Origin of the sequence: Methyloligella halotolerans, assembly GCF_001708935.1 — a bacterium.
GTDB lineage: Bacteria > Pseudomonadota > Alphaproteobacteria > Rhizobiales > Methyloligellaceae > Methyloligella > Methyloligella halotolerans.
The window spans coordinates 165,911-222,747 of record NZ_MASI01000001.1 but is presented as its reverse complement, the minus strand read 5'-3'; the positions used below and the strand labels follow the sequence as shown (position 1 = coordinate 222,747).

The window sequence follows — 56,837 nt, the reverse complement described above, 5'->3', positions numbered from 1 at the left end:
CTCGTCGAACACGGCTTTCGACGGCGCAAAGCTTTCGGCAAGCGCCTTGCCCATGCCAACCTGCTGGCTACCCTGGCCGGGAAAAAGGAATGCGTTGCTCATAACGATCCTGCGCGTAAAACCTGATATCGAGGGGATTGTCGTCTAAGAAGCGCGCCAGAGACACCGTTTGCCCCTGCCCTGTCAAGGTGGGCTGCGGTGCCAAGCGGACGCACATACCGTATTTATATTCGGCCGGCATCGTGCAACCCGTGTCTTGCCCACCGGGTTATGTCACATGTCTGCCAATCAATAATTTTCTGGAGGAGACTCTATGACAAAGCTTTCGGCCCTTTTCTTGGCAGTGCTCATCGGCAGCAGCGCCACCGCCTTAGCCGCCGAGCCCAAGGTATGGCCGTTCGCCGAGAAGGCGCCGCGCGATCCGGCCCTCGGCCTGCTCCAGAAGGTCGACAGCCTTGAGGTTTCGGTCACCGACATCGATCCCAAGCTCGTGACCATCGATGTGAAGGCCACCGCGCCGCGTCCCGGCTACACGGATGTGACCTTGGTCAATCGCCCCGGCAAGCTGAACGACCGCATCTTCGCCTTCGAGCTGCGCGGCCGTCCGCCTCAGCAGCCCGCCAAGGACGTCGAGCCGACCGAGATGACCGCTGGCGGCACCTATAAGGACGCTCCGGTCGGCGAGATCGAGGTCATCGAGATCTATGCCGAACAAAACTGCGTCGCCTATTCTCTGGCGGAAAAGAAGACCGTGGAGTGCACCACGCGCGTACCGCAGGACGAGACGCTATAGACGCCGCCGACGCGCGGCCCCGCGGGCGCGGCTTGGCAGGCTGTCCCCCGACGGTCTCTTTAGCCGCCCCGGCCGCTTGCAAATGATGAAAACACCGCTATAAAGCGGCCACCCGAAACCGCTTCGGTCGGGGGCTGAAAGGAAGGTCGCGCTAAACAGCGCGATAGGCTGATCGCTAAATCAGCGGATTTGCCGGCTTCCCGTGTCTCCGCTCCTTGAGAACTTTTCTTGAGCCTTCCTTCTTGAGCGCTCGAGAGAGGCTTCGCGCCGAAGCAAACGAAGAAGGAATGGTACTCCATGCCTCTTTATGAGCATGTCGTGCTTGCGCGCCAGGATATTTCCAGCCAGCAGGCCGACTCTCTCCTCGAAGATCTGAAGAAGATCGTCGAGGACAATGGCGGCTCCGTCGGCAAGACCGAGAACTGGGGCCTCAAATCCATCGCCTACCGGATCAAGAAGAACCGGAAGGCGCATTACGCCCTGATGAACATCGATGCGCCCACCGAGGCCATGACCGAGCTGGAGCGCCAGGAGCGCCTCCACCAGGACATCCTGCGGACCCTGACGATCCGCGTCGATGAGCTGGAGGAAGGTCCCTCCGCACAGATGCGTCGCTCCGATGAGCGCGAAGGCCGCGGACGCGGCGATCGTGGAGATCGCGGTGACCGTGGGGATCGTGGCGACCGCCGGGGACCGCCCCGCGATCGTGAGCGCAGCGAACACCGCAGAGACGACAGAGAGACTTCTAAGGAGGACGCATGAACGCGGCCCAAGCCCCTCGGCGCCCCTTCTATCGCCGCCGGAAGACCTGCCCGTTTTCCAGCGATAAGGCACCGAAGATCGACTACAAGGACGTCAAGCTGCTGCAGCGCTACGTTTCCGAGCGCGGCAAGATCGTGCCGAGCCGGATCACGGCTGTCTCGGCCAAGAAGCAGCGCGAGCTGGCCCGCGCCATCAAGCGTGCCCGCTTCCTCGGCCTGCTGCCTTATCTGGTGCAGTAAGCCAGCTTAGACGAACGACGAAATCCATCGCGGTTGGGCCGGTCCTCAAAGGGACCGCCCCTAACCCCTTCCGACGAAGGCGGGACAGCTTAGACAATGCCACGGCAATACCTCATCGGCTTCGGCGCCGGCGTCATCTCCGCAACCCTCGTGGGTGCGGCCGCCGTCTCGAAAGCGCTAGCCGGAATTCTCCTTTATTTGGCACCCCTGCCCCTCTGCCTGGCCGGCTTCGGCTGGGGGAGCCGCGCGGCCCTCGTCGCCGCCCTCGCGGGCGGTTTGGTGATGGCGCTCAGCTTCGGGCCTGTCGCCGGGATCGTCTTCCTGATCTTCCTCGGCGCGCCATTCGCCTTCTTCTGCCGTCTCATGCTCCTGTCGCGGGCACCGGAGAATCAGGAGGGTGTCGGCGCCATCGCCGTCGAATGGTACCCGGCAAGCCGCCTGGTCGGATGGGCGGCGGTAATCGCAGGCGTGCTGGCCACCTTCGCGATCGTCGCTCTCGGCTTCGACGATACGGCGTTGCGCGAGACCATCCAGAGCGAGCTCCAGGGCGCCACGGGTGCTGCCCTCGATCCCGAAGGCACCCTTCTCACGCCTGAAAATATCGAGACCCTGAGCAGGACCCTGGCCAAGATGATGCCGGCCATCTTCTCCGTCGGCTGGCTCACCACCGCCCTGCTCAATCTGTGGATCGGCGGAATGATCGTCGAGGCATCGGGGCGCGCCTTGCGGCCCTGGCCGCAGCTCGATGCGCTGGAGCTGCCGAACGCCGTCTTCTTCGCCCTCGTCGGCAGCCTGGCCGCATCCTTCCTGCCGGGACAGATGGGGCTGATCGGAACCGCCTTCGCCGGCGCATTCCTTCTCGCCTTCGTGCTGCAGGGGCTGGCCGTCATCCACGCCGCCACCCGCGGCATGTCTACCCGCGGCCTGATCCTCGCCGCTGTCTATGTCGGCATCTTCATCTTCGGATGGCCGGCCATCGTCGTCGCAATTCTCGGGATCGCCGAACCCATGCTCAACCTGCGTGGCCGGGCGGCGAACCGGAACACCCCAGACTGAACAAGCAAGTTTGCAATAGGAGCGTAACATGGAAGTCATTCTGCTTGAGCGCGTCGGCCGTCTCGGCCAGATGGGCGACACCGTCAACGTCAAAGACGGCTTCGCTCGCAACTTTCTCCTGCCCCAGGGCAAAGCCCTTCGGGCCACTACCGCCAACAAGAAGCGCTTCGAGAACGAGCGCGCCCAGCTTGAGGCCCGCAATCTCGAAGCCAAGCAGGAAGCCGAAAAGCTCGCCGAGCGGATCGAAGGCCAGACCTTCATCATCATCCGCCAGGCCGGCGAGACCGGTCACCTCTACGGCTCCGTCGCGACCCGCGACATCGCCGAGGTGGTCACCGAGGGCGGCTTTTCCCTCGACAAGCGTCAGGTGCTACTCGACCGTCCCATCAAGATGCTGGGCCTGAAGGACGTCCCCATCCAGCTTCACCCGGAGGTCGAGCCGACCATCACGATCAACGTTGCCCGCTCCGAGGACGAAGCCGAGCGTCAGGCCCGCGGCGAGGACGTGAATCGTCCGCTGGATGAGCAGGAAGAGGAGCGCCGCGAGGCTCTGGAAGCTGCCGAGGAGTTCTTCGAAGAAGGCACCGAGCTTCCTGAAGACGTCGATACGACCGAAGAGGAACTCGCAGCCGAAACCGCGGATGTGACGGAAGATCAAGCAGATAACGAGTCCGATGAGGACGATTCTGCCGAAGCATCCGACGAAGAAGAGAAGTCCTAACCCTAGCGACAATTTCGGACTGTAAAATTACCCGGCACCTGTGAGATAGTTTCTATTATTTCCCGGGTCGCCGGGTGCGAATCGCGCTTGGCACATCCCGATGCCGAAACGAAGGAACGATGCTTCGTCCGCTCGATTACGCTCTGAGAAATATTGTCGTTCGGGGTCACCTGAAACTCATCGACCCCGACGGCAAGTCCCATGAATACGGCGATCCGTCCGCCAAGACCGTGATCGCCCGTATTGCCGACCGCGCCACGGAAAGGCGCATCGCCCTCAATCCCGGTCTCAATATCGGTGAAGCCTTCGCCGACGGCCGCCTCACCTTGGAACAGGGCACGATCTACGATTTCCTCGAGGCCATCCTTCAGGATCTCGATCCCTACGAGTGGCCTCGCTGGACCCGCTTCATCGACAGCTTCCGCTACATCACCCGCTGGATTCAGCAATATAATCCGGCCCCGCGGGCCAAGCGGAATATCGCCCATCACTACGATATCGACGGCTCGATCTACGATCTCTTCCTCGATCCCGACCGGCAATATTCCTGCGCCTATTTCGAGCGGCCCGATCAAAGTCTGGAAGACGCGCAACTCGCCAAGAAGCGCCACATCGCGGCGAAGCTCGATCTCCAGCAGGGGCAGAAGGTTCTCGACATCGGATCCGGCTGGGGCGGCCTCGCCCTCTACCTGGCCCAAAGCGCCCATGTGGACGTCACCGGAATCACCTTGAGCGAGGAGCAGCTGAAGGTCTCCCGCGAACGCGCCGAGAAGAGCGGCCTCGCCAGGTCGGTGGATTTCCAGCTGATCGACTACCGCGCGCTCAAAGGCACGTTCGACCGCATCGTTTCGGTCGGCATGTTCGAGCATGTTGGCGTGAACCATTACCGGACGTTCTTCCGGAAGGTCTACGAGCTGCTCGCCGACGATGGCGTGGCCATGATCCACTCCATCGGCCGGTTCGACGGCCCCGGCACGACCAACCAGTTCATCGCCAAATACATCTTTCCCGGCGGATATATCCCGGCTCTCTCGGAGGTGTTCCCGCCCATCGAGCATGAACGCCTGATCTCCACCGACGTGGAGATCCTCCGTCTCCATTACGCCATGACCCTGCGTCACTGGCGCCAGCGCTTCCGTGCCTCCTGGCATACCCTGTCGGAACGCTTCGGCGAGAAATTCTGCCGGGTCTGGGAGTTCTATCTGGCCGGCTCCGAGACCGCCTTCCGGTATCAGGGGCTGATGGTGTTCCAGATCCAGCTGAGCAAGAACCAGGACGCCCTGCCCCTCACCCGCGACTACATCTTCGAGACCGAGCGGGATCTGCGGCGCGACAACGCCGGGGACATGAAGCAGCCGGCGGGAACCGCGAAATAGCGCGCGGTGTCAAATCGGTGGAAGCGAGTTTTCCACCGCCCTGTGTAAAGCGTTGATGACACTCCTTCAGCCCTCTCCGCGACCGATCTTGGCCTAGCCAAGGCGGGGTTTTCGACTAGTGTCCGCAGCATGAGCAACGCACTGATTCTGCCCCGGCAGCCGGCCGACGATTCGCCTGAATTCCGCGAGCTGCCGCATAATATCGAGGCCGAACAAGCGCTTCTCGGAGCCATCCTGGTCAACAACGAAGCGTGCGACCGCGTATCGAGCTTCCTGAAGGAGACGCATTTCTTCGAGCCGCTGCACGGCCGCATCTACAGCGCCGCCGCCAAGCTGATCTTTGGCGGCAAGCGCGCCACGCCGATCACCCTCAAGACCTTCTTCCAGAACGAAGAACCGGCCGGCGACATGACCGTCCCGCAATATCTGGGCCGGCTCGCCGCCAACGCGACCACCATCATCAACGCCGAAGATTACGGCCGCACCATCTACGATCTCGCCATCCGCCGGGAGCTGATCCAGGTGGGCGAGATCCTGGTCAACACGGCCTACGATTCGCCTATCGATGCGCCGCCTTCGACCCAGATCGAGTTCGCCGAGCAGCAGCTCTACGAACTGGCCGAGACCGGCAAATACGGTCAGGGCTTCTCGCCCTTCTCCGCCGCGCTGACCGACGCCATCGACATGGCGGCCAACGCCTATTCCCGCGACGGCGGGCTTTCGGGGATCGCGACCGGCTTGGCCGACGTGGACCGGAAGATGGGCGGTCTCCAGGCCTCCGATCTGATCATCCTCGCCGGCCGTCCCTCCATGGGGAAGACGGCGCTGGCGACCAACATCGCCTATCACGTGGCCAAGAGCCATCGAACGGACCCCAATACCGGCAAGGATCTGGACGGCGCCGTTGTCGGCTTCTTCTCTCTCGAAATGTCGTCGGAGCAGCTCGCCACCCGTATCATCTCCGAGCAGGCGTCGCTCTCTTCGGAGCGCATCCGCCGCGGCCGCATCGATCCCGACGAGTTCGACCGGATCGTCGAGGTCGCCCAGGAGCTCCAGAACCTGCCGCTTTATATCGACCAGACCGGCGGCATCACCGTGGCCCAGCTCGCCGCCCGCGCCCGCCGTCTGAAGCGCCAGCGGGGTCTCGGCTTCCTGGTGGTCGACTACCTTCAGCTTCTTGCCGGCTCGTCCCGCCGCGCTTCCGAAGGCCGCGTCCAGGAGATCACCGAGATCACGACGGGCCTGAAGGCTCTGGCCAAGGAGCTCGAGGTTCCTGTCCTTGCCCTGTCCCAGCTTTCGCGTCAGGTCGAGCAGCGTGACGACAAACGGCCGCAATTGGCTGATCTTCGAGAATCCGGCTCCATCGAGCAGGATGCCGACGTGGTGTTGTTCGTGTTCCGTGAGGAATACTATCTGGAACGGCGCCAACCGCGTGAGGGAACCGAAGAGCACCGCCAGTGGCAAGACGAGATGGAAATGGTGATGGGCAAGGCCGATCTGATCATCGGCAAGCAGCGCCATGGCCCGACGGGCACGGTGACCCTCCAGTTCAATCCGGAGTTCACGAAGTTCAGCAACCTGGCGGGCGACGAGCGGCTGCCGGAGCGCTTCGAGTGAGCGAAGAGGCCGAGGCCGCTTCGCCGAAGACTTCAAGTTCAGATGCTCCCGCCGGCGCCCCCGGCCTCGTCACCATCGATCTGGACGCCCTGGCCTCCAACTACCGCCACCTCCGGGAGCGGGCCGCGCCGGCCGAATGCGCCGCCGTCGTGAAGGCGGACGCTTATGGCCTCGGCGCAGCCAAAGTGGCGCCGGTGCTCTGGCGCGAAGGCTGCCGCACCTTCTATGTCGCGACCCTCGCGGAAGGTCGTAGCTTGCGGGCCCTCCTTCCAGAGGCGACGATCTATGCCTTCGACGGGCTGATGCCGCGCACTGCTGACCTTTTCGCGGACCTCGAGGTCCGCCCTGTGCTGAACAGCATCGATGAGATTCGCGAATGGGCGGCCCATTGCAGGATGGCGGGCAAGCGACTGCCCGCAGGTCTCCATCTCGATAGTGGCATGAACCGCCTCGGCCTGCCGGAAGCGGAGCTCGACGCTGTGGCAAGCGATCGCGCACTGCTCGAGTCTTTCGAGCTCAGCCTTGTGATGAGCCACCTCGCCTGCTCCGATACGCCGGAGCACCCGAAGAACCAGGCCCAGCGGGACCGGTTCGATGCGCTTCGCCGCCGCCTCCCCGATGTGCCCGCGAGCCTCGCCAATTCGGGCGGCGTGATGCTGGGCGAAAGCTATCATTTCAACCAGGTGCGCCCCGGCATCGCGCTCTACGGCGGTCAGCCGGCGGCCGGGAACGACCACCGCTTCGAGAACGTCGTGACCCTCGAGAGCCGGATCCTCCAGCTCCGCACGTCGCCCGCCGGCGACACGATCGGCTACGGTGCCACCCGCCACATCGACGCCCCGAGACGCATCGCCACGATCGCCGCCGGCTACGCGGACGGCATCTCCTGGCTCCTGTCCGCGGGCGACGGCAAGCCGCCCTTGAGCGTCTATCTCGGGCCCCACCCGGCCCCGGTCATGGGCCGCATCTCCATGGACCTCATTACCGTGGACGTTACGGACATCCCCGACGAATACGCGAGCCGCGGCGCCATGGTGCAGATCATCGGCCCCCGTCAGCCCATCGAAGCGATCGCCGAGCAGGCCCAGACCGTGAACTACGAGATCCTCACCAATCTCTGCCGCCGCGCCGCAAGGCGCTATGTCGGAGGCGACGCCTGACTATGGCCAAGCGCTCACGCAATTTCGTCTGCCAGGAGTGCGGCGCCGTCACCGCCCAATGGGCGGGCAAATGCGCCACCTGCGGCGCATGGAATTGCATCGTCGAGGAGCAGGAGGAACAGACCCCGCCCGCTACCGCGAACCTCGTCTCCATAAAAGGCGGCAAGGGCCGTAAGGCCAATTTCGAGACCCTGAAGACCGAGACCCGCGACGCGCCGCGTATCGAGACCAACTTAAGCGAATTCGACCGGGTCACCGGCGGCGGGCTCGTGCCGGGCTCCGCTATTCTCGTCGGCGGCGAGCCGGGTATCGGCAAGTCCACCCTCCTTCTCCAGGCCGCCGCAGCCTTGGCCCAGAACGGCGCGCCGGTCATCTACCTGTCCGGGGAGGAGGCGACCGCCCAGGTCCGCATGCGCGCCGCGCGGCTCGGCCTGAGCGAGGCCCCGGTCGCGCTGGGCACCGAGACCAATGTCGCGAATATCGTCTCGAGCCTCTCCGACGGAGAGACGCCGGCCCTCGTTATCGTCGATTCGGTGCAGACCCTCTGGGCGGAGAACCTCGAGGCCGCACCCGGCACCATCTCCCAGCTCCGCGGCTGCTCATCGGCCCTCATCAGCCACGCCAAACGTAAGGGCTACTGCTTGGTGCTGGTCGGCCACGTCACCAAGGAAGGCCAGATCGCCGGCCCGAAGGTGATCGAGCACATGGTGGACACGGTGCTCTATTTCGAAGGCCAGAGCGGCCATCAATTCCGCATCCTGCGCAGCGTGAAGAACCGCTTCGGGCCGACCGACGAGATCGGCGTGTTCGAGATGGGCTACGAAGGTCTCGCCGAGGTCGCCAACCCGTCCGCGCTCTTCCTCTCCGACCACGAGGAGAACAGCCCCGGCACCGCCGTCTTCGCCGGCATGGAAGGCACAAGGCCGATCCTGGTGGAGATCCAGGCCCTCGTGGCCCCCTCCTCCCTCGGCACGCCGCGGCGCGCCGTGGTGGGCTGGGACACCAACCGTCTCGCCATGATCATCGCCGTGCTGGAAGCCCGCTGCGGGGTGCGCCTCTCCGGCCATGACGTCTATCTCAACGTCGCCGGCGGCCTGCGCCTGACCGAGCCGGCCGCAGATCTCGCCGCGGCGGCCGCCCTGCTCTCCTCCCTCACCGATACGCCCGTGCCCGAGCACACCACCTTGTTCGGTGAGGTCAGCCTGACGGGGGCCATCCGCAGGGTTGGCCATGCCGAACAGCGCCTGAAGGAGGCCGCTAAGCTCGGCTTTTCCCGCGCCATCCTGCCAGCAGGCAACGACGTGCAGAGCAAGGATCGAAACAAAGCCAGCGCGGACGACGGCCAGAAAAACGGGGGAATCGAGCAGGTCGAGCTGACCGAGCTGCGGGAGCTGGTCGCCCGCTTCGGTCCGCTCGACAACGCGACGGACGACTGATCTTCCGTCTACGGACGGCCCCGCTGGCCAAAAACTGCCGTACTGCGCGCTTAGGAGCGTTGCTCAGCCATCCCAAGTATGCTTGATGCGCGGGAATCGTGTTAACGTAAAAAGCGGTCGGAGGGAGCCCCGTTCATGCCAATCTCTTGGCTCGACATCATTCTCATCGTGATCATGTTGATCTCGGGCTTCCTCGCCATGGTGCGCGGGTTTACCCGAGAGGTTCTCTCGATCTTCTCCTGGGCCGTCGCCGCCGTCGCCGCGCTGTACCTGACCCCGAAATACTGGACGGTCATCGAGCCCTACTTCCCGTCCGACACCGCCGCGCAGATCGTCTTCGGCATCGCCGTCTTCATCGTCGTGCTGATCGTCGTGAGCCTGATCACCCTGCGCCTCTCCGACCATGTGTTGGACAGCCGCGTCGGCGCCTTCGACCGCACCCTGGGCTTCATCTTCGGCCTCGCGCGCGGCTTCCTGCTGGTCGCCATCGTCTTCGTGATCTTCACCGCGCTGGCCAAGGAGCAGCCGGACTGGGTGGAGAACGCAAAGTCCTATCCCCTGCTCCAGCAGACCCAGATCGCCATCGAATCGCTGATCCCGCAAAATCCGGAAGCCCATCTGCCCGGCCAGGGCGACGATGAGGCGGGTTCGTCCACAGGCGCGCCAGATGCCGCAGCCCCCGACGCCGATGTCCCGGCCGAGGGCGGAACGCCCCCCGAGCCCGCACCGGAACCGGCGCCCGAGACCACACCGGAGCCAGATGCCACGCCGGACGTTCAATAAAGGAAGTCAAAACCTTAGTTGCGTAGCGTCGCGAAACCTGAAGCCGCACGGAGAGCTCGATGACAACCGGCGCGACGCCGCGCCACATTTAAACTCTGAGGCGAAAACGTCAGGAAACGAACCGGCAGATTCGCGCAGGGGTCATTGACGCATCAGCCACGGCTCTTATTTACACAGGGTGAGACAAGGACAGCCGTGACCCAGATCCGAGACGACAAACTCACCGGCGCTTCCACGAATGGCGCCTCTCATGCAGTCGATTTCGAAGCGGACGATCCCCAGGCCTCTGCGGATTGGTTCGCCGCGGACCGGCTGCGCGAGGAATGCGGCGTCTTCGGCATCTTCAATCACCCGGACGCCGCCGCGCTGACGGCCCTCGGCCTCCACGCCCTACAGCATCGCGGCCAGGAGGGCGCCGGCATCGTCACCTGCGATGGCGAGCGTTTCCACCCCGAGCGGCGCCTTGGTCTGGTCGGCGACCATTTCACATCCAGCTCGGTGATCGATCGACTGCAAGGCGATTCCGCCATCGGCCACGTACGCTACTCCACCTGCGGCGACCACGTTCTCCGCAATGTCCAACCCCTCTTCGTCGATCTCGATTCAGGCGGCTTCGCCCTCGCCCATAACGGCAATCTCACCAACGCGCTCACCATGCGCGAGCAGCTCATCCGCCAAGGCGCGATCTGCCAGTCCACCTCCGACACCGAAGTCATCCTCCACCTCGTCGCCCGCAGCCAGAAGGGCGAGTTCATCGAGCGCTTCGTGGAAGCCCTGCTCCAGGTGGAAGGCGCCTACGGCCTCGTCGGCCTCACCAACAAGAAAATGGTCGGCGCCCGCGATCCTTACGGTATCCGGCCGCTCGTCCTGGGCAAGCTCGGCGATGCTGGGTGCTCGCGTCGGAAACCTGCGCCCTCGACATTATCGGCGCGGAGTTTGTCCGGGATGTCGAGAACGGCGAGATCGTCGTCATCACCCGCGATGAAAACGGCAAGAGCCGGCTGGAAAGCCATCGCTTCGTGCCGAAATATCCGCCGCGTCTCTGCCTTTTCGAATATGTCTATTTCTCCCGGCCCGACTCCATCGTGGGCGGCCAGTCGGTCTACGACGTCCGCAAGGAAATGGGCCGCCAGCTCGCCCTGGAATCCACCGTGCCCGCCGACGTCATCGTGCCGATCCCCGATTCCGGCGTGCCCGCAGCCATCGGCTACAGCCAGGAATCCGACATTCCCTTCGAGTTCGGCATCATCCGCAACCACTATGTCGGCCGCACCTTCATCGAGCCGGAGCAGCAGATCCGGCAGCTCGGCGTGAAGCTGAAGCACAGCGCCAATCAGGCCCGCATCAAGGGCAAGCGGATCATCCTTCTGGACGACAGCCTGGTGCGTGGCACCACCTCGGTGAAGATCGTGCAGATGATGCGCGATGCCGGCGCCGCGGAGGTTCATATGCGGGTCTCCTGTCCGCCGATCCGCCACCCCGATTTCTACGGCATCGACACTCCCGAGCAGGAGAAGCTCCTCGCCGCCACCCATACGGTCGAGCAGATGCGCGACTTCATCGGCGCCGACAGCCTGGCCTTCCTGTCCGTCGACGGCATGTATCGCGCGCTGGGCTATGAAGGCCGCGACAACGAGCATCCTCAGTTCACCGATCACCACTTTACCGGGGAATATCCGACCCGGCTGCAGGACCGCGAGGGCCCGCCCCTCCAGAAGCAGCTCTCCTTCCTCGCCGAGGTCGGTTAGAGCGCCGGCACCTGCAATCGTTTGGCCGACATCCAAAACCATCAGCGTCTGAAGGATCGGATCGCACTCGTCACCGGCGCCTCCCGGGGCATCGGCCGTGCCGTGGCCGAGGCCTATGGGGCGGAAGGCGCCCATGTGCTGCTGCTCGCCCGCAAACAGGAAAGCCTGGAGCCCGTGGACGATACGATCCGCGCCCAAGGCGGCACGGCGAGCATCATTCCCCTCGATCTCGGCAGCAACAAGCGCGTCGATGGGCTGGGCCCGGCGCTGTATGAGCGTTTCGGTCGTCTCGACATACTGGTCGCCAATGCCGGGGTGCTGGGCGGTCTGTCCCCCTTGGCCCACACCACCGATCCCGACTGGGAGCGGACGATCGCCATCAATCTCAATGCCAATTGGCGGCTCATACGCACCCTCGATCCGCTACTGAAGCGGTCCGACGCGGGCCGGTGCATCTTCGTCACCTCGGGTCTCGCCCAAAGCGCCCGCGCCTACTGGGCGCCCTACTCCGTCTCCAAGGTGGCGGTGGAGGCGCTTGCCGTCACCTACGCCAACGAGACGGCGGAAACCCCCATCAAGGTGAATATCCTCGATCCCGGCACCGTTGCGACGGATATGCGGGCGGAGGCCTATCCGGGCGAGGATCCGGCCACCCTGAAGACCCCGGAATCCGTAGCGGAAAGCTTCGTCAAGCTCGCCGAACCGGCTTGGACCGGCACCGGCGAGCGCCTCCGGGCGCCTCTCTAAGCGCCTGATTTAGAAGCTGCTTTTGCCGACAATTTGGGCAGCGCATTTTGTCGCGGCCTGCTATTTCATCCCCTCCAAACTGATTAGATTCAGACTCTGTTAAGCAGCCTGTCTCAAGACGGAAGGCGAGACGATTTTCGCTCTCTTGAGGGAACGAGGCCACCATGATCGAGACGAAGAAGGCGCATCATCCAATCGCGCCCAGAAGATTCGACCGGCGTATTCTCTTCGGTATTCGCACGGCGCTGATCGCCGGGCTTCCCGCGGCAGCGCTACTGCCGGCACCGGTTTATGCGCAAGGCGCCTGCACCACCACCGACACCAGCGGCTGCGTCGCCGTGCCCGGTATGAGCCAGGACATGGTCCGGAACCGGTTCGGCCGCACAGCCGGGACCAATCCCACTCAGGATCGCGTCACCAATCGCCTAAACACGAGCAATTGGCAGGCGGACGGTAACGTCAAGACGCCCTTCAACATGCAGGAAGCCGGCAGCGGCACGAAGGTCGAGACGAGCCTGCACGAGTGGCGCGCCGCCATCTCCGATGCGGAGCGGAAGCGTCTGCAGGAGGCGAAGGAACGCGGTGAGGACGTCAAGCTGCCCGAGGCCGTACGCCGGAAGGCGCCGCCCGTCGATGTGTGGGTGCGCAGCCAGACCCAATCCCTCGACGCCTCCGGGAATACCCGCAAGGCCGGCGAAGCCGTCACCACCTATGTCGGTGCCGACTACAAAGTGAACTCGAACGCTCTCGTGGGCGGCATGGTGCAGACCGACGACGCCGCTCAGCATGCTGTGGGAACCAGCGAGCAGGTCGACGGCAAGGCCTACATGGCCGGCCCCTACGCCGCCTACCGCGTGACCGACAAGGTGATCGTCGATGCGAAGTCCCTGTGGGGCCAGTCCAACGACGTGGCCCGCACCGGCGAGGACGCCGCCGCCTATGCCACCAACCGGTCTCTGAACCAAGCCCGAGTCAGCGGTAACTGGGGCATCAAGAAGATGCAGCTTACGCCGTCCGGCGCCGTGACCCACATCACCGAGGATGCGGACATTCCGATGGCCGGCGTCGATGCCGCGCGGATCGAAGAGACCCGCGTGTCCGTGCGCCCGGAGATCAAGCGGCCGTTCCAGGCGGGCGAAGATAAGAAGATCGAGCCTTTCGCGTATTTCGAGAGCAGCCTGAACGTGGACGACGCGGACTTCACCAACGCCGCCCCCACCAACAGGGTCGGCGGCGGTGTGGCGCTCACCAAGACGGACGACTACAGCATCCGCGCGACCATGGATTACACCGAGACCATGAACTCGGATATCGATCCGTCCGCCTCGGGCCGCGTCTCGGTCAATGTGCCGATCGGCAACAAGCCGTAGGGCGCCCTACTCTTCGGTATGAAGAACGAGCCCGTCATAGGCGGGCTCGACGCCCTCCGGGAGTTCGCGGATCAAGCTCTCGTAATCCAGATCGATATGCATGTGGGTGAAGACGGTCCGCGCCGGCTTCATCCGCTCGACCCAGCTGAGAGCCTCATCGACGCTCAGATGGCTCGGATGCGGCTTCGGCCGCAGAGCATCGAGGATCCAGACATCCAGATCGTGCAGATGCTCAAGGCTCTCCTTGGGCAGGTCGTTCACGTCCGGCGAATAGGCGATGCCGCCGAAGCGATAACCGATGCTGTGGACCGCGCCATGCTGCTGCAGGTAGGGCATGACGGCGATGTCACCCCCTGCCCCTGAGATGGTGAAGCCTTCGCCCGGCGCGATATCGGTGGAATCGAGGATCGGCGGATAATCGCTTCCCGGCGGCGTCTCGAAGCAATAGGCGAAGCGCCGCTTTAGCACGGCCCCCGTCTCGGCGTCGTGATAGACCCGCACCCTCTTCTTGCCGTTGAAGGCGATCATACGCAGATCGTCGATCCCGTGGGTATGGTCCGCGTGATCGTGGGTATAGAGCACCCCGTCGACCCAGGAGACGCCGGCCGTCAGCATCTGCTGGCGGAGATCCGGCGAGCTATCGACCAGAATCGTCGTCTTGCCGCCGGGTCCTTCCTTCTCCACGAGAAGCGAGCAGCGCAGCCGGCGGTTCTTGGGGTTGGCGGGATCGCAATCGCCCCAGATCTCGCCGATCCGCGGGATGCCCCCGGACGTGCCGCAGCCGAGGATGGTGACTTTCAAGCTCATGAACCGGGTTTGCCTGGATGGAATCGCCGCGACCTAGGCCGCATGGGCCTTGGCGCCGGCTGCCTCGCGCGGAACCTTGGAGAACAGCCGAAAGAAATTGTCCGAGGTGATCCGACCGATCTCGTCCTCGCTGACGCCTTTCACCTCGGCGAGCTTCGCTGCCGTATGGACCACGCGGGACGGCTCGTTGGTCTGGCCGCGATGGGGCTCCGGGGACAGATACGGCGCATCCGTCTCCACCAGCAGCCGGTCGATCGGGGCCTCGGCGAAGATCTCCCGCAAGGCATCGGACTTCTTGAAGGTCAGCACGCCGGAGGCCGACAGATAGCCGCCGAGCGCCAGACCGCGCCTGGCGAGGTCCGGGCCGGCCGTGAAGCAGTGAAGCACGAAGGGGAACGCCCCCTTCGCGGTCTCCTCCTCGAGGATGGCCGCCACATCGTCATCCGCCTCGCGCGCATGGATCACCAGGGGCAAGCCGCTCTCGCGCGCCGCCGCGATATGGGTGCGGAAGCCTTGAGCCTGCGCGGCCACCGGCGCGTTGTCATAGTGGTAGTCAAGCCCCGCCTCGCCGATCGCCACCACCTTGGGATGCTCGGCAAGCTTGACGAGGTCCTCAGCCGTCACATCCAGCTCTTCGTCGGCATTGTGAGGATGGGTGCCCACCGAGCAGAAGACATTCGGATGCGCCTCCGCGATCGCAAGGATCTCGTCGAAGCGCTTCACCCGGGTGGAAATGGTCACCATCAAATCGACGCCGGCATCCGCAGCGCGCTGCAGAACGCCTCCGCGGTCCTCCGACAGAGACTCGAAATCGAGATGGCAATGGCTGTCGATCACATGCATGGGCAAACTCACTCGGCCTGGGCGGGCATTTCGTAGCGTGGAAAGATGCCTTCAGGTGTGGGAAGCGAGACGCCCGGCGTCAACCGGCCGGGCTCGCCCAGCGCCGCAAAGTCGCGGCTATCCTCCGGCACGGCGAGTTGATCCAGCAGTTTCGCCGCCGCCACCGGGATCACCGGCTGGGCCAGTATCGCCACCTGCCTTAGGACCTCGGCCGTCGTATAGAGGATCGTCTCCATGCGTTCGAAGTCGGTCTTACGCTTCGCCCACGGCTCCTCGCCCGCGAAATAGCGGTTGGCATCCGCCACGACGCTCCAGATCGCTTCCAGAGCCCGGTGCGGCGCATAGGCCTCCATGGCCTCGTCCACCAGCGAGCTGAGGCTGTCGGCGGACAGCAGGATCGCCTCGTCTTCTTTCGTGAAGCCGGTCGCCGGCGGCAGCTTGCCCTCGCAATGCTTGGCGATCATCGACAGCGAGCGCTGGGCGAGATTGCCCAGATCGTTGGCGAGATCGGCATTGATGCGGGTCGTGATCGATTCCGACGAATAATTGCCGTCCTGGCCGAACGGCACTTCCCGGAGCAGGAAATAGCGCAGCTGATCGACGCCGAATTCTTCCGCGAGCGTGAAGGGGTTGATGACGTTGCCCAACGACTTCGACATCTTGACCCCGCGATTGTTCACGAAGCCGTGGCCGAACACCTTCTTGGGCAGCGCGATCCCCGCCGACATGAGGAAGGCGGGCCAGTAGATGGCGTGGAAGCGCACGATGTCCTTGCCGATGATGTGCACATCGGCCGGCCAGTAGCGCTTGAACTGCTCGCTCTCTTCGTCCGGGAAGCCGACGCCGGTGATGTAGTTGGTCAGCGCGTCGACCCAGACATACATCACATGCTTCGGATCGCCGGGCACCGGCACGCCCCAATCGAAGCTCGTGCGCGAGATGGAAAGGTCCCGCAAGCCGCCCTTCACGAAGTTCACCACCTCGTTCCGGCGCGTCTCGGGTCCGATGAAGCCGGGATTGGCCTCGTAATGGGCCAGCAGCTTGTCCTGATAGGCGGAGAGCCGGAAGAAATAGCTGTCCTCCTCGACCCATTCCACGGGCGTGCCTTGCGGCGAGAGCTTCTGACCGCCCTCCTCCGTCAGCTCATCCTCGTCGTAATAGGCCTCGTCCCGCACCGAGTACCAGCCGGCATAGGTGTCGAGATAGATGTCGCCAGCGTCGGCCATCCGCTTCCAGAGTTCGCTCACCGACTTCCAGTGGCGCTCCTCGCGAGTCGTGATGAAGTCGTCGTGGGAGCAATTCATGGCCGCGGCCAGCTCGCGGAAGCGCGGCGTGTTGCGGTCGGCGAGCTCGGCCGGGGTTATGCCCTCCGCCTTCGCCGTCTGCACCATCTTGATGCCGTGCTCGTCGGTGCCGGTCAGAAAATAGACCTGCTTGCCCTGGAGCCGCTTGTGACGCGCGAACGCATCCGTGGCGATCGCCTCGTAGGCGTGACCCATATGGGGCTCGCCGTTCGGATAGGAGATCGCCGTGGTGATGTAATAGAAATCTTCGCCAGACATGGCGGCAGACATAGCCGTGCGCCCGGCCCCCCGCAAGCGTTCGCAAGCGGTGCGGCTAACGGTTTGTGCCCATCGCCAGGCTTTGCAGCTTGGAGAAGCTGTCCAGCACCAGCACGCCCCGGTCGAGATTGAGCCCGAGTGTTTCGTCATGGGCTCTGCCGATGGCCTGCCACGCATCAGCCCAGCGGCCGAGATCGCCGGCACCCATCAGCTCGCCGGCCAGCGCGATCTCCGAATCATGCCGCTCGTCTCCGTCGCCCGCGCCCGGATCAGCCGCTCCATCAGTCCGAGGAGCAGCGCGAAGAAGAGCTCCAGTTGTTCTGTGTTGCCCGGCGCACCCAGCGTGTCGGCCTTCTTGTGCAGCCAGGCCGCGTCTAGCTGGGGGAGCTTGCGGAACGCATCGAAGATCTCGCCATAAAGCGCGATCCCCTCGCCGCCCGACAGCACAAGAGCCCGCCGCACGCTGCCCTCGGCCAGGGCGATCGACGTCTCCAGAGTCTCGTCGTCCACGCCGGCGTGCGCCGCGTCCAGTGCCTGCCGCGCGGCACGCTCCACATCGGCATCCTCCAGCGGATGCAGCCGTAACGAGCGGCAGCGGGAGCGGATGGTGACCGGCAGCCGTCCTTCCGCCGCGGCGACCAGGAGAAAGACGGTCTTCGCAGGCGGCTCCTCCAGACCTTTCAGGAGCGCATTCGCCGCTTGGGCGTTCAATTCGTCCGCCCGGTCCACCACGACCACCCGCCAGCCGGTCTGCGCCGCCGTGCCGCCCAGGAAGGAGCGCAGCCGGCGCACCTCATCCACGCCGATCCATTGGGAATAGCGCTTCGTCTTCGGATTGTAGGTCCGATTGAGGATCAGCAGATTTGGATGGGCCCGTCCCGCAACCTGATGGAACAGAGGTCCGTCCGGATCGTCAGGGTCTTCGCCGGGCCGGTCATGGGCAAGAACCTGGCGCGCCAGCCCATAAGCCAGCGTCGCCTTGCCGATCCCCTCGGGCCCTGAAATCAGCCAGCCATGGTGGAGGCGCCCTTCGGCCAGCGCCTGCTCGAACTCCGCCTTCTCCTCCCCATGGCCGTAGAGCGCCACAGTCTCGCGCGGCGCCGGAAATCCGGCGAGGCGATCCGGCTCCTCGTCGCGGGCATTGGTATCCGCCGCCGCCATCAGGCGCCGAGCCGTTCCGTGACGGCTTCCCAGATGTCCTCAGCGACCACCGCCTCCGGCTGCGAGGCATCGATAACCACACAGCGCTCCGGCTCTTCCTCGGCGATATCGAGAAAGCCTGGCGGACCCGGTCATGCAGAAGCAACTGTTCCTGCTCGAACCGGTCGGCCGCCTCGCCCTCCTCCCGGCGTGCATTGGCGCGCGCCATGCCGGCCTCCGGATCGATATCCAGGATAAGCGTGAGATCGGGGATGAAGTCGCCCACGGTAAGCCGTTCCAAGGAATCGAGAATCCGTCGTGGCACGCCGGCCATCGCCCCCTGATAGGCCCGGGTCGAATCGAGGAAGCGGTCGCACACGACCCATTTGCCGTCCGTCACGGCCGCCTCGATTTGGAAATCGATATGATCCTTTCGGGCGACGGCGAAGAGAAGCGCCTCGGCGAAGGGCCCGTATTTGGCGACCTGACCGGACAGGATGGCCTCCCGGATCGCCTCGGCGCCCGGCGAGCCGCCAGGCTCCCGGGTCGACACTACGCGGCGACCGGCCCTCGCCAGCCGCATCGCCAGGATGTCGGCTTGGGTGGATTTGCCGGATCCTTCTCCACCTTCGAGGGTGATCAGCCGGCCGTTGTCGAACCGCATCGGACGAGCCTCCCGGAGCCTAAAGAGCCCAGCCGAAGGCGAGCACGAACAGGGAATCGAGGCCTCGCCAGGCGAAGCCCGACGGCGCGATATCCTCGCCCGCGTAAAGCGGGATCTCGTTCTTGGTCTTCAGCTCCACGCCCTCCACCCGCAAATAGCCCAGATGATCGCCCTTCTTCACCGGAGCCTTCACCGGCCCCTGATAGGCGATCGACGCCGTCACCTTGGGATTGTCCGAGATCGGCAGCAGCACGTCGATATCGCCCTTGCCGACCAGCTTCACGTAATGCTTCTCGCCGCCCCAGACCAGCGCGCGGCTCACCTTCTCGCCCTCGTCGAACAGACGATACCGCTTGAAGTGCTTGTAAGCCCATTGGATGAGCTTCTTCGCTTCCTTCTCCCGGTCGTTTTGCGAGGGAAGCCCGGCCACCACGACATTGATGCGCCGGCCCTTCTGCTCGGCGCTCGCCACGAGCCCATAGCCGGCGTCCTTGGTGTATCCCGTCTTCAGCCCGTCAACACCGATCCCTTCGTCGAGCAGCGGATTCCGGTTGCGGAACGTGAAGCGGGTGAACTCGAAGGTCGGCTGTCCAAAGTAATGATAATACTCGGGATATTGGGTACGCAGAAATTCCGCCAGCGTCTCGATATCCCGCACGCTCATGACATGGCCGTCCGCCGTGAGTCCGGTCGAGTTCGCGAAATGGGATTGGGAGAGACCGATCTCCTTCGCATAGTCGTTCATCAACTTGACGAACTTCTCTTCCGAGCCTGCGATCCCCTCCGCAAGGATCAGGCAGGCATCGTTGCCCGACTGCACCGTGATTCCCTGAATGAGCTGCTCGACGGTGACCTTCGAATGGATCGGCGCAAACATGGCCGAGGTGCCCGAAGGCGCCCCGCCTGTCCGCCACGCATGCTCGCTGACTTCGAATTCCTGATCGAGCTTGATCCGCCCTTCCTTGAGCTGCTTGAAGACCACCGCAAGGGTCATCAGCTTGCTCATGCTGGCCGGATCGATCTTGGCATCGGCGTCCTTCTCGAACAGCACGATGCCCGTATCGGCCTCCACGAGGATGGCGTTCTTGGCCGTGGTGGCAAAATCCTCGGCGACGGCCTTCGAGGCGAGCCCGCCCATCGCGAGGAACAAGCCTAGAGCGAGCGCCGCGCATCCGCGCGCAACCCACTGGAAAAGCTTACGGAACCCCAAGTTTGGCGACATGAAGAAGCTGAACTGCAACGCTGAGCTGTGCTGGAGAATGGCAGCGCGCACTGGCTGCGCGCCCTTAACCCTACTATCGGAGCATGGATTCCGAAAATCAATCGGACTTGACGGGGAGCGCCGCCGGCGGAAGCAGCGCTATGGCCCGACGACCCGCGCGCCGGAGTAGCCCGCGGCAGCCACTTTGGCCCGCGCGGATTCCGCACTCGAGCGGTCGCCGAAGGGACCCACCTGTACCCGGTAATAGGTGGCGCCGTTGACCGTGACGGGAGAGACGTCCACCCCGCCGATGCCGCCGAGACGGCTATGAGCCTGCATGGCGTTTTCTTCTACCGAGAAGGATCCGCCTGGATGGCGAACCCGCCATTCGCGACGGGTGCCTGCGGCGGCGCGGCTGGAGTCGGGGACCGAACGGAAACGACCGGCTGCAGCTGCGCCGAAGCCAGCTGAGCTTGGGGCCGCTGCGGCGGCGCCGCCGGCTTCTGATTGGGTGTCGGCGGCTTGGGAAGGCTGCCCAGAGCCATCGGTTGGGCCATCCGGGGTCCGCTCTCGTTCGACGCGTAGTGCGCCCAGCCCTGCTGGGCCAGGAAGCGCCGCTCGAAGCTGTCGTCACCGCTCAAGGGAGCCGGCCCCATATAGGTGACCTCCACCTTGGCCGTGCCCTGCTTCCGATAGCCCAGAGCATGGGCCGCCCGGCTGGACAGATCGATGATGCGATTGTTGGAGAAGGGTCCCCGGTCGTTCACGCGGACGACGACCGTGCGGCCATTCGAAAGATTGGTCACCCGGACGAGCGCAGGCAGCGGAAGCGTCCGGTGCGCGGCCGAAAGCCGGTTCATATCGTAGATTTCGCCGTTCGCCGTGCGCCGTCCATGGAAAAGCTCACCGTACCAGGACGCCGTGCCGACCTCGGTGTAATGCGTGACGTCCTGGGGCTTATACCAGCGGCCGGCGACCTTGTAGGGTTTGCCCACCATCTGACGTCCGCCGCCCTTGGGCACCGGCTGGCCGAGGGGAATGACCCGCGGCCCCAGCTTCTCGCCGTTGCCGCTTTCGCCGCAGCCATTCAGACCTACGGCAAGACCGCATACGGCCACCCACGCAAGTACAATCCGCACCGTCGCAGAGACCGGCCCGAACCCGCAGGTTCCGGCCGCGCGCGGCGCGCGATTGGGCAAAGCCACCCGATTCAATTTGGACCCCGTCTACGCAAAAACTGACGACGCATCGATGCGGCCCCGGGAACCGAACGGTCCCTCTCCGGAGCGCGGCCCCATCAAAGCCTCCAGACAATTGAGAAAGCCTTAAAGCCCGTTAACCATCGCCCGCTTCCGACTCTGTGCCGAATCTGCACATTTGGCGTGATTTTGCGGCCACAAACGTCAGAAACAGCACGGAAGCAGGCCCGGCTCACCTTGCTGGCGTTTCGGCACTCCGGTATTTTTAGAGATCGAACGGGGCTGGTATGAGAGTAATGAAAGCTGGGTGTGGCCATCTGGCAGCCATCATGGCTGCCCTCTGCGTCGTGTTATGCGGCTGCGCCCCGGCGTTCGCCTCCACATCGACCGTGGCCAAAGCACAGCCCCTCACCCCTTCGCAGATCGAAAGCCGCCGCGAGGCCATGCTGGTCGAGATGATGGCCAGGCCGAACGATCTCGACCTCGCCTTCGAATATGTGAAGCTCTCCAAGATGGCCGGCGATTTGGAAGGCGCCGTCTCCACCCTGGAGCGCATGCTGATCTATCAGCCCAACACGCCCCAGATTCAGCTCGAGCTCGGCATCCTGTATTATCAGCTCGGCGCCTATGAGGTGTCCCGCAACTATCTGCAGCAGGCGAAGGTCAACCCGGCCACCCCGCCGCAGATCGCCCAGCAGGTCCAGATCTACATCGAACAGCTCGACGTGACCGCCGAGCCTGAGACCTTCTCGGGCTCCATCTATTCGGGCATCCGCTGGGAGAGCAACGCGAACACCGGGCCGGCGAACAACAGCGTCACCCTTAACGGAATCGACTTTACCCTGGACGATCAGGCCGTTGGACGCTCCGGCTGGAGCAACCTGACAATCGGGAACGTCCACTATTCCCATGACCGGGAGCGCCAGGGCGACACCTTCGAGTTCGATTTCCTGGCCTACAACTCGTGGTATTTCGACAGCGTCCTGCAGGACATCAACCTGAACTTCTTCGAGGCGACGGTCGGCCCGAGCTACAACCTGAAGCGCTGGGAGATGCCCAAGAGCCGCGGCTATGTCTACGCCATCGGCGACCTCGCCTATCTCGGTCAGGACTACTATTTCAGCGCGCCGGGCGCCGGCCTGCGCTGGACCAGCTTCGCCGCAGAACGGTCCTTCCTCGCGCCCGCCTCGAGACCCGTGTGCGGGACTTCAACGACACCGCCGAGCTGCCGACCGCGAGCCTGCGCGACGGCCCCCAGACCCGCTTCGGCCTCACCTACTCCTACATCATGGCGCCGGGCGTCATCCTCACCACCCAGGGTTATGCCCAGCGCGAGGACGTGACGGCGGATTTCTACTCGAACTGGGAAGTCGCGCTCTCCGGCGGCGTCGCATGGACCTTCGGCAATCCGCTCTGGACCAGCCGTTACCCCTGGACCTGGCAGATCGGCGGCGGCGTGATCCGGCGCGACTACGATTCGCCCGATCCGACCATCGATCCGACTCAGAACGAGGAGGACACGACCCTCTGGGCACGAACGGCCATGATCCTTCCCGTGGCTGAGACCTGGGCGGTCATCCCTCAGGTAGAATATCGCGATCAGGCGTCCAATTACGAAATCCGCGCTTTCGACGATTTGAGCGTCATCGTCGGCATCCAGAAGACGTTCTGAGGCACTTATGGCATCGGGAAGACATACGGCAATTGGTCATAGCGGAAGACCTAAGGTGATGCGGCCGGTGCTACCCTACCTTGTAGCGACGTCGCTCAACGCCTATTTGATGCCCAGCCAGAGACGGGAGGGGATCATCATGGGCCGGAACGGGAACCCTGCACGCACCGCGTGGAAGGCCTTCGCGTCGCTGCCGCTGGCCGCATTCGCCCTTTGCGCTGCCGCAGCCGCCCTGCCCTCCGAAGCCGCCGCCAACAAGGTCGGCGTGGCGGCCGCCGTGAAGCCCGATGCCTTCTCCGGTGGGCAGCAGATCAAGATCGGCAAATCCATCTTCTACAACGAGCGCATCAACACCAATGGCGAGGGCCTGGTGCAGGTGCTGTTGGTCGACGGCTCGACCTTCACCGTAGGTCCCGGCTCCGATCTGGTAATCGACAAGTTCGTCTACGATCCGTCCAAAGACGAGGGCGAGATCGCCGCCTCCTTCTCCAAAGGCGTGGTCCGCTTCGTGGGCGGCAAGATCTCCAAGAGCCCCGACAGCGTCACCGTGAAGACACCGTCTGGCGCGCTCGCCATCCGCGGCGGCATGTTCCAGGGCTCCATCAACAGCCAAGGCGCGATCTTCTCGTTTCTCTACGGAGATCAGCTCGTCCTGACCGCGTCTAACGGGCAGACCTATAAGGTCTTCCAGCCTGGTTACACGCTCGACATGACCGGCGGCACGCCCCGGGTGCGTCCGACCACGGCAGCCGACACCAACATGATCATGAATGCCTTGCGCGGGAGCGGCCGGGCCGTGGCTGGTGGCACGGGCGGCGGCAATGGTGCGGGCGGAGACGGCTCGGGTGGCGATTCCGGCAACACCCAAGATCAGCAGACCCGGAACGATCCTCTCGATCCCTTCCAGAACATCGAGACGATCATCACCGACGCGACCACGACCCTCATCAACCAGCAAATTCAGGACCAGGAGCAAGGCGGCAATCCGGGCCCTGGTCCGAATCCCAATCCGAACCCGCCCCCGGCGCCGACGAAAACAGGCGAATACTACGGTTTCGCAGGCGGCACAATCTACTCGGACACGCCCGTCGGCTTCATCAACTCGGTCGCAAGCTCTTATCAGGATGGCTACAATTTCAAGCTGACGGAATACAGCGACGGATCGGCCAGCTCGCGGATGATCCTCTACGACACCCTCAACGGCGACGGCGCAGTCACCAAGTACGATTTCAGTTTCGCGAGCAGTAATGGGGCCAACTACGTTCCGTCCCTGACGGTCTACGATTCAGATTTTCTGCCCTATCCTTACAACGTCGCCGCCACCAACTTCCGTCAAGGCGGCGCCGAAGGCTTCTGCCAGGCATGCACATACATGAAGTGGGGGGCGGTCACCGGCGCCATGGGCTTCGGCAATCAGCGACTGGCGGCTACAGCGATTACATGGAGTCTACGGCCCCCACCTATTGGGTCGCCTCCAACAAGCTCACTTCGCCCGTGCAGATCGATAACCTTCAAGCCCAAGAGGCGAATGCGGTTTACTCCGGCGCGATGCTGGGAAGCGTTCTGAGCAGCAATGGTGGAAATGTTACGCGGGAGATAAAGCAAGGCACCTTCGACCTTGGCTGGAACTTCGGCACGCGCGTTGGCACGATGGACATGTCCTTCGACCAGCGCAACTACACTGGCACCATGACAAATCCGGCCGGTACGAACATCTTCGGCGGCGGTCTCAACCAGACTGGCGGCAACGGCACCGGTGTCGCTTCGGGCGCGTTCGTCAATCACAACGGTCCTGCCGGAGCCGTCATCGGCAACTGGGCATTCCAGGAGAGTGGATATCGAGCCGGCGGCATCTTCGCGGGCGGCCAGATCCCACCGAACTAACCTCGCCTGCGCCGGCCCAATCGGGTCCTGCAAAACCACCCAAATTTCGACGCTCCCCCTGCATTTGTCGGCATCTTCCACGAGAAATATGCTACTATAGCTTGCGGAGGTCACATCAGCTCTTTGATGCCCGGGCCAAGAACGGGAGGGGATCATTATGGGTTGTTGCCGACTTTCCTTTTGGGCTGCGCGGTCTAGCCGCCTCGCCATATCTGCTGCGATATCCGCCCTCTGCTCAGCCGTCGCCCTGCCGGCGTCAGTGTTGGCGGAACAGGTCGGCACCGCCGCCGCCGTCAATCCGGACGCGTTCAGCCAGCTCAACGGTGGCAAACGCGAGCAATTGGCCATCGGCAAGTCGATCTTCTTCAATGAGCGTATCAACACCTCCAATGAGGGGCTGGTGCAGGTCCTGCTCAATGACGGCTCAACCTTCACGGTGGGGTCCGGCTCGGACCTCGTGATCGACAAATTCGTCTACGACCCGTCCACGAAGCAGGGCGAGCTCGTCGCAACCTTTTCCAAAGGCGCCATACGCTTCGTCGGCGGCAAGATCTCCAAGAACCCCGACAGCGTCACGGTGAAGACGCCGTCGGGCGCGCTCGCCATTCGGGGCGGGATGTTCCAGGCCTATATCGGCGAAGGACGGCGGATCTTCTCCTTCCTCTACGGAAACGAGCTCATACTGACCGGCAGCAACGGACGCACCTATCGGGCCTTCCAGCCCGGCTACACCATCGACGCATCGGGCAACCCGGGCATTCGTCGAACTGGGCCGGACGATACCAACATCTTCACCACTGCCTTTCGAGGCCGCGGCCGGGTCTATGCCCTGGGACAAGGCGGCAACAGGACGAGTTCCGCCGGCAACAACGCAGTGGGTGGGGCCACCGGCCGGCAATCGAACGGCAACAGCTCCACCGACTGGGTCTCGGTTCAAACCCTGACGACCGACGCCACCACGACGCTGATCAATCAGGAAATCCAGAAGCAGGAAAACAAGCCGCCCCAGCAAAACACCGGCAATCCGGCTCCCGGCGGGACTCCGCCTGCGGCTGGTGGCTCGCGCCCCATCGTTGACAAGCCCCCTATTGACGGACCGCCTGGCGAGGGGTTCCCACCGCCCGACCCCGGTCCCGATCCGGAGCCTGGCCCCGTGAAGGTCGGCGGCGTGTTCCACGGTTATGCATCGGGCTTCGCCAAAACGGAGACGACCCGGCAGACCTGGTTCGGCACCCGCACCTCAAGCAGCATCGACAAGGTTGTGAGCCTGTCTCCGGAGGACGTCCATCTGATCCTGGATCCGGCCGGGAATACGGTCTCCGGCGGCATCAATGTCTACAACGCGGATCTGCTCGATGTTTCCTATACGGAATACAATGCCGTCTTCGGGCCCTCCTCGGACTACGTCAGCGACACCGCCTTTACCGCCGGGGCGAGCGAGCTCTCCATCGTGGATCACGAATTGAGGCTGCGCATATGGCCACCGTCGCTTTATTGGCGCGAGAACCGCCACGATGTGAACGGCCAGAGCCTCGCTGGATCGATCGAAAGCGCCGCGGTCACCAATACCCATACGCCCCTGCCCGGCGAGGCCATCTGCGCGCAGTGCGATTTCATCAAATGGGGCGCGTGGGGCGTGCAGGCGAACCACATCGGCGACGCCGGTTCGCTCTCCAACACCCGCATCGATGGCTGGTGGATCGCCGGCGACATCACCCCCGTTGACGAACTGCCGGTGACCGGCTCGGCCAGCTATCACGGCGCGGCTTTCGGCAACGTGATCAATCGGGGCGACCGATATAGCGAATCCGGCGATCTCGACATGAACTGGAATTTCGCGAGCCGCCGCGGCGATCTTACAATCTCCAATTTCGACGGCCGGACCTTTGGCACCGGCCAGAACGGGCTTGCAGCCGTGCCCGGTCCCAATCATTTCGGCGGCGTTCTCGCCGGGAGCGGAACCGTCGGCACGGCACGCGGGTCCTTCGTGAGCAACGGCGCCGTGCCCGCCGCCGGCGTCATCGGAAACTGGGGAGTGACGGGCCACCAATACCAGGCCACAGGCATATTCGGGGGCGGGAAACTCACCCCATGAGTGTTGGCGACGGCCTCCGTGAGTCCTCCTCCACTGAATAGGCAATTGCTGCGACAGGAGGAACGAAGAATGTCCATGCTCAAAGTCATCGAAGTGCTGGCGGAATCCGACAAGGGATGGGAGGACGCCGCCCAGAACGCCGTGAACCAAGCCTCGAAATCTGTCCGCGACGTGAAGTCGATCTACATCAAGAATCACGAGGCCACGGTCGAGGGCGGGAAGATCGTCAAGTATCGGATCAACGCCAAGATCTCCTTCCTCCTGGAAGACTGACAACACTCGTCGCGGCTCGCTGGGATCGGAGCGGCTGGCGCCCTCTGGTGCGAGATGAGCCCTTCGGCTAAACAGGCAAATCCCTTCGCCACGCCGCAGGGCCAACCCGGTCTTCCGCTCCATGCCCCCGACTTTGCGCGCCGTCCTTGTCAACGATACCGCCGCCAAGGGCCATCATGGCTGCACGCTGGTGAACCGTCAGCTCGCGCAGCTTGCGGGCGAGGCCGGGATCGAGATCTCCCGCACCATGCCCCTGACCGCCGCCTGGGACGCGCTCACTGAGACAGGTCCTGACATGCTCCTCGTGAACGGCGAAGGTACGCTTCATCACGACACCAAGGGGAGCCGTGCCATTGCCGGGATCGGCCGCGCCGCGACTCGCACGGGCCATCCGGCCTTTTTGATCAATTCGATCTGCCAGGCGCTGCCGCCTGCCGTCGGAGAGGCCCTGAAGGGCTTTCGCGGCGTCTGGGCCCGGGACCGCCAGAGCCAGCGAAGCTTCACCGAGTTCGGCATCGAGGCGGGCTATGCCCCCGATCTCACCCTCACCTACGAAGCGCCGAGCCGCAGCCGCACCGCGGATTTGCTCTTCATTACCGATTCCAGCATGAGCGGGGAGACGAACGCCCTCTTCCGCCTCTCCACCGAAACGCCCGGCTCCCGCTTTCTGCCGCTCCGAAGCCATCCGCCCCGCGACCGCGGCATCACCGACCGCGACACGCTTCGCTACCGGATGAAGCGGGCGATCGCTCGCGCGCACCCCGACCCGGTCTACCGGGCGCGCTATCGGAATATCGTCGAGGATTTCGAGGACCTCATCGCCCTCCTCCAGGAACAGGCAGGCTTCCTCCTGGCCGGCCGCTTCCATGCGGTCTGCATCGCCCTGGATCTGGGCATCCCCTTCTTCGCCATCCCGACCAATTCCTGGAAGGTGGAGGCTCTGCTCGAAGAAATCGGTCTGTCGCACCGAATGCTGCCAAGCGCCGAGGCGTTCGCTCAGCGGGCCGCCAGCCTGCCGCCGTCGCGCATCGCGCCGTTCAGCCAGGAGGAGCACGCCGCCATCGGCCGCTTCAAGACCATGGCGCGAAGGGAGAATGGATTGATGTTTCAAACCATCGCCGCCAGCGTCCGCAGGCCGCGATAAACAAACATCACGGCCTGTCAGCGCGCCCTCGCGAAGCCGTGAGCGAAGCGAACTGTTGTGAGGGAAGCGAACTGGCGTGAGCGAAAAAACCGAGCGGCCCGGCGCTCGCAAGCCCGACTGGGCGCCGCGCGGTCAGCGCGCCCTCGCGGAGGCATGAGCGTAGCGAATTGCCGTGAGCGCAAAAATGGCGGAGACGGAGGGATTCGAACCCTCGATACGGCTTATCACCGTATAACGGTTTAGCAAACCGCCGCCTTAAGCCTCTCGGCCACGTCTCCTGAAGGTCCTCTTCCTACTCGACGGTAACCCACCCGTGCAAGGGGCTTGCATCCCATATTTTCACCGACACGGTGAGCGGCCGTTCGAACCGTGAATATCCATCATCGTTCCGGAATCAATCGCTTGCCGTCGACTCGTCGGATTCAGGCCGGCGATCGCTTCTCTCCCCTCCGCAACGGCGGCTAAAGGACGTTTCTTCATGTCCGAATTTCATCAGACTTTGCAGCGCCTTCGCAGCGCTTTTGGATTCAAAGGTTCAGGGGGCCGAGCGGATATGACGCTAAGGGGATTGAATGACGCCCTCGCCCAGCTGAAGGCGAGGTGAACACCCAGAGCCGACAAGGCGCATTCGAGCTCATGAACTCCTTCATGGGCATGATGACGACCCCGGTCTCGGGCATGCGGGACAGCACTGGCCAATTTGCTCAGCCGTCCCTGCTGACGCCGAGCGATCGCGTTACTCCTGAAGTGGCCCAGGCCTGGAGCGCGGCCGTGGCGACGACACCTACGCGGGAACCGCGCGGATCCGCTACGCCTGGTGATCACCGCAGCGGTCGCCAGTAACCGCTGCGGCATAGGCAAACAGGCGGCTCGGCGGTAACCCATACCGGCGTTCTGGTGGCAGCTTGAAGGCGCAAGCTGTGCTATAATTCGACGTGCTGTCGCTACCAACGAGCCACGCGAAGACCCGATGCCAAAACGCCTCGCCAGAGATCTCGCGCTTCGCACCACCGTGCTTGCCGGCGCAGCCGGCGTGTTGGTGGGATTCTCCCTCTCCGCATTCGCCGCAGATGCGGAGTTCTGCGTGCGCTGCACGGGTCCTGACCAGACCTATCGCTGCAAGGTAACGGGCGTCGGCCCGCAATATTCCGATGCCGCGAAGCTCTTCTGCGTGCTGACCACGACGAAGACCGAAGGCCACGCCAAATGCACCGCCACAAGGGATCCATCCTGCCAGGGCATCCAGAAGGTCTATAATTACGGTGGCGGCCCCCTGCCCGGCGCGATCAACCAGAGCGACGGCGTGCAGCAATACAAGGACCGGGTGTCCCGCGAGCAGGAGAAGTTCGAAGCGCCGAGCGAGAAAGGCCGCGCCACCCTGTTCGATCTCGGCAAGGGCGTCGTGAGTGGGACGAAGTCGCGCTTCGGATATGGGCCGGACGAGACGCCCCAACCGGACGCCCCGCCTCCACAAGCCACGGCCCCAACCGTGGCACCGCAGGCCGGCCCCCCAGTGTCCGACCAACGTCCGGCTGCCCCAACAGCCTATGCCCAAACCCCCGAGAGCGATGAATCCTTCGCCCACCGGTCCTATCGCTGCCTGAAATCGTTTTTCTTCAATTGCGGCAGCGAGGACGCGGCCAACTGACGGCCGCGCCATTTCTTATTGGTCTTGCCCGTCTTGTTGTTTTTGTCCTCTGGATCGGCGCCCCCCGGCACTGCCCCCCTGGCTTTCCCTGTTTCGCTTAATGAGTGGAGAGCCACTCCCGCGCGGCCTTCTGGGCCATCGCGATCTCGTCCGCCGACATCACCTCGGCCAGTTCCTTGCGGTGCTGCTTGGCCTCGTCGTTGCCCCGCAGCGCGGCAAGATTGAACCACTTATGGGCCGTCACCAGATCGGCCTCCACGTCGCGGCCGGTCGAATACTGAATACCGAGCGCGAAAAGAACGTCAGGACCTCCGCTCGTCGCGGCCGTGTCGGTCTGTTCTGTAAAGATCTCAAAGCGAGCCATTGATCGTCCCCCGTAACTGCTGCTCGAAACTTCCGAATTACTTCTAGTCTAACTTCGGAAGAGCGAGCCTGTTATTGCGTCGTTGACGAGGGTGATGATGGGGTTTGTCAGATAAACAACGTCTAAATGTAGATATTAACGCGAAATAACTTCTTGGAAACCGAATGGTAATCTGAGTTTACAGATCGGGCTCTTTCAGGCCTCAAAGGTAAACATCGGCGATTTGGAAAGAGTCTGTTGACTCTTCCAACTCACTTCCGCGTAACCATGAGAAATATTTTGGCGAGAGGAGTCTGCCGGGCTAGGGCAGCAGCACCGTCGATCCGGTGGTCTTTCGCGCCTCCAGATCCGCGTGCGCCTGGCCCGCATCTTTCAGCGCGTAGCGCTGGCCAATCTCGATGCTCGTCTTGCCGGTCTCGATGGCGTCGAAGAGATCGTTGGCCGTCGCCAGAAGCTGCTCACGCGTGCCGGTATAGTCGAACAGCGAGGGCCGCGTCATATAGAGAGAGCCCTTCTGGCTCAGAATGAGCGGGCTGAAATCGGGCACCGGACCAGAGGCATTGCCGAAAGTCACGAAAAGCCCGCGCTTCTTCAGGCAATCGAGAGAGGCCGGAAACGTGTCCTTCCCGACCGCGTCGTAGACCACATCGACACCCTTGCCGTCCGTGATCTCCTTCACCGCCTCGACGAAATCCGTCTCCCGGTAGTTGATCACATGGGCGCAGCCATTGGCCTTCGCGATCTCGGCTTTCTCTGCCGAGCCGACCGTGCCGATGACCGTGGCGCCCAGCGACGCCGCCCATTTGGTCGCGATCTGGCCGACACCGCCGGCGGCCGCGTGATAGAGCATCACCGTCTCCGGCCCGACCCTATAGACCTGCTTTAGGAGCGCTTCCGCCGTCATGCCCTTCAGCATCGCCGCGGCAGCCACCTCGTCCGTGACGCCGTCGGGGATCTTCACCAGCTTGTCGGCCGGTATCAGCCGCTCCTCGGCGTAGGCGCCGACCGCGCCCGCATAGGCCACCCGGTCCCCCACCGCAATGTCCGAGACTCCCTCGCCGACCGCGAGAACCTCGCCGGCGCCTTCAAACCCGGGCACGAACGGAAAGCTCGGCTGGGGATAGAGCCCTTTGCGCGTATAGACGTCGATGAAGTTGAGGCCCACCGCGCTCTGCTTGATCTTCGCCTCGCCAGGGCCCGGCGTGCCGATCTCGACCTCTTCCCAGCGCATGACCTCAGGCCCGCCGTATTCGTGAACGCGCATCGCGTGGGTCATGGGTGTCTCCTATTGTATTACGGAAAGAGCGCGCCCTCTCCCCTCTGGGGAGAGGGTCGGGGTGAGGGGAAAATCGAGCTATTACTCCCCCCTCACCCGGAGCTGCGCATCCGACCTCTCCCCGCAGGGGAGAGGTGACAAACCTACTCCTCCACGCCGAGCTTGTCCTTCAGCAGCGCGTTCACAGCCTGCGGGCTCGCCTTACCCTGGGTCGCCTTCATCACTTGGCCGACGAACCAGCCGATCATCTGAGGCTTTTCCTTCGCCTGCTCGACCTTGTCGGGATTGGCGGCGATCACCTCATCCACGGCTGCCTCGATGGCGCCGGTGTCGGTGACCTGCTTCATGCCGCGGGTTTCGACGATCTCCGCCGGATCCCCGCCTTCGGTCCAGAGAATGTCGAAGACGTCCTTGGCGATCTTGCCGGAGATCGTGTCGTCGGCGATGAGATCGATCAGCTTGCCGAGCTGATCTGCGGAGACAGGGCTGTCCGTGATGCCCAACCCTTCCTTGTTCAGGCGGCCGAACAGCTCGTTGTTCACCCAGTTCACGGCGAGCTTGCCGTCACGTCCATCCGCGACCGCCTCGAAATAATCGGCCCGCTCCTTTTCCGCGACCAGGACGGACGCGTCGTAAGGCGACAGGCCAAAGTCACGAATAAAGCGCTCCCGCTTCTCGTCCGGCAGCTCGCAAAGATCGGATTTGAGGCTGTCGACCCAGTCCTGGGTCAATTCCAGCGGCAGCAGATCGGGATCAGGGAAGTAGCGATAGTCATGCGCCTCTTCCTTGGATCGCATGGAGCGCGTCTCGCCGGTCTTCGCGTCGAACAGCCGTGTCTCCTGAACGACCTCGCCGCCCTCTTCCAGGAGCTCGATCTGGCGCCGCGCCTCGTATTCGATGGCCTGGCCGATGAAGCGGATGGAGTTCACGTTCTTAATCTCCGCCCGGGTCCCCAGCGGATCGCCGGGCCGCCGCACGGAGACGTTCACGTCGGCGCGAAGTGAGCCCTCCTCCATGTTGCCGTCGCAGGTCCCGAGATAACGCAGGATCGTGCGCAGCTTCGAGACATAGGCCTTGGCCTGCTCCGAAGACCGGATATCCGGCTTGGAAACGATCTCCATGAGCGCAACGCCGGAGCGGTTCAGATCGACGAAGCTCTTCTTCGGATGCTGATCATGCAGGCTCTTGCCCGCATCCTGCTCCAGATGCAGCCGTTCGATGCCGACCACCACCCGCGTGCCATCGAGCAGATCGACGATCACCTCGCCCTCGCCCACGATGGGCTGCTGGTACTGAGAGATCTGATACCCCTGGGGCAGATCGGGATAGAAATAGTTCTTCCGGTCGAAAATGCTGGTCAGGTTGATCTGCGCCTTCAGCCCCAGCCCCGTCCGCACGGCCTGGGCCACGCATTCGGAATTGATCACCGGAAGCATGCCGGGCATGGCGGCATCGACCAGGCTGACATGGGAATTCGGCGCCGCACCGAACCCGGTAGACGCGCCGGAAAACAGCTTCGCATTGGACGTGACCTGGGCATGCACCTCCATGCCGATGATCACCTCCCAATCGCCGGTCTCGCCCGCGATCAGAAGATCGTTCTTTTCCACCGTCTCCTGCATCGCGTGCGGTCAGTCCTTCGGGCCGTACTGGGCGCTGCTCGCCCGCAGCTTCTCTTCTTCGTATTGAATGAACCAGCCGATCATCTGGCGCCACAGCGCCTCGGCCAGTTCCGGCGGCAAATTGCGGTGTTGCGCGTGGGCCTTCACCTTGTCGATGACCTGCTGCACCCGCCAGGGCACCCGGGCCTCGTCGGGCGAGACCTTGAGCTGCCACGCCCGGTCCACATAGGAAAACCGTTCTGCAATCAGATCCACGAGGGTGCGGTCGATCCGGTCGATCTCCTCACGCACCTCGTCCATGTTTGAACATCGCCCAGCAGGTACCGGCATCGCCGAACTCCTCAAAAAATTACGCAGCCTTGGTCCACCAGTTTTCGGGCCGCTTGAGCGGCCCGGCGGCATCTTCGATCGACTGGGCGGCCCGCAGCAGGGTCGCCTCGTCGAACGGCTTGCCGATGAGCTGCAAGCCCAGCGGCGTCCCTTCGCCCGAAAGTCCGGCCGGCACCGAGATCCCCGGCAGTCCGGCCATGTTCACCGTCACCGTGAAGATGTCGTTCAGATACATCTCCAGCGGATCGCCTGAAATCTCGCCCTGCGCGAAGGCCGGCCCCGGCGTCGTCGGCGTCAGGATCACGTCGCAATCCTCGAAGGCCTGATCGAAATCGCGCTTGATCAGCGTGCGCACCTTCTGGGCCTTCAGATAATATGCGTCGTAATACCCGGCCGAGAGAACATAAGTGCCGATCAGGATGCGCCGCTTCACCTCCGCGCCGAACCCGGCCTCCCGGGTATTCTCGTACATGGAGATGACGTCGTCGCCGTCGACCCGCAAGCCGTAGCGAACGCCGTCGTAGCGGGCGAGGTTCGACGAGGCCTCGGCCGGCGCCACAATATAATAGGACGGCAGCGCATATTTCGTGTGAGGCAGCGTGACCTCTTTGACGGTCGCGCCGGCGGCCTTCAGCCACTCCACCCCCTGATCCCAGAGCTTGGCGATCTCGGGCTTGAGACCATCGATCCGGTATTCCTTCGGAATGCCCACCGTCAGCCCCTTCACGCCGTCCTTCAGGGAGGCAGTGAAGTCCGGCACCGGTGCATCGACCGAGGTCGTATCTCTCGGATCGTGGCTCGCCATCACATTCAGAAGCAGCGCCGTATCCTCGACAGTGCGGGCGAACGGCCCCGCCTGATCGAGGGACGAAGCGAACGCCACGATGCCCCAGCGGGAGCAGCGGCCGTAGGTCGGCTTCAGCCCAACCGTGCCGGTCAGCGCCGCGGGCTGGCGGATCGAGCCGCCCGTATCGGTCCCCGTCGCGCCCATGCAGAGATTGGCGGCCACGGCCGCGGATGAGCCACCGGAAGAGCCGCCGGGCACGAGCTTGTCGTCGGAGCCCTCGCGCCGCCACGGATTGGCGACTGGCCCGAAGGCGCTCGTCTCATTCGACGAGCCCATGGCGAACTCGTCGTTGTTCAGCTTGCCGAGCATGACCGCACCCGCATCCCACAGATTGCGGGTCACGGTAGATTCGTAGTGAGGCGTGAAGCCTTCGAGGATCTTCGAGCAGGCGGTGGTCACCACGCCTTCGGTGCAGAACAGATCCTTGATGCCCAGCGGAATACCTTCCAGTGCGCCGCCCTCACCCTTGGCGAGGCGCTTGTCACTTTCGGCGGCCATCTCGAGCGCACGGTCCGGCGTCACCAGAACATAGGCGTTGAGCGCGTCGTTCGCCGCTTCGATGGCTGAGACATGGGCCTCCGCCAGCTCCTTGGCGGAGAACTCTTTCTTGTCGAGGCCGGCGCGGGCGGCGGCGATGGTGAGATTCGTCAGTTCCGACATAAGCCGCCCCTACTCCACGATCTTCGGCACGACGAAATAGTCGTCGTCCGCTTCCGGCGCGTTGGCCACGATATCGTCGGCGCAATCGCCGTCGGTCACCACGTCCTCGCGCATCTTCATCTTCATATCGGCCACCCGGGTCATGGGCGGCACGTCGGCCGTGTCGATCTCGTCCAGCTGGGCTACCCAGTCCAGGATCCCGGACAGCTCGCCTTCCAGCCGCGCCGCCTCCTCTTCGGTGATGGCGATGCGGGCGAGCTTGGCAATACGGTGGACGGTCGCGCGGTCGACGGACATGAAAAACCTTGGATAGCAGCCTGCTTGGATGATTGGCCGGCCGGGCAAAATAAACCGCGGCGGCGGCCTGAAGATTTCGGAGAAGGTATCGGGAAATTGGCTGCCCGGGTCAAGCCGCAGGCAGCCGCGTCGATGCTTCAGGGTTTAGAAGCTCTGAGGCTCGCCCACCTTCGGCACCACGACGTTTTCACCCACCATCTCCGCGATGAACGGATCCGCCGACTGATCGATGATCGGGAAGGTCTTGTAGTGACACGGAAGAACCGTCTCGAAATCGAAGAACCGCTTGCAGGCCAGCGCTGCCGATTTCGCGCCCATGGTGAACCGGTCGCCGATGGGCACCATACCGATTGCAGGCTTATGCATCTCGTTGATCAACCCCATGTCGGAGAAGATGTCCGTGTCGCCCATGTGGTAGACGCACTTGCCGTCCTTCGGCTTGATGACAACGCCGCAGGCCGGCCCCAGATAGACCGGCTTCCCATCCACCATGGTGGAAGACGAATGGAAGGCCGGGACATAGGTGATCGTGAACTCGCCGAGATCCAGGGTCCCGCCGGTGTTCATATATTCCGCTTTCTCGACGCCCTGCCCCTGCAGATAGCTGGCAAGCTCGAACGTTGCGACCAGCGTCGCGTCGCTTTCCTTCAGGATGGACACCGTGTCGCCCGTGTGGTCGTCATGACCGTGGGTCAGCACCAGATGCGTGATATCCTTGGCCACCTCGTGTACGGGGATGCCGGCTTCCTCGAAGACGCTGTTCCCGGTGAGGAAGGGATCGATCAGGATGCGCTTCTCGTCGAGATCGATGCGGAAGCAGGAATGGCCGTACCAGGTAATCTGCATGAAAGCCTCTTCTGAAATCTTGTGCGGTCTGCGGGGCGTCACGCTTCGCCGCGACTATAGGAAAGCGTAACGCGTTGACAAGGTCACAACCCGGCACGGCGGCGAGTGTTCTGGAGATTCAGGATCTGCCGGCAAAGCTTACCCGAGATGCGCGTCTGCTCGGCCTCGATCTCGGCACCAAGACCATCGGCGTGGCGGTCTCCGACGTCAGCCGATCCATCGCGACTCCCGTCGAGACCGTGAAGCGTACGAAGTTCACCGCCGACATCCAGCCGATCCTGAAGACGATCCAGGAGCTCGGCGTCGGCGCGATCGTGCTGGGGCTTCCCGTCAACATGGACGGCACCGAAGGTCCGCGCGCTCAGTCGACCCGCGCCTTTGCCCGCAATTTGAGCCAGCACATGACGCTTCCCATCGTGTTCTGGGACGAACGCCTCTCCACCGCTGCGGTCGAACGCCATCTCATCGAGGCGGACGCCAGCCGCAAGCGCCGCGGCGAGGTCGTCGACCGCATGGCCGCCGCCTACATCCTACAAGGCGCGCTGGACCGGTTGAAACGGCTCTGAAAGCCGTGCGCCCTAGCGCGAAAACGCTCCGAAATTGACCTTCAGGCCACCGAGAATGGCGTGGGTCACCGCGTCTTCCGACGACACGTACTGGGTGCCCCCGTCCCGGGAACCCTGGAAATCGAAACCGCTTTCATACGTGCCGTTATAGCGCGCAGTCAGAGATATGTTCTCGCTCACGGGCACGTCGAAACCGGCCACCCAGTTGACGCTGAAGGCCGTGTCGCTGTCGTCGATCACGAAGAAGGTCTGATTGGCAGTCCGGAGATTGTTGGCCTTCATCTCCTTGAAGCCAAGTCCAAGACCCAGATAGGGCACGATCGGCGTGTTCATGGCCCGCAGTCCGAGCTTATCGAAGTCATGGATGACGACGCCATGCATCGACCAGCCTTCCAGGGTACCGAGCCCCGGCTCGTTCCCCTGGAGCAGATTGGTCGGCGACACCTGCTTGAAGTTGAAATCGGGACCGTAAGCTTCGCCCCAGGACAGGTTCGCCTCGATGCGCCAGGACGGTGCGAAGTAGTAGCCGAGTTGGAGCTTCGCCAAGTAGGCGCTGTCGAAATCGTAATCGATGACGGCGTCGGCTTCGGAGCCGAACGTATTGCTGAGGTCCGCCTCCACATCGCCGGAGAACGGCGCGCCGAGCATCGCCCCGAAATACCACGGGCTGCTCCCCCCTGAGACGACTGTCCCTTCCGGCACGGACCTGCCGTCAAACCCGCCCGCAATTGCCGGCGTTGCCGCACTTATGACGATCGCCGCGAACGCGACGCCTGCGAATTTCGAATACATTATCAGCCCCCCAATGCGCGAATATCTCTCTCGCTTGCAACGGTGGGGCGATACATTCAACAGCCATCCCGCGAATAAGTCTTTGTGTTGCCAAAGGGTTACGCGTTCACTTCCTGAAGATGCAACCGGACACCCACGCGACGAGCACAACCAGTCCGGCCTGCGCAAACCGAGAAATCGGAGCTATCGCAGCGGGTCGGTGCTAACGGCGCATCCAACGCTTCAAGCGGTTTGCCCTAGCTCTTGTCGAGAAGCTGGTAGCTGGTGGGATTGTCGGCACACAGGCCGCCGCCGCATTCCAGAACCGTGGAGACGCCGTTGGCGACCGCGAGGAGGCCGAAGAACAGGAACGCCGTCTGGGCCAGCCGCCGAGTCGGCAGATCCATCAGCACGAGATCCGACGTCTCAGGCTCGCCGGCGAACTGCCGCTCGAACAGCAGCATGAGCCCGGTGCCCGCGATGATCAGGCAGAAGACGATGAACGCCCAGGTGTAGAAGTGATAGCCGAGGAAGGCGTCGCCATAGGCACCGCTGCCAGGCACCACATGGAGCGCGACCTGCCGCAGAGAAATCGCGCCACCGCACAGCGCCCCGAGGATCGCCATACCGTAGTGCGCCGTCCTCACCCGCAGGACCAGGTTCAGCGCGATCCCGAATCCGGCCGCGAAGAACCCCATTCGCTGCAGCAGGCAGAGCGGGCAAGGTAGATCGTCAAAAAGAAGCTGGTCGGCGAAAGCAAATGACAGGACGATGCAGATGGCGAGCAAGCCAAGAGCGTTCAGTCGCAATGCATTTGCCGGGGTCATCTTGGGCGCCGTCCGTTACAGGCCGATATTCAGAACTTCCGTGGCATGGAATCGGAACAGCACCAGCAAAGTAATCAGACCGGCGAACCAAAAGCCCATTGCCATGTTGCGCCAGTCCGACCAGGCAGCGCCCAGCCCGCAAGCAAATAGGAAAAACGGTAAGCTCATCATGATCTAATCTGGCCCCTTACGCTGCAGCCTCCGCCAGACATGCAGCGCTTATCTCGGATAAGCTTCGGAATTCTTGCATTCTCAGTGATTCGCAACTGGCGGTAAATCCCTCGACGCCAATTCGAGCACTTTGCAACCTGTGCGGCAGCAGGCGTTGCCGCCGCCGGTCCCTCTGAAGCGCATTTACATGTCAGCACCGTTAAGGAGAGGTTGACGACGTGAGCTTCTCTGTCTTGTCGGCTCCGGAGCTCAGGTCTATAGAGTGGCTTTTGATGAGCAGCGCCGCTTCACCTTCCACCACACTCGATTTTCCCCATCGCCATTTGCTTGGCATCGAGGGGCTGAAAGCCCCCGAGATCGAGGGATTGCTCGATCTGGCGGAAGACGCGGCGAAGTCGATCCGGCGCCCCGGAGAAGTGCGCACCGATCTGCGCGGCCGGACCCTCATCAATCTCTTCTTCGAGAATTCCACCCGCACCCAGAGCTCGTTCGAGTTCGCCGCCAAGCGGCTCGGCGCGGATGTCATGAACATGTCGATCCCCACCTCGTCCGTACAGAAGGGCGAGACGCTGATCGATACCGCTGTGACCCTGAACGCTATGTGGCCGGATCTTCTGGTCGTGCGCCATCAGGCCGCCGGCGCGGTGGAGCTGCTGTCCCAGAAGGTCGATTGCTCGGTCATCAACGCCGGCGACGGCGCCCACGAGCACCCGACCCAGGCGCTCCTCGACGCACTGACCATCCGCCGTCACAAGGGCCGCATCTCTCGCCTGATCGTGGCGCTCTGTGGCGACATCCTGCACAGCCGGGTCGCCCGCTCCAATATCCTGCTGCTGAACACAATGGGGGCGCGCGTCCGCGTCATCGGTCCTTCGACCCTGCTCGGCAGCGCCATCCACAAGCTGGGCGTCGAGGTCTACACCTCCATGGAGGAAGGCCTCGCCGACGCGACGTGGTCATGATGCTCCGGCTCCAGCGCGAGCGCATGACCAGCAGCCTGATCCCGAGCCAGCGCGAATATTTCCACTTCTTCGGCCTGGACCAGGAGAAGCTCAAGCTCGCCAAGCCCGACGCCATCGTCATGCATCCCGGCCCTATGAATCGGGGCGTGGAGATCGACTCCGCCGTCGCCGACGACGAGCGCAGCGTCGTGAACGAGCAGGTCGAGATGGGCGTCGCCGTCCGTATGGCGGTCTTGCAGGCCCTCGTCCCTCATTTGCGGAAGTAATGCCGATGCCGATCGACGATCCAGCCCTGAGGCCGGGCGAAACGCCGGACCGGATCGCCTTCGTCAATGCCCGTCTGATCGACCCCGCCACGGGGCTGGACGAGCAAGGCGGGGTCTTGATCGCCAACGGAGAGATCGCCGATACCGGCCGCCATATTCACGGCGAGGCCGGCGGCGACGCCGCGGTGATCGATTGCGGCGGCCATGTCCTGGCGCCGGGCTTGATCGACATGATGGTGTTCACCGGCGAGCCCGGCCATGAGCATCGCGGCACCTTGGCCGATGCGAGCCGGGCCGCGGCGGCGGGTGGGGTCACCTCCATCCTCTCCATGCCCGACACCGATCCCGTGATCGACGATGTCGCCCTGGTGGACTTCATCCTCCGGCGCGCCAGGGACACCGGTGCCGTCAATGTCCACCCCCTCGCTGCCCTGACCAAGGGGCTGCGGGGCGAGGAGATGACCGAGATCGGACTGATGAAGGCCGCAGGCGCCATCGCCGCGACCAATGGCAAGCGCAGCCTCGCCAACGCCAAGGTGATGCGCAACGCCCTGGCCTACGCGAAGGATTTCGACATCCTCGTGATGCACGCCGTCGAGGAGCCGGCCCTTGCGGAGGGCGGCGTGATGAACTCCGGCGAGGTTTCCATGCGGCTGGGGCTCAAGGGCATCCCGTCCGCCGCCGAGGCCATCATGCTGGAGCGCGACATCCGCCTCGTGGAGATGACCGGCGCCCGCTACCACGCCGCCGAGATTTCCTGCCGGGCCTCCCTCGAGATCGTCCGCGCCGCCAAGGAGAAGGGGCTGCCCGTCACCTGCGGGGTTTCCATCAACCACCTCGCGCTCAACGAGAACGATATCGGCCCCTACCGCACATTCTTCAAAATGCGCCCGCCCCTGCGCGCCGAGGACGACCGCCAGGCCATGGTCGAGGGGCTCGCCTCCGGTGATATCGACGTCATCGTCTCCGCCCACGATCCCCAGGATGCCGATGTGAAGCGTCATCCCTTCGCGGACGCCGCCTATGGCGCGGTGGGCCTGGAAACCATGCTCGCCGTCGCCTTGCGCCTCCATCACAACGAGGAAGTGGCGCTGACCACCCTGCTCCGGGCCATGACCGCAAATCCGGCCGGCATTCTGGGGCTGGAGGCGGGACGGCTCGCCATCGGCGCACCGGCGGATCTGGTGCTGATCGACTTGGACACGCCCTGGGTGGTGGATCCGGAGGCCTTGCACTCGAAATCGAAGAACACACCCTTCGACCAGGCGCGGCTCCAAGGGCGTCCGCTCGCAACCCTCGTTGCAGGCCGCGTCGTCTACAACTACGCTGAATCCGCACCCGGCGAGGTCTAGCCGGACGCGATTCGGAGAGACCTTTGGGGGGAGCTCTCGTGACGGAGATTAGCTGGAGCCTTGCGCTCGTCTACGCGGCCGCGTTTTTCGGCGGCTATCTGTGCGGCTCGATACCGTTCGGCCTGATCCTCACCCGCGCCGCGGGGCTGGGCGATCTCCGCCAGATCGGTTCCGGCAATATCGGCACCACCAACGTCCTGCGCACGGGCAACAAGTGGCTTACCGCCGCGACCCTCGCCGGCGACGTGCTCAAGGGCACGATCCCCGTCCTCCTCGCCATGTATTTTCTCGGCCCGATTCCGGCGATCGTCGCCGGCATCGGCGCGTTCCTGGGCCATCTCGCTCCGATCTGGCTCGGCTTCCGCGGCGGAAAGGGCGTCGCGACCTATATCGGCGTCCTGCTCGGCCTTTACTGGCCCGCCGCCCTGCTCTTCTGCGCGGTCTGGCTGCTGATCGCCTTCACCACGCGCTACTCGTCACTCTCCGCCCTCGTCGCCGCCCTGGTCACGCCCGCCGTGCTCGCCTATACCGCATCGCCGCCCCTCGTGATCGCATCGGTGGTGCTGAGCGTGCTCCTCATCCTGCGCCACCAAGGCAATATCGCCCGTCTTATCCGCGGCGAGGAGACGCGCATTGGACAGCGGTGAGACCGGCAACGAACCGCGTCCCCGCCTGACCGAGACCCAGCGGCTGGCGTGGTTGCGTCTCATCCGCACCGAGAATGTCGGCCCTGCCACCTTCCGCGCCCTGGTCAACCAGTTCGGCGGCGCCGAAGCCGCGCTCGAAGCTCTGCCCGAGCTCTCCCGGCGCGGCGGCCGCCCATCGATCCGCATCTGCAAGCACGAGGATGCCGAGCGCGAGCTCGCCGCGGCGCGGCGGATCGGCGCCGAGCCTGTGGTCACGGGCGAGCCCGGCTATCCTCCGAGCCTCGCCAATGTCGAGCGCCCCCGCCCCTCATCTATATCAAGGGAAGGCCGGAGCTCGCCGACCGCCCCATCGTCGCCATCGTCGGTGCACGGAACGGATCCGCCATCGGCCAGAAATTCACCCGGCAAATCTCGGCCGAGCTGGGCATGGAGGGTATCGTCGTGGCCTCCGGCCTCGCCCGCGGCATCGACACCGCCGCCCATCGCGCGAGCCTGGAACGGGGGACCATCGCCGTGCTCGCGGGCGGCATCGACAATATCTATCCGCCGGAGAACGCCGAGCTGCACGAGGCCATCGGACGGGACGGTCTGCTGATCAGCGAACGGCCGCCCGGCTTCAAGCCCCGCGGCCAGGACTTCCCGCGCCGCAACCGTCTGATTTCGGGCATATCTCTGGGCGTCGCCGTGATCGAGGCCGCCAAACGGTCCGGCTCCCTGATCACGGCCCGCTTTGCCGGCGAGCAGGGCCGCGACGTCTTCGCCGTGCCGGGCAGCCCGCTTGATCCGCGCGCCGCCGGCACCAACGCGCTCCTGAAGGACGGCGCGACCCTGATCACCGGCGCCGCCGACATCCTCGAAGCGCTGGCTCCCGTGATCGGCCGCCGCCCGGAACCGCCGCGGTCATTGGAAGCAGCCGACGAGCATCCGGAGCCCCTGCCCGATATCGAGCAGTCCGAGCGCGAGATCATTCTCTCTGCCCTCGGCCCCAGCCCCATCGATATCGACGAGCTGATCCGAGCCACGGGAATCGCGGCCCGCAAAGTCCAGATCGTGCTTCTTGAGCTGGACCTTGCAGGCCGGCTGGAACGCCATGGCCAGCAGCTCGTTTCCGTGGTGGATGAGGAGTGAAGCCGCCTCAGCGCGAATCGATCCTGACCTTTTCGGCCCGGGCTTCTTCCATCGCGACCTCTATAAGATAGGCGAGGAACCGCAGTTCCGCGCCGTTTGCCACATCCTTGAGGCCTTTCAGCATGCCGGCGAGATAGTCGGCTGCTTCGGCGCGCTCAATCTTGAACCGGTGTATCGTCCCTTTTGGGCACGCCTGTCCTCTTACGCGCTTTCGGGCTTTGTTTTCGGCCCGGATTATTGCTTCGACCCAGCCCTGTCAGCTTGTCCTCGTGGAGAATCAGACCCCATACCCCCGATACGCGAAGACTCGCCGAGATACGACTAATGGTTGTATTGATTATTTGATACGCCTTTGAGTTGTCAACCGCCTGAAAGAGCGGAAATTGACACCTTGACCGCGAGACACCATTTTCGCGCGTAGCAGGGCTACGGCCAGACGCGTCAAGACAGGCCGTCCCAGAATCTCCCAGGCAGGAACCGGATGAATATCGTCATCGTGGAATCGCCGGCTAAGGCGAAGACCATCAACAAATATCTCGGCTCGGACTATCAGGTCCTGGCCTCCTACGGTCATGTCCGGGATCTGCCGTCGAAGGACGGGTCCGTCCTGCCCGATAACGACTTCGAGATGCATTGGGATGTGGATCCCAAATCGGCCAAGCGCCTGAACGAGATCACCCGCGCCGTGAAGGGCGCCGACAAGCTGATCCTCGCAACCGACCCCGACCGCGAAGGCGAGGCCATCTCCTGGCATGTCCTTCAGGTTCTGGACGGCAAAAAGGCTCTGAAAGGCGTCGACGTCGAACGCGTGGTGTTCAACGCGGTGACGAAGGAAGCGGTGCTCGACGCCATTGCTCACCCCCGCAAGATCGACGAACCCTTAGTCGACGCCTATCTCGCGCGGCGCGCTCTGGACTATCTCGTGGGCTTCACCCTTTCGCCCGTCCTGTGGCGGAAGCTGCCCGGCTCCCGCTCTGCAGGCCGCGTGCAGTCCGTCGCCTTGCGGCTGGTCTGCGACCGCGAAATGGAGATCGAGGCCTTCAAGCCCCAGGAATACTGGTCCATCACGACCGAGCTCGCGACCACCCAGGGCGAGACCTTCAAGGCGCGCCTGGCCGCCGCAGACGGCAAGAAGCTCGACAAGTTCGACATCCCGGACGAGCAGACCGCCACCAAGCTGAAGGCGGCCCTGGAAGGCGGCCGCTTCACCGTGGCCCAGGTCGAGAAGAAGCCGACCAAGCGGAATCCGTACCCGCCCTTCACGACCTCGACCCTGCAGCAGGAAGCCTCGCGCAAATACGGCTTCTCGCCCCGCCACACCATGCAGATCGCTCAGCAGCTCTACGAGGGCGTCGATATGGGCGGTGAGACGGAAGGCCTCATCACCTATATGCGTACGGACGGCGTGCAGATCGTGCCCGAGGCCATCGCCGCCTGCCGGAAGCGTCTGGCGAGCCTCTATGGCGATCGCTACCTGCCGCCCTCTCCGCGCCATTACCAGACCAAGGCCAAGAACGCCCAGGAAGCCCACGAGGCTATCCGCCCGACCGACTTCACCAAGGAGCCGGACCGCATCGCTCGTTACCTCCAGTCCGATGCCGCCAAGCTCTACAAGCTGATCTGGCAGCGCACCCTGGCCAGCCAGGCGGCAAGCGCCGAGATCGAACGCACCTCGGTGGATATCGATGTCGCTGGCAGCGATGGTAAGACTTACGGCGTGCGCGCCACCGGCCAGGTGATCCGCTTCGACGGCTTCCTGAAGCTCTACGACGAGGGCCGCGACGATCAGGACGGCGACGACAGCGCGGTTCTCCCGCCCCTCGCCGAGAAGGATCAGCTCCAGGCCCGCGAGATCCTGCCGGAGCAGCATTTCACCCAGCCCCCGCCCCGCTACACCGAGGCGACCCTCATCAAGAAGATGGAGGAGCTGGGCATCGGCCGGCCGTCCACCTATGCGGCCACCATGAATGTCTTGCGGGACCGCGAATATGTGCGCCTCGACAAGAAGCGTCTCTATCCGGAGGACAAGGGCCGCCTGGTCACCGCCTTCCTGAAGAGCTTCTTCGAGCGCTATGTGGAATACGACTTCACCGCCGATCTGGAGGAGAAGCTCGATCGTATCTCCGCCGGCGATCTCGCCTGGCGTGAGGTCCTGCGCGATTTCTGGCGCGACTTCACCGGCGCGGTGGAAGAAATCGGCGATCTTCGCATCGCCCAGGTGCTCGATGCTCTCAACGAGATTCTCGGGCCTCATATCTTTCCCCCGACCGAACCGGGCAAGGACCCCCGCGCCTGCCCCGCCTGCGGCGACGGCCAGCTGAGCCTGAAGGTCGGCCGATTCGGCGCGTTCGTCGGCTGCTCGAACTATCCCGACTGCCGCTACACGCGGCAGCTCGCCGAGACCGGCGATAAGGGCGATGCGGCAGCTTCCGCCGACGGCAAGGTGCTGGGCTCGGATCCCGAGACCGGCATGGAGATCACGTTGAGAGATGGCCGGTTCGGCCCCTATATCCAACTTGGCGAGGCCAAGGACGGCGAGAAGCCGAAGCGCGCGTCGATCCCCAAGGGCGACGATGTCTCGGCCATCGATCTGGAGCGCGCCCTTGCGCTGCTCTCGCTGCCCCGCGAGATCGGCAAGCATCCCGAGACCGGCGAACCGATCACGGCCGGCTTCGGTCGCTACGGCCCCTATGTCCACCACCAGAAGACCTATGCCAGCCTGTCGAGCCCCGAAGAGGTTTTCACCGTCGGTGCCAACCGCGCCATCAGCCTGCTGGCCGAGAAGGCTGCCTCACGCGCCAAGCGCGGCGGTACCGTGCTGAAGGAGCTCGGTGAGCATCCGGAGCTGAAGGGGCCCGTCCAGGTGATGAGCGGCCGCTACGGCCCCTACGTGAAGCACGAGAAGATCAATGCCACCCTGCCCAAGGACAAGGAGCCGGAATCGGTCACCATGGAAGAGGCGGTGCGGCTGATCGCGGACCGCGCCGAGAAAACCGGCAAGGGCGGCGCCAAGAAGAGCGCGAAGAAATCCACGGCCAAAAAGCCGGCAGCCAAGAAGGCCACGGCGAAGAAGGCGACGGCAAAGAAATCGACGTCCAAGAAGTCCGCAGAGAAGAAGAACGGCAGCGAGGAGACCGTCGAAGAGACGGCCGAATAAGCCCCTTTGGCAAATCCAAAACCGACCCGCAACAAACCGTCACGCAAAAGGCCAGCCGGCATAAAGCCGTCCGGCGTGAGCAAACCGGCCTCGCTTCCGAGCAAGCAGCAGGTGCTCGACTTCATTCAGTCGAGCGATGAGAAGGTCGGCAAGCGCGAGATCGCGCGCGAATTCGGGATCAAGGGCGCGGCTCGCATCCCTTTGAAGGCCCTGCTGCGGGAGATGACCGACGAAGGTCTCATCGCAGGCTCCAAGAAGAAGCTCCAGAAGCCGGACGAGCTGCCGCCCGTCACGGTGGTCCGCATCACCGGACGCGACGAGGACGGCGAGTTCGTCGCCACACCCGCCTCCTGGGACGAGGAAGTCGGCCCACCGCCCCGCATCCTCGTGGCCGGCAGCCGTCAGCGCAGCGAGGCCGCGGGCGTCGGCGATCGTGTGCTCGCCCGCATCGAGAGGCTGAACGACGATACCTATCCCTATCTCGCCAGGCCCATAAAGAAGCTTTCCACCGGTCCGCGCACTTTGCTGGGCATCTATCGCGATCGGGGCGAGGACGGCGTCATCGATCCGGTCGACCGCAAGCAACTGAAAGAGTTTCGGGTACCGCGCACCGATCGGAATGAGGCTGAGGACGGCGAACTCGTCCGGTTCGAGATGTCGCGCTCGCCGCGCTACGGCTCGGGTACGGCCCGGATTGTGGAACGGCTCGGCAATCCTCAAGACCAGCGCGCCACGAGCCTGATCGCCATCCACGCTCACGGGATCCCGGATGTCTTCCCGCAAGCCGCCCTCGAGGAGGCCGAAGCGGCCACGCCTCCCGGCATGGAAGGCCGAGAGGATCTGCGCCAAATCCCGTTGGTCACCATCGACCCGGCCGATGCCCGCGACCACGACGATGCGGTTTGGGCGGAGGCCGACGACGATCCGGACAACAAGGGCGGCCATATCGTCATGGTGGCGATCGCCGACGTCTCGGCCTACGTGACGCCGGGCAGTGCCCTCGACAAGGAGGCCCGCACCCGCGGCAACTCGGTCTATTTCCCGGACCGCGTGGTCCCCATGCTGCCCGAGCGCATCTCTAACGATCTCTGCTCCCTGGTCGAAGGCGAGCCCCGCCCCTGCCTTGCGGTGCGTATGGTCTACGACGCCGGCGGTCACAAGAAGAGCCACCGCTTCATGCGTGGCATGATGCGCTCAGCGGCGAGCCTGACCTACCAGCAGGCCCAAGCTGCAATCGACGGCAACCCGGACGATCAGACGGGACCGCTCCTCGAGCCCGTCCTGAAGCCGCTCTGGACGGCCTATCGGGCCATGGCCAAGGCCCGCGACAAGCGCGCCCCCCTCGATCTCGACCTGCCGGAGCGCAAGATCAAGCTCGACGATAAGGGAGAGGTCGCCGACATCGTCACCCCGCCCCGGCTGGAGGCCCATCGTCTCATCGAGGAGTGCATGATCGCGGCCAATGTCGCCGCCGCCGAAACCCTCGAGGCGGAGAGCACCCCCCTCGTCTACCGCGTCCACGATGCGCCGTCGGACGAGAAAGTCGCCGCCCTCTCAGACTTCCTGCGCACTCTCGACATCAGCTTCGCCAAGGCGGGCGTGATGAAGCCGGCCCAGTTCAACCGCATCCTGGACATGACCAAGGACACGCCGGTCGCCGACCTGGTTCAGGAAGTCGTGCTTCGCAGCCAGTCCCAGGCGGAATATACCCCGGGCAATTACGGCCATTTCGGCCTCAATCTCCGCCGCTATGCCCACTTCACCTCGCCCATCCGCCGCTATGCGGATCTCATCGTCCACCGGGCGCTGATCCGCGCCCTGGGGCTGGGATCGGGCGGGCTGACCGATGCCGAGATCGAGCGGCTGGAAGAGACGGCGCAGCAGATCTCCGATACCGAGCGCCGGGCCATGTCGGCGGAGCGCGAGACCGTCGACCGGCTCATCGCGTCTTTCCTCGCCGACCGGGTCGCGCCCGCTTCCACGGCAAGATCTCCGGCGTGACGGGCTCGGGGCTTTTCGTGCAGCTCAAAGAGACGGGCGCCGACGGCTTCATTCCCGCCTCGACCGTCGGCGACGAGTATTACTATCACGATGAGGCCCACCGGGCCCTTGTGGGCGAGGACACCGGCCGCGCCTATCAGCTCGGCGATATGGTGGATGTGAAGCTGGTCGAGGCGATCCCGACGGCGGGCGCTCTGCGCTTCGAGCTTCTCACCGAAGGAAAGCAGATCGGCATCAAGCCGAGCGGTGCACGCCACCGCCGTTTTCGGACCGGGGCGCGCGGCAAACCCGGGGGCCGTGGTCGCGGCAAGTCGAAGCGGCCCGGTGCCAAGCCGGGCAAGCGCAAGCCTGCCAGCCGGTCCGGCAGCGGCAAACGATAGCACCGCCGTGACTGGCGGCGACCGATCCGCCGCGCTACTCTCGCCCCAATCAATTTGGAGGAAATGATGTCACACGCGACCCAAGCGGACGTGACCCAGACCAAGCCCGCCCAGATCGATGGCCGCAGCACCGGCGAACGCCGCTGGGGCGAGGCCCTCTGGCGCGGCACGCTCTGCCGCTGTCCGGCCTGCGGCGAAGGCAAGGTCTTCCGCAAGTACCTGAAGGTCAGCGATCATTGCGGCCAGTGCGGCGAGGCGCTTCATCATCACCGGGCGGACGACGCTCCGCCCTACGTCACCATCTCCATCGTCGGACATGTCGTGGTGGGATCGATGATGACCGTCGAGATGGCGTACCGGCCCGAGCTCTGGGTGCATTGGGTGCTTTGGCTCCCCCTCACGGTGATCCTATCGCTTCTCCTGCTGCCCCCCATCAAAGGCGGCCTTATCGGGCTCCAATGGGCCCTGCTGATGCACGGATTCGACCCCGATCACGTCGAGGATCTCGATGAATCGGACCCCGGCCGCCCCGGCGAGCCGGTCTCCTATCCACCGGCGCAGTCGTGACGCCAATCGGTCTTGACTTCGCAAGACCACCGAGTAGGGTGCGCTCCGCGCATATCTGCCCGATCAAGGAAGAAAAATGGCTAAGCCGATCACACAGAAGATCAAGCTCGTAAGCAGCGCGGGCACTGGGTATTTCTACGTCACCAAGAAGAACCCGCGGAATTCGACCGAGAAGCTCGCGCTCAAGAAGTACGATCCCGTCGCGCGCAAGCACGTCGAATTCAAGGAAGCGAAGATCAAGTAGCTGCCCTGCCCGGCAGAGGCCGCTCCGCGGCACGCTTCAGATTTTCGATTTTTCCAGATTATCCGCCAAATGCCGTCCCCTCGGGACGGCAGGCCCAGAAATGACCAACCCCGCAGCCATGCAGGTTAAGCGGGGTAGCTCCTGCGTGGACTACGGGGCTGGTCGGCAAGTCAAAGACCAAAGAGGGCTTGGCCGTTTGACTTGGTGGTCGACCGAAACGCGGCGCTAACGAGGAGGCCACTCAAACCGCGCTTCGGCCGACCGAACCCCACGGACCCAGGAGATGCGGCGGACCTGAGCATTCCGTAGGGCTATCCCGAAAATTGTAGGCGAGGCAGCATTCGGACGAAGTCCCGGGGAGCGCCCCACGCCCCGAAGAAGTCCCTATCCCTCGTTCGATCGGAGCCCTGCCGATATTAACCGACGGCACGATCCGATGATAACAATCTTTATCTTTTGCTTAATACGCTAAAATATTAGTCATTGTAAAGCGTTGGGCGAAACGCCTCATTTCCCGAAATAAGTCGTGCGAAGTCAACTATTGACGGGGCGAGAACCGCAAAGCGATTCGCCTAGTCCATCAGCGGCGGTAGTCTGTCTTGAACTGAAGCCGCGCGCCAGAGCTACGCGGCGTCTGCCACGACCTTGTTCCGGCCGTCCCGCTTGGCGCAGTAAAGCGCCTGATCCGCCCGTCGGAGAATGATCTCTGGCGTGTCTTCCGGAAACTCGAATGTGGCCACGCCCATGCTCGCCGTAATGTCGAGCTTGCTGTCGCCCTCGCCGCAGGAGAACGGAACCTCCGCGATCGCCAGGCGGAGCCGTTCGGCGACCTTATAGGCATTCGCGATGTCCGTATCGGGCATCACCACGACGAACTCCTCGCCCCCCATGCGGCAGGCGAGGTCGATGCCGCGGATGTTGCGGCGGACGCGGGTGGCGAAATCCTTCAGCACCAGATCGCCGACGTCATGGCCGTGGGTATCGTTCACCGACTTGAAATGGTCGATGTCGATGACCAGCACCGAAAGCGGCCGCCCGCTCTGGGCGGATTCGTCGAACAGCGTGGAGAGGTGGCTGTTCATGTAACGCCGGTTATGGAGCGCAGTCAGCGGATCGAGCACGGCCATCTCCACCGACTCTTCCAGCCGGGTGCGGAGATACTGCACGTAGCGCTTCCGCTTGATCTGGGTGCGGACCCGGGCGAGCAGCTCGGCCGGATCGATCGGGCGCGTGATGTAGTCGTTGACGCCGATATCGAGACCGCGCAGAAGCCGGGCGTTCTCCCCCTCCTCCACGATGATCAGGATCGGCAGATGCCGTGTGCGGTCCAGGGATCGGACCTGCGAGCAGAGACGCAAGCCGTCGGCATGCTGCAGACCGAGACTGACGATCATCAGGTCGTAGCCGGCGTCGGGCAGCTCCAGCAATGCGCGGGACGGGTCGCTCTCCAGCTCGACGTTGTAATGGGGCTTCAAGGCCTCGATGATCCGCTCCGCCGCCGAAGGGCGGTCTTCGACCAGGAGGATCTTGCCGCTATCGGAGAGCTGCTGAAGCTCGCTCTCGCCGATCGCGGACATGCCCATCTGCGAGCCCGTCGAAGCACGCATGAGCATCTCATCGGTCAGCATCTTGAGCCGCGCGAGGTTCTTGACCCGCGTGATCAGGGCGACATCGTCGACCGGCTTGGTGAGAAAGTCGTCGGCGCCCGCCTCCAGCCCCTGCAGCTTGTCGGCCGGCTGATCAAGCGCGGTGATCATGATCACCGGAATATGCTGAGAGCGCGGCTCCGCCTTCAACCGGCGGCAGACCTCGAACCCGTCCATGCCGGGCATCATCACGTCGAGCAAGACGATATCGATGCGTTCCCGTGCGCAGATCTGCAGCGCCTCCGGTCCGCTATAGGCGCAAGCCACCTCGAAGTAGTCGGCGGTCAACCGGGCTTCCAGCAGCTTGACGTTTGTATCGATGTCGTCGACGACGAGAATACGGGCCGTCATGGCGCTCCTAGTGGGCTTCGCCTATAAACTGCTTCACCGTATCGATGAAGGTCGCAACAGAGATTGGCTTGGAGATGTAAGCCTCGCAACCTCCCTCGCGAATCCGCTCTTCGTCGCCCTTCATGGCAAATGCCGTGACGGCGACCACCGGGATCTGCCGAAGGCTGTCGTCTTCCTTCAGCCATTTGGTGACTTCCAGCCCGGAAACCTCCGGCAGCTGGATATCCATCAGAATAAGATCCGGCCGATGCTCACGCGCCAATGAAAGCGCTTCCATACCATTGCGCGTCTGCAAGGTCTCATAGCCATGAGCGTCGAGGAGATCGTGAAACAGCTTCATATTGAGCTCGTTGTCTTCCACGATCAGTACAGTTTTGCTCATGAACTTCAGCCCTGGCGGGACGCTTTCTTCTACCGCGTTGACGCGACTGGTTTGCCCAGTCTCGCCGGATTGCGGCCAAGCCGTCCAAAACATGTGTGGGTTCCCTCGTCCTGTTGTCCCCGATTGGACACCAGCACCGGTAACCAAACCCTTTAGGCCTTAATAAAAAAGGCGAAGTTCGATCGATCGCGAAGCCTCGTCACGATGGCCGGGCATCTGTTCAATCGCAAGTATCTTTCTGAAGATACTCCAATTGGCTCAGGTTTCCCTCGATTGAGAAGTCGCCGTAATCGATCTGAAGCTTTCGGCTCACGCCATTTTCGTACAGCAGAAAATCGATCTGATAGGCGGGTGTCAGGTCCCCTCCCTTGGTCTCGAAATAGCCGATGGAGATCGGCCACGACCGCAGCTTGTCGAGCCCCCGCTCCTTCGCCGGCGCCTCGAGATCCTTGTCGCTTCCGGGGGGGCGCGCGTCGCCGATGAACGAGGTCGTGTCGTAGACCTTCTGGCCTTGCTCCGAGCCGTCATAAAGCTCGGCCTCGAGCATGGACCTGCCCGCCTTGGCCGCATCGATCACCGCCAGGCTGTGCTGGGTCGGAAACAGCACCTTCGGCGAAAGATTGAGTTCGGCCTGGGCCGGCTGGGTCAGCCGCACCTGCACCTCGTTCGGCGTCTGCCGCAAAGCCCGGCCCATGGTGACGTCGCCGAGCTTGTCATTCAGATACTGGGCCGACTGGAAGCGGAACTTGTTGCCGTGGCCCTCCTCCCAGGTCGAGGAGCGCAGATCCGTCAGATTGGTTTCGCCTTGGCTGTCGGTCATTTGCGTGACCATGCGCATATTGAGGGTGTAGCCCTCGCATTCGGACCCGGAGAACTCGTAGACCATCCGGCCGTCGACACCCACGATGCCCGAGGCCGAACGCGCATCCGAAAGCCGCATCTCGTAAATCGCGCGGTGGGGCTGCAGCGTCACCTCTTCGGCGCTGGCTGCCATGGATCCCGCCATGGAGCTTGCCAAGGAAGCGCCGCAGAGTAGCGCGGCAAGCGTCAGCACACGGACGGTATCGGGAACGTGTCGGAACATGGCGAACGGCAACGAGACACACCTCCTGAACGGGCTGGCCGGTAGCCCACGACTTCGTGGTTTGTCGCACCAACGCTCAGCATCTACAAGAGCTTCGCGATGCGTCTTGCGCCTTTCGGGGTTTTGAATCATGGTCCTGAGGACCCGCCGGGAGAGCGGTGCACCACCCACGCGAATACCATTCGAGAAGATGCGGAAGGATCCATGACGGGAGAAATCGAAGCACGGCTCAAGGCGCTCAACCTCGCTCTGCCAGAGGTCGCAAGCCCCGTGGCCAACTACGTCCCCTTCCTGCATATCAACGGCTTCCTCTACGTCTCCGGACAGCTTCCCATGCGCGACGGCAAGGTCGCGGTGACGGGACAACTCGGCAGCGGTCTCGACGTGGAAGACGGCATGGAGGCCGCCGGCATCTGCCTCATGAACATCCTGGCCCAGGCCAAGAACGCGCTGGGCGACCTCGATCGCATCGCCCAGGCGGTCCGCCTCAGCGGTTTCGTCAATTCGACCGCCGACTTCACCGATCATCCTAAGGTCGTGAACGGGGCGTCCGATTTGCTGGTCGAGATCCTGGGCGATAAGGGGCGCCACACGCGCGCCGCCGTCGGCTGCTCGAGCCTGCCGCTCGGCGCCGCCGTCGAGATCGATGCAATCTTCGCGATCGAATAGGCTCCCGGGGCAAGACTCGGAGCGAAATTGGACTCCAGCACAATGGCTTATAGCGGTGGGCTCGACTGGCTGAAGAGGCCCATCGCCCATCGCGGTTTGCACGATCGGCAAACCGGCATTGTCGAGAACACCGCCTCCGCTGTGGAGGCGGCCATCGCCGCCGGGTTCGGCATGGAGGTCGATCTCCGGGCGGCCCGCGGCCATGTCCCCGTGGTCTTCCACGACGAGACCCTGGAGCGGCTTACCGAAGGCGAAGGCAAGGTCGCCGACCACGACGTGGAGACCTTGCGCCAGCTCGCGATGCGGGGGACCGGCGACCGTATCCTCACCCTGCCCGAGCTTCTCGACCTGGTCGCAGGTCGCGCACCGCTGATCCTGGAAATCAAGAGCGAGTGGAACCGGGACCGGCGTTATGAGGCCAACATCGCCGAAGCCCTCCGCAACTATAACGGTCCGGTCGCCATCATGTCCTTCGACCCGTGGTGCGTCGCGGCCTTCCGCCGTCTCGCACCGGACCTGCCCCGCGGCCTCGTCTCCGAATGGATGTCACGGCGGAGCTTCCAGAAGCAGATCGGCATCTGGCAGCGCTTCGCCATGCGCCACCTCTTGACCGCCTCCATCGCCAAACCCCATTTCATTGCATACGATATCCAGGCCTTGCCGACCTTCGCCACCCGGCTGGCGCGGTGGTGGGGCCTGCCGCTTCTGACCTGGACCGTGCGGACGGAGTTCCAACGTGCCAAGGCCGAAGCGCTCGCCGACGCCATGATTTTCGAGGAGATCAGGCCTTAGCCTGAGACCGCAAACCTTTGGGTGACATCGAAAATATCGTCGTGCGCGCCATCGCAGGCGTGGCCGAGATCGACCCCGAAACCTGGGACGCCTGCGCCGAAGGCATTCCCCTGGACGCGACCGGAATCGAAGTTTTAGGCCGCCGCCGCAACCCCTTCCTCGCCCACGCTTTTTTGCACGCTCTGGAAGCCTCCGGCTCCGCCTGCGCCGATACCGGCTGGCTGCCCCGCCATCTCGTCCTGGAATCGCCCGACGGCGAGATCGAAGGCGTCATGCCCTGCTATCTGAAGGCCCATTCCATGGGCGAATACGTCTTCGACCACGGCTGGGCCGATGCGTATGAGCGGGCGGGCGGCGACTACTATCCCAAGCTCCAGGCGAGCGTTCCCTTCACTCCCGTCACGGGCCCGCGGCTGCTGGTCCGCGACGGGCCGGACCGCGCCGAGCGCCAGAACCTGCTGTTGCGCGCCGCGGCCGGCTTCACCGAGCAGCTCGACGTCTCGTCGCTCCACATCACCTTCCTCACCCGCCCCGAATGGGAGCTTGCGGGCGAGATCGGCTTCCTCCAGCGAACCGACCAGCAGTTCCACTGGCGGAACCAGGGCTACGAGAGTTTCGACGGCTTCCTCGACGCGCTGGCCTCTCGCAAGCGCAAGGCCCTGCGAAAGGAGCGTCGCCAGGCGGTGGAGAACGGCATCGAGATCGAATGGGTCACGGGCGCCGACCTCACCGAGGCCCATTGGGACGCCTTCTACGAATTCTATCAGGACACCGGCGCGCGCAAATGGGGCCGCCCCTATCTGAACCGCGCCTTCTTCTCCATGATCGGCGAGACCATGGCCGACGATCTGCTGCTGGTCTTCGCCAAGCGGGAGGGCCGTTACATCGCCGGCGCCCTCAACGTGATCGGGGTCGATACGCTGTTCGGCCGCTACTGGGGTTGCACCGAGCACCATCCCTATCTGCATTTCGAGATCTGCTATTACCAGGCCATCGACTTCGCTATTCGCCACGGCTTGAAGACTGTCGAGGCCGGCGCCCAAGGCGAGCACAAGCTCGCCCGCGGCTACCTCCCGACCGAGACCTACAGCGTCCATTATTGCCGTGACGCAGCCCTCGCCCGAGCTGTCGCCGATTTCCTGAAACGCGAGCGTGCCGCCGTGACCCACGAGATGGCCTTCCTGTCCGAGGAAAGCCCCTACAAGAAAGACGGCGGGTCGTAAGCGCCCGAAAAGCGCAGCCGTGCGTTGCGCCGGCCCTAGGCAAATGTCAAAACCCGGGCAATCATTCGGACGCTTGAGGGAGGGCGCGCATGGCTTACGATCCGGACAATATCTTCGCCAAGATGCTGAAGGGGGAGATCCCCTGCCATAAGATCTACGAGGACGAGAACACCCTCGCCTTTCTCGACATCATGCCCCGCTCCGAAGGCCACACCCTGGTGATCCCGAAGGCCGAAACCGAGAACCTGTTCGACGTCTCGCCTGATGTGTTGGCCAAGACCATGGCGGTGGTCCAGACGCTCGCGCCCAAGATTCGCGACGCTGCCGGCGCCGACGGCGTTCTGATCCAGCAGTTCAACGGGGCGGCCGCCGGCCAGACCGTCTTCCACCTCCACTTCCACATCGTGCCCCGGAAAGAAGGCGTCGACCTCAAGCCCCATGCCGGCGACATGGCCGACCAGGACGAGCTCGCTAAGACTGCCGAGACGATCCGGGCGGCGCTTTAGAGGTCGAGCGCTTCCGCAAACAACTACGTCATCCCGGCGAAAGCCGGGATCCAGTAACCCATGAAGTCAGCGGTCACCATGCGGCGATGATTACTGGATTGCCCGGTCAAGCCGGGCAATGACACCTGGCGAGAGCCCAGCCAACAAAAAAGCCCGGCGCCGCTTTCGCGAGGCCGGGCCTTTTCGATCTTCTCTGAGGCGAGCCGCTAAGCCGTCTCTTCCTTGCTGCGCGATGATTTGCGCTTCTTCGGCTTGGCCTTGCCCTCGCCTTTCGGCTTGGCCGGCGCGTTGGCATCGAGGAACTCGAAGCCCAGCACCTCCTGGCCGTCCTTCTTCTCCACGATCACCCGGACGATGCCGCCGCCCTGGAGCTTGCCGAACAGGATCTCCTCGGCGAGCGGCTTTTTGATGTGCTCCTGGATCACGCGAGCCAGCGGACGGGCGCCGAACTTCTCGTCGTAGCCGCGCTCGGCCAGCCACTGATTGGCGGCATCCGTGAGCTCGATCGTGATGTTCCGGTCGCCGAGCTGCGCTTCCAGCTGGAAGACGAACTTCTCGACCACCTTGGAGATCACGTCCTGGCCCAACGGCGCGAACGGGATCACCGCATCCAGACGGTTGCGGAATTCCGGCGAGAACATCCGCGCGATGGCCTCCTCGTCGTCCCCTTCCCGCTTGGACCGGTTGAAGCCGATGGCCGCCTTGGCGAGGTCGGTCGCGCCCGCATTGGTCGTCATGATCAGGATGACGTTCTGGAAGTCGACCTTCTTGCCGTTATGGTCGGTCAGCTTCCCGTGATCCATCACCTGCAGCAGGATATTGAACAGATCCGGATGCGCCTTCTCGATCTCGTCGAGCAGCAGCACGCAATGCGGATGCTGGTCGACGCCATCGGTCAGAAGACCGCCCTGGTCGAACCCGACATAGCCCGGAGGCGCACCGATCAGGCGCGAGACCGTGTGC

53 protein-coding genes, 1 tRNA gene and 6 pseudogenes (2 of these 60 running past the window's edge) are annotated in these 56,837 nt (G+C 63.8%); 35 read left to right on the top strand and 25 right to left on the bottom strand.

Translation table 11 applies throughout. The features are described from left to right. Positions 1-102 (bottom strand): annotated as a pseudogene (fabD, locus tag A7A08_RS01165) (ACP S-malonyltransferase) (it extends 839 nt beyond the left edge of the window). A 211-nt stretch (positions 103-313) separates the two neighbouring features. On the opposite strand from fabD, the gene A7A08_RS01160 reads away from it, so the two are divergent. The 13 genes and pseudogenes from A7A08_RS01160 (at position 314) to A7A08_RS01100 (ending at position 13,808) form a co-directional block, all read left to right on the top strand. Further along, positions 314-793 (top strand): hypothetical protein, encoded by a 480-nt coding sequence (locus A7A08_RS01160; protein ID WP_069093725.1) that lies wholly within the window; start codon positions 314-316, stop codon positions 791-793. 297 nt (positions 794-1,090) lie between these two features. Next, positions 1,091-1,555 carry a 30S ribosomal protein S6 gene (gene rpsF, locus A7A08_RS01155; RefSeq protein ID WP_069093724.1) on the top strand — a complete coding sequence of 155 codons (465 nt, stop codon included), beginning with the start codon at positions 1,091-1,093 and terminating at the stop codon, positions 1,553-1,555. After that, on the top strand, positions 1,552-1,794 hold the full coding sequence (gene rpsR / locus A7A08_RS01150) for a 30S ribosomal protein S18 (RefSeq protein WP_069093723.1): 243 nt from the start codon (positions 1,552-1,554) through the stop codon (positions 1,792-1,794). The genes rpsF and rpsR overlap by 4 nt, the downstream gene beginning before the upstream one ends. Before the next feature lie 96 nt (positions 1,795-1,890). Next, a complete protein-coding gene (locus A7A08_RS01145; RefSeq protein ID WP_069093722.1) occupies positions 1,891-2,850 on the top strand; it encodes a DUF2232 domain-containing protein in 960 nt (319 codons plus the stop codon). A gap of 28 nt (positions 2,851-2,878) precedes the next feature. Continuing rightward, the gene (gene rplI / locus A7A08_RS01140) at positions 2,879-3,571 is read left to right on the top strand and encodes a 50S ribosomal protein L9 (protein WP_069093721.1); all 693 of its coding nucleotides are present in this window, start codon (positions 2,879-2,881) and stop codon (positions 3,569-3,571) included. 119 nt (positions 3,572-3,690) lie between these two features. Next, entirely contained in the window at positions 3,691-4,947 is a 1,257-nt protein-coding gene (locus A7A08_RS01135) for a cyclopropane fatty acid synthase (RefSeq protein ID WP_069093720.1), read from the top strand. A gap of 129 nt (positions 4,948-5,076) precedes the next feature. Next, positions 5,077-6,564 (top strand): replicative DNA helicase, encoded by a 1,488-nt coding sequence (locus tag A7A08_RS01130; protein WP_069093719.1) that lies wholly within the window; start codon positions 5,077-5,079, stop codon positions 6,562-6,564. Next, complete coding sequence (gene alr, locus A7A08_RS01125; RefSeq protein WP_069093718.1) at positions 6,561-7,724, top strand: alanine racemase; 1,164 nt, start codon at positions 6,561-6,563, stop codon at positions 7,722-7,724. Before A7A08_RS01130 ends, alr begins: the two co-directional genes overlap by 4 nt. Positions 7,725-7,726: 2 nt before the next feature. Continuing rightward, entirely contained in the window at positions 7,727-9,160 is a 1,434-nt protein-coding gene (gene radA, locus A7A08_RS01120) for a DNA repair protein RadA (protein WP_069093717.1), read from the top strand. Positions 9,161-9,295: 135 nt separating this feature from the next. After that, positions 9,296-9,943 (top strand): CvpA family protein, encoded by a 648-nt coding sequence (locus A7A08_RS01115; RefSeq protein WP_069093716.1) that lies wholly within the window; start codon positions 9,296-9,298, stop codon positions 9,941-9,943. A gap of 312 nt (positions 9,944-10,255) precedes the next feature. Next, a pseudogene (purF, locus tag A7A08_RS01110) lies at positions 10,256-11,691 on the top strand (amidophosphoribosyltransferase). A 21-nt stretch (positions 11,692-11,712) separates the two neighbouring features. Beyond that, entirely contained in the window at positions 11,713-12,438 is a 726-nt protein-coding gene (locus A7A08_RS01105) for an SDR family NAD(P)-dependent oxidoreductase (RefSeq protein WP_069093715.1), read from the top strand. A 164-nt stretch (positions 12,439-12,602) separates the two neighbouring features. Continuing rightward, positions 12,603-13,808 (top strand): autotransporter domain-containing protein, encoded by a 1,206-nt coding sequence (locus tag A7A08_RS01100; RefSeq protein ID WP_069093714.1) that lies wholly within the window; start codon positions 12,603-12,605, stop codon positions 13,806-13,808. 6 nt (positions 13,809-13,814) lie between these two features. Here the strand turns inward: A7A08_RS01100 and A7A08_RS01095 are convergent, their stop codons facing one another. The 9 genes and pseudogenes from A7A08_RS01095 to A7A08_RS01065 form a co-directional block, all read right to left on the bottom strand. Beyond that, complete coding sequence (locus A7A08_RS01095; RefSeq protein ID WP_069093713.1) at positions 13,815-14,615, bottom strand: MBL fold metallo-hydrolase; 801 nt, start codon at positions 14,613-14,615, stop codon at positions 13,815-13,817. Between the two features lie 33 nt (positions 14,616-14,648). Next, a complete protein-coding gene (locus tag A7A08_RS01090; protein WP_069093712.1) occupies positions 14,649-15,458 on the bottom strand; it encodes a TatD family hydrolase in 810 nt (269 codons plus the stop codon). A gap of 8 nt (positions 15,459-15,466) precedes the next feature. Continuing rightward, on the bottom strand, positions 15,467-17,020 hold the full coding sequence (gene metG, locus A7A08_RS01085) for a methionine--tRNA ligase (RefSeq protein ID WP_069094253.1): 1,554 nt from the start codon (positions 17,018-17,020) through the stop codon (positions 15,467-15,469). A gap of 55 nt (positions 17,021-17,075) precedes the next feature. Next, the gene (locus tag A7A08_RS16110) at positions 17,076-17,228 is read right to left on the bottom strand and encodes a hypothetical protein (protein WP_169822887.1); all 153 of its coding nucleotides are present in this window, start codon (positions 17,226-17,228) and stop codon (positions 17,076-17,078) included. Next, positions 17,228-18,181 carry a DNA polymerase III subunit delta' gene (locus tag A7A08_RS01080; protein WP_083226344.1) on the bottom strand — a complete coding sequence of 318 codons (954 nt, stop codon included), beginning with the start codon at positions 18,179-18,181 and terminating at the stop codon, positions 17,228-17,230. Before A7A08_RS01080 ends, A7A08_RS16110 begins: the two co-directional genes overlap by 1 nt. A gap of 169 nt (positions 18,182-18,350) precedes the next feature. Then, positions 18,351-18,824 (bottom strand): annotated as a pseudogene (gene tmk / locus A7A08_RS15370) (dTMP kinase); the annotation flags it as partial. 19 nt (positions 18,825-18,843) lie between these two features. Then, a complete protein-coding gene (locus tag A7A08_RS01075) occupies positions 18,844-19,974 on the bottom strand; it encodes a D-alanyl-D-alanine carboxypeptidase family protein (RefSeq protein ID WP_245290771.1) in 1,131 nt (376 codons plus the stop codon). A 210-nt stretch (positions 19,975-20,184) separates the two neighbouring features. After that, a complete protein-coding gene (locus A7A08_RS01070; RefSeq protein ID WP_069093711.1) occupies positions 20,185-20,364 on the bottom strand; it encodes an SPOR domain-containing protein in 180 nt (59 codons plus the stop codon). Between the two features lie 11 nt (positions 20,365-20,375). Further along, positions 20,376-21,143: a septal ring lytic transglycosylase RlpA family protein gene (locus tag A7A08_RS01065; protein WP_069093710.1), complete on the bottom strand. Its 768-nt coding sequence runs from the start codon at positions 21,141-21,143 to the stop codon at positions 20,376-20,378. A 368-nt stretch (positions 21,144-21,511) separates the two neighbouring features. Here A7A08_RS01065 and A7A08_RS01060 point away from each other — a divergent pair, with 368 nt between their 5' ends. The 7 genes from A7A08_RS01060 to A7A08_RS01030 all read left to right on the top strand — a co-directional run bounded on the left by A7A08_RS01060 (position 21,512) and on the right by A7A08_RS01030 (position 28,292). Continuing rightward, a complete protein-coding gene (locus tag A7A08_RS01060; protein WP_141693788.1) occupies positions 21,512-22,567 on the top strand; it encodes a tetratricopeptide repeat protein in 1,056 nt (351 codons plus the stop codon). Further along, the gene (locus A7A08_RS16105; RefSeq protein ID WP_069093708.1) at positions 22,513-22,896 is read left to right on the top strand and encodes a hypothetical protein; all 384 of its coding nucleotides are present in this window, start codon (positions 22,513-22,515) and stop codon (positions 22,894-22,896) included. The genes A7A08_RS01060 and A7A08_RS16105 overlap by 55 nt, the downstream gene beginning before the upstream one ends. Before the next feature lie 139 nt (positions 22,897-23,035). Next, positions 23,036-24,463 (top strand): FecR family protein, encoded by a 1,428-nt coding sequence (locus tag A7A08_RS01050; RefSeq protein WP_169822886.1) that lies wholly within the window; start codon positions 23,036-23,038, stop codon positions 24,461-24,463. Then, on the top strand, positions 24,391-24,780 hold the full coding sequence (locus A7A08_RS01045) for a hypothetical protein (protein ID WP_141693787.1): 390 nt from the start codon (positions 24,391-24,393) through the stop codon (positions 24,778-24,780). Before A7A08_RS01050 ends, A7A08_RS01045 begins: the two co-directional genes overlap by 73 nt. A 262-nt stretch (positions 24,781-25,042) precedes the next feature. Continuing rightward, positions 25,043-26,875, top strand: coding sequence for a FecR family protein (locus tag A7A08_RS01040; protein WP_069093705.1), 1,833 nt, complete (start codon positions 25,043-25,045; stop codon positions 26,873-26,875). 69 nt (positions 26,876-26,944) lie between these two features. Next, complete coding sequence (locus A7A08_RS01035; protein WP_069093704.1) at positions 26,945-27,148, top strand: dodecin family protein; 204 nt, start codon at positions 26,945-26,947, stop codon at positions 27,146-27,148. A 121-nt stretch (positions 27,149-27,269) separates the two neighbouring features. Beyond that, positions 27,270-28,292, top strand: coding sequence for a polysaccharide pyruvyl transferase family protein (locus A7A08_RS01030; protein WP_069093703.1), 1,023 nt, complete (start codon positions 27,270-27,272; stop codon positions 28,290-28,292). Between the two features lie 185 nt (positions 28,293-28,477). Here the strand turns inward: A7A08_RS01030 and A7A08_RS01025 are convergent. Continuing rightward, positions 28,478-28,570, bottom strand: a tRNA-Ser gene (locus A7A08_RS01025). 322 nt (positions 28,571-28,892) lie between these two features. Between A7A08_RS01025 and A7A08_RS16425 the strand changes: the two genes are divergently transcribed. Beyond that, positions 28,893-29,135: a hypothetical protein gene (locus A7A08_RS16425; RefSeq protein WP_069093702.1), complete on the top strand. Its 243-nt coding sequence runs from the start codon at positions 28,893-28,895 to the stop codon at positions 29,133-29,135. A gap of 127 nt (positions 29,136-29,262) precedes the next feature. Next, positions 29,263-29,940 (top strand): hypothetical protein, encoded by a 678-nt coding sequence (locus A7A08_RS01015; protein WP_069093701.1) that lies wholly within the window; start codon positions 29,263-29,265, stop codon positions 29,938-29,940. A 97-nt stretch (positions 29,941-30,037) separates the two neighbouring features. On the opposite strand, the gene A7A08_RS01010 is transcribed toward A7A08_RS01015, so the two are convergent. From A7A08_RS01010 to A7A08_RS00980, 7 genes are all read right to left on the bottom strand, one after another. Then, complete coding sequence (locus A7A08_RS01010) at positions 30,038-30,304, bottom strand: SEL1-like repeat protein (protein ID WP_069093700.1); 267 nt, start codon at positions 30,302-30,304, stop codon at positions 30,038-30,040. 301 nt (positions 30,305-30,605) lie between these two features. After that, the gene (locus A7A08_RS01005) at positions 30,606-31,580 is read right to left on the bottom strand and encodes a quinone oxidoreductase family protein (RefSeq protein WP_069093699.1); all 975 of its coding nucleotides are present in this window, start codon (positions 31,578-31,580) and stop codon (positions 30,606-30,608) included. Positions 31,581-31,723: 143 nt separating this feature from the next. Further along, positions 31,724-33,202 (bottom strand): Asp-tRNA(Asn)/Glu-tRNA(Gln) amidotransferase subunit GatB, encoded by a 1,479-nt coding sequence (gene gatB / locus A7A08_RS01000; RefSeq protein ID WP_069093698.1) that lies wholly within the window; start codon positions 33,200-33,202, stop codon positions 31,724-31,726. A gap of 9 nt (positions 33,203-33,211) precedes the next feature. Continuing rightward, positions 33,212-33,502 (bottom strand): chorismate mutase, encoded by a 291-nt coding sequence (locus A7A08_RS00995; RefSeq protein WP_245290770.1) that lies wholly within the window; start codon positions 33,500-33,502, stop codon positions 33,212-33,214. A 49-nt stretch (positions 33,503-33,551) separates the two neighbouring features. Next, on the bottom strand, positions 33,552-35,039 hold the full coding sequence (gene gatA, locus A7A08_RS00990; protein WP_069093696.1) for an Asp-tRNA(Asn)/Glu-tRNA(Gln) amidotransferase subunit GatA: 1,488 nt from the start codon (positions 35,037-35,039) through the stop codon (positions 33,552-33,554). Positions 35,040-35,048: 9 nt separating this feature from the next. After that, positions 35,049-35,336 carry an Asp-tRNA(Asn)/Glu-tRNA(Gln) amidotransferase subunit GatC gene (gatC, locus tag A7A08_RS00985; protein ID WP_069093695.1) on the bottom strand — a complete coding sequence of 96 codons (288 nt, stop codon included), beginning with the start codon at positions 35,334-35,336 and terminating at the stop codon, positions 35,049-35,051. Between the two features lie 144 nt (positions 35,337-35,480). Beyond that, positions 35,481-36,182, bottom strand: a complete 702-nt coding sequence (locus A7A08_RS00980) for a metal-dependent hydrolase (protein ID WP_069093694.1) — start codon at positions 36,180-36,182, stop codon at positions 35,481-35,483. A gap of 74 nt (positions 36,183-36,256) precedes the next feature. On the opposite strand from A7A08_RS00980, the gene ruvX reads away from it, so the two are divergent. Further along, positions 36,257-36,748: a Holliday junction resolvase RuvX gene (gene ruvX / locus A7A08_RS00975; protein ID WP_069093693.1), complete on the top strand. Its 492-nt coding sequence runs from the start codon at positions 36,257-36,259 to the stop codon at positions 36,746-36,748. Positions 36,749-36,760: 12 nt separating this feature from the next. Here the strand turns inward: ruvX and A7A08_RS00970 are convergent, their stop codons facing one another. The 3 genes from A7A08_RS00970 to A7A08_RS16100 form a co-directional block, all read right to left on the bottom strand. Further along, on the bottom strand, positions 36,761-37,540 hold the full coding sequence (locus tag A7A08_RS00970) for an outer membrane beta-barrel protein (RefSeq protein ID WP_083226341.1): 780 nt from the start codon (positions 37,538-37,540) through the stop codon (positions 36,761-36,763). A 236-nt stretch (positions 37,541-37,776) separates the two neighbouring features. After that, positions 37,777-38,346: a disulfide bond formation protein B gene (locus A7A08_RS00965; RefSeq protein ID WP_069093691.1), complete on the bottom strand. Its 570-nt coding sequence runs from the start codon at positions 38,344-38,346 to the stop codon at positions 37,777-37,779. A gap of 15 nt (positions 38,347-38,361) precedes the next feature. Beyond that, positions 38,362-38,517 (bottom strand): DUF5993 family protein, encoded by a 156-nt coding sequence (locus A7A08_RS16100; RefSeq protein WP_169822885.1) that lies wholly within the window; start codon positions 38,515-38,517, stop codon positions 38,362-38,364. A gap of 272 nt (positions 38,518-38,789) precedes the next feature. Here A7A08_RS16100 and A7A08_RS00960 point away from each other — a divergent pair. The 8 genes and pseudogenes from A7A08_RS00960 (at position 38,790) to rpmG (ending at position 49,221) form a co-directional block, all read left to right on the top strand. Next, positions 38,790-39,745: pseudogene (locus A7A08_RS00960) on the top strand (aspartate carbamoyltransferase catalytic subunit). Between the two features lie 5 nt (positions 39,746-39,750). Continuing rightward, positions 39,751-41,097 carry a dihydroorotase gene (locus A7A08_RS00955; protein WP_069094251.1) on the top strand — a complete coding sequence of 449 codons (1,347 nt, stop codon included), beginning with the start codon at positions 39,751-39,753 and terminating at the stop codon, positions 41,095-41,097. A 38-nt stretch (positions 41,098-41,135) separates the two neighbouring features. Further along, positions 41,136-41,744 (top strand): glycerol-3-phosphate 1-O-acyltransferase PlsY, encoded by a 609-nt coding sequence (gene plsY, locus A7A08_RS00950; protein WP_069093690.1) that lies wholly within the window; start codon positions 41,136-41,138, stop codon positions 41,742-41,744. Then, positions 41,731-42,872: pseudogene (gene dprA / locus A7A08_RS00945) on the top strand (DNA-processing protein DprA). Before plsY ends, dprA begins: the two are co-directional and overlap by 14 nt. A gap of 481 nt (positions 42,873-43,353) precedes the next feature. Next, the gene (topA, locus tag A7A08_RS00940) at positions 43,354-46,029 is read left to right on the top strand and encodes a type I DNA topoisomerase (RefSeq protein WP_069093689.1); all 2,676 of its coding nucleotides are present in this window, start codon (positions 43,354-43,356) and stop codon (positions 46,027-46,029) included. A 60-nt stretch (positions 46,030-46,089) separates the two neighbouring features. After that, positions 46,090-48,410: pseudogene (gene rnr / locus A7A08_RS00935) on the top strand (ribonuclease R). A gap of 66 nt (positions 48,411-48,476) precedes the next feature. Beyond that, positions 48,477-48,977: a DUF983 domain-containing protein gene (locus tag A7A08_RS00930; RefSeq protein ID WP_083226340.1), complete on the top strand. Its 501-nt coding sequence runs from the start codon at positions 48,477-48,479 to the stop codon at positions 48,975-48,977. Between the two features lie 76 nt (positions 48,978-49,053). Beyond that, positions 49,054-49,221 (top strand): 50S ribosomal protein L33, encoded by a 168-nt coding sequence (gene rpmG / locus A7A08_RS00925; protein ID WP_069093688.1) that lies wholly within the window; start codon positions 49,054-49,056, stop codon positions 49,219-49,221. A gap of 623 nt (positions 49,222-49,844) precedes the next feature. Here rpmG and A7A08_RS00920 read toward each other — a convergent pair. From A7A08_RS00920 to A7A08_RS00910, 3 genes are all read right to left on the bottom strand, one after another. After that, on the bottom strand, positions 49,845-51,218 hold the full coding sequence (locus A7A08_RS00920) for a PleD family two-component system response regulator (RefSeq protein ID WP_069093687.1): 1,374 nt from the start codon (positions 51,216-51,218) through the stop codon (positions 49,845-49,847). Between the two features lie 7 nt (positions 51,219-51,225). Further along, on the bottom strand, positions 51,226-51,600 hold the full coding sequence (locus tag A7A08_RS00915) for a response regulator (RefSeq protein WP_069094249.1): 375 nt from the start codon (positions 51,598-51,600) through the stop codon (positions 51,226-51,228). Between the two features lie 220 nt (positions 51,601-51,820). After that, positions 51,821-52,684 carry a cell envelope integrity EipB family protein gene (locus A7A08_RS00910; RefSeq protein WP_069093686.1) on the bottom strand — a complete coding sequence of 288 codons (864 nt, stop codon included), beginning with the start codon at positions 52,682-52,684 and terminating at the stop codon, positions 51,821-51,823. Between the two features lie 204 nt (positions 52,685-52,888). Here A7A08_RS00910 and A7A08_RS00905 point away from each other — a divergent pair, with 204 nt between their 5' ends. The 4 genes from A7A08_RS00905 to A7A08_RS00890 all read left to right on the top strand — a co-directional run bounded on the left by A7A08_RS00905 (position 52,889) and on the right by A7A08_RS00890 (position 55,874). After that, positions 52,889-53,353, top strand: coding sequence for a RidA family protein (locus A7A08_RS00905; protein WP_069093685.1), 465 nt, complete (start codon positions 52,889-52,891; stop codon positions 53,351-53,353). A 42-nt stretch (positions 53,354-53,395) separates the two neighbouring features. Then, a complete protein-coding gene (locus tag A7A08_RS00900; protein WP_069093684.1) occupies positions 53,396-54,145 on the top strand; it encodes a glycerophosphodiester phosphodiesterase family protein in 750 nt (249 codons plus the stop codon). A 17-nt stretch (positions 54,146-54,162) separates the two neighbouring features. Further along, positions 54,163-55,368 (top strand): GNAT family N-acetyltransferase, encoded by a 1,206-nt coding sequence (locus A7A08_RS00895; RefSeq protein WP_069093683.1) that lies wholly within the window; start codon positions 54,163-54,165, stop codon positions 55,366-55,368. Between the two features lie 89 nt (positions 55,369-55,457). Beyond that, the gene (locus tag A7A08_RS00890; RefSeq protein ID WP_069093682.1) at positions 55,458-55,874 is read left to right on the top strand and encodes an HIT family protein; all 417 of its coding nucleotides are present in this window, start codon (positions 55,458-55,460) and stop codon (positions 55,872-55,874) included. A gap of 206 nt (positions 55,875-56,080) precedes the next feature. On the opposite strand, the gene clpA is transcribed toward A7A08_RS00890, so the two are convergent. Then, positions 56,081-56,837, bottom strand: the end of a protein-coding gene (gene clpA, locus A7A08_RS00885) for an ATP-dependent Clp protease ATP-binding subunit ClpA (RefSeq protein WP_069093681.1). Its footprint extends 1,607 nt past the window's final position; only the last 757 of its 2,364 coding nucleotides appear in the window; its start codon lies beyond the right edge, outside the window; the stop codon is at positions 56,081-56,083.

Coding starts and splice junctions, on each gene's coding strand:
- A7A08_RS01160 (WP_069093725.1), top strand. CDS start 314: ATGACAAAGCTTTCGGCCCTTTTCTTGGCAGTGCTCATCGGCAGCAGC.
- rpsF (WP_069093724.1), top strand. CDS start 1,091: ATGCCTCTTTATGAGCATGTCGTGCTTGCGCGCCAGGATATTTCCAGC.
- rpsR (WP_069093723.1), top strand. CDS start 1,552: ATGAACGCGGCCCAAGCCCCTCGGCGCCCCTTCTATCGCCGCCGGAAG.
- A7A08_RS01145 (WP_069093722.1), top strand. CDS start 1,891: ATGCCACGGCAATACCTCATCGGCTTCGGCGCCGGCGTCATCTCCGCA.
- rplI (WP_069093721.1), top strand. CDS start 2,879: ATGGAAGTCATTCTGCTTGAGCGCGTCGGCCGTCTCGGCCAGATGGGC.
- A7A08_RS01135 (WP_069093720.1), top strand. CDS start 3,691: ATGCTTCGTCCGCTCGATTACGCTCTGAGAAATATTGTCGTTCGGGGT.
- A7A08_RS01130 (WP_069093719.1), top strand. CDS start 5,077: ATGAGCAACGCACTGATTCTGCCCCGGCAGCCGGCCGACGATTCGCCT.
- radA (WP_069093717.1), top strand. CDS start 7,727: ATGGCCAAGCGCTCACGCAATTTCGTCTGCCAGGAGTGCGGCGCCGTC.
- A7A08_RS01115 (WP_069093716.1), top strand. CDS start 9,296: ATGCCAATCTCTTGGCTCGACATCATTCTCATCGTGATCATGTTGATC.
- A7A08_RS01100 (WP_069093714.1), top strand. CDS start 12,603: ATGATCGAGACGAAGAAGGCGCATCATCCAATCGCGCCCAGAAGATTC.
- A7A08_RS01095 (WP_069093713.1), bottom strand. CDS start 14,615: ATGAGCTTGAAAGTCACCATCCTCGGCTGCGGCACGTCCGGGGGCATC.
- A7A08_RS01090 (WP_069093712.1), bottom strand. CDS start 15,458: ATGCATGTGATCGACAGCCATTGCCATCTCGATTTCGAGTCTCTGTCG.
- metG (WP_069094253.1), bottom strand. CDS start 17,020: ATGTCTGGCGAAGATTTCTATTACATCACCACGGCGATCTCCTATCCG.
- A7A08_RS16110 (WP_169822887.1), bottom strand. CDS start 17,228: ATGGGTGCCGGCGATCTCGGCCGCTGGGCTGATGCGTGGCAGGCCATC.
- A7A08_RS01080 (WP_083226344.1), bottom strand. CDS start 18,181: ATGGCGGCGGCGGATACCAATGCCCGCGACGAGGAGCCGGATCGCCTC.
- A7A08_RS01070 (WP_069093711.1), bottom strand. CDS start 20,364: ATGCAGGCTCATAGCCGTCTCGGCGGCATCGGCGGGGTGGACGTCTCT.
- A7A08_RS01060 (WP_141693788.1), top strand. CDS start 21,512: ATGAGAGTAATGAAAGCTGGGTGTGGCCATCTGGCAGCCATCATGGCT.
- A7A08_RS16105 (WP_069093708.1), top strand. CDS start 22,513: ATGGCGCCGGGCGTCATCCTCACCACCCAGGGTTATGCCCAGCGCGAG.
- A7A08_RS01050 (WP_169822886.1), top strand. CDS start 23,036: ATGGGCCGGAACGGGAACCCTGCACGCACCGCGTGGAAGGCCTTCGCG.
- A7A08_RS01035 (WP_069093704.1), top strand. CDS start 26,945: ATGTCCATGCTCAAAGTCATCGAAGTGCTGGCGGAATCCGACAAGGGA.
- A7A08_RS01030 (WP_069093703.1), top strand. CDS start 27,270: ATGCCCCCGACTTTGCGCGCCGTCCTTGTCAACGATACCGCCGCCAAG.
- A7A08_RS01015 (WP_069093701.1), top strand. CDS start 29,263: ATGCCAAAACGCCTCGCCAGAGATCTCGCGCTTCGCACCACCGTGCTT.
- A7A08_RS01010 (WP_069093700.1), bottom strand. CDS start 30,304: ATGGCTCGCTTTGAGATCTTTACAGAACAGACCGACACGGCCGCGACG.
- A7A08_RS01005 (WP_069093699.1), bottom strand. CDS start 31,580: ATGACCCACGCGATGCGCGTTCACGAATACGGCGGGCCTGAGGTCATG.
- gatB (WP_069093698.1), bottom strand. CDS start 33,202: ATGCAGGAGACGGTGGAAAAGAACGATCTTCTGATCGCGGGCGAGACC.
- A7A08_RS00995 (WP_245290770.1), bottom strand. CDS start 33,502: ATGGACGAGGTGCGTGAGGAGATCGACCGGATCGACCGCACCCTCGTG.
- gatA (WP_069093696.1), bottom strand. CDS start 35,039: ATGTCGGAACTGACGAATCTCACCATCGCCGCCGCCCGCGCCGGCCTC.
- gatC (WP_069093695.1), bottom strand. CDS start 35,336: ATGTCCGTCGACCGCGCGACCGTCCACCGTATTGCCAAGCTCGCCCGC.
- A7A08_RS00980 (WP_069093694.1), bottom strand. CDS start 36,182: ATGCAGATTACCTGGTACGGCCATTCCTGCTTCCGCATCGATCTCGAC.
- A7A08_RS00970 (WP_083226341.1), bottom strand. CDS start 37,540: ATGTATTCGAAATTCGCAGGCGTCGCGTTCGCGGCGATCGTCATAAGT.
- A7A08_RS00965 (WP_069093691.1), bottom strand. CDS start 38,346: ATGACCCCGGCAAATGCATTGCGACTGAACGCTCTTGGCTTGCTCGCC.
- A7A08_RS16100 (WP_169822885.1), bottom strand. CDS start 38,517: ATGATGAGCTTACCGTTTTTCCTATTTGCTTGCGGGCTGGGCGCTGCC.
- A7A08_RS00955 (WP_069094251.1), top strand. CDS start 39,751: ATGCCGATCGACGATCCAGCCCTGAGGCCGGGCGAAACGCCGGACCGG.
- topA (WP_069093689.1), top strand. CDS start 43,354: ATGAATATCGTCATCGTGGAATCGCCGGCTAAGGCGAAGACCATCAAC.
- A7A08_RS00930 (WP_083226340.1), top strand. CDS start 48,477: ATGTCACACGCGACCCAAGCGGACGTGACCCAGACCAAGCCCGCCCAG.
- rpmG (WP_069093688.1), top strand. CDS start 49,054: ATGGCTAAGCCGATCACACAGAAGATCAAGCTCGTAAGCAGCGCGGGC.
- A7A08_RS00920 (WP_069093687.1), bottom strand. CDS start 51,218: ATGACGGCCCGTATTCTCGTCGTCGACGACATCGATACAAACGTCAAG.
- A7A08_RS00915 (WP_069094249.1), bottom strand. CDS start 51,600: ATGAGCAAAACTGTACTGATCGTGGAAGACAACGAGCTCAATATGAAG.
- A7A08_RS00910 (WP_069093686.1), bottom strand. CDS start 52,684: ATGTTCCGACACGTTCCCGATACCGTCCGTGTGCTGACGCTTGCCGCG.
- A7A08_RS00905 (WP_069093685.1), top strand. CDS start 52,889: ATGACGGGAGAAATCGAAGCACGGCTCAAGGCGCTCAACCTCGCTCTG.
- A7A08_RS00900 (WP_069093684.1), top strand. CDS start 53,396: ATGGCTTATAGCGGTGGGCTCGACTGGCTGAAGAGGCCCATCGCCCAT.
- A7A08_RS00890 (WP_069093682.1), top strand. CDS start 55,458: ATGGCTTACGATCCGGACAATATCTTCGCCAAGATGCTGAAGGGGGAG.